This window comes from Serratia sp. A07 (assembly GCF_058725505.1).
In genome coordinates this window covers 1-55,635 of the sequence record NZ_JBZXDO010000003.1, presented here as the reverse complement: position 1 = coordinate 55,635, position 55,635 = coordinate 1, and the positions used below count along the sequence as shown (strand labels likewise).

The 55,635-nt window shown below is 59.5% G+C and carries 59 protein-coding genes and 1 tRNA gene (1 of these 60 only partly in view); 20 read left to right on the top strand and 40 right to left on the bottom strand.

Going from position 1 to position 55,635, the window contains the following annotated elements; translation table 11 throughout:
- On the bottom strand, positions 1–124 hold the start of the coding sequence (gene ada / locus AC4PR2_RS03955; protein WP_337046506.1) for a bifunctional DNA-binding transcriptional regulator/O6-methylguanine-DNA methyltransferase Ada. It extends 932 nt beyond the left edge of the window; the window shows 124 of its 1,056 coding nt (coding positions 1–124); its start codon is at positions 122–124; the stop codon falls past the left edge of the window.
- Between the two features lie 237 nt (positions 125–361).
- Here ada and leuE point away from each other — a divergent pair, with 237 nt between their 5' ends.
- Both leuE and AC4PR2_RS03945 read left to right on the top strand, forming a co-directional pair.
- On the top strand, positions 362–1,000 hold the full coding sequence (gene leuE / locus AC4PR2_RS03950; RefSeq protein WP_016928933.1) for a leucine efflux protein LeuE: 639 nt from the start codon (positions 362–364) through the stop codon (positions 998–1,000).
- A 159-nt stretch (positions 1,001–1,159) separates the two neighbouring features.
- On the top strand, positions 1,160–2,659 hold the full coding sequence (locus AC4PR2_RS03945) for an aldehyde dehydrogenase family protein (protein WP_492174906.1): 1,500 nt from the start codon (positions 1,160–1,162) through the stop codon (positions 2,657–2,659).
- Positions 2,660–2,692: 33 nt separating this feature from the next.
- On the opposite strand, the gene feaR is transcribed toward AC4PR2_RS03945, so the two are convergent.
- Positions 2,693–3,592 (bottom strand): transcriptional regulator FeaR, encoded by a 900-nt coding sequence (feaR, locus tag AC4PR2_RS03940; protein ID WP_060440616.1) that lies wholly within the window; start codon positions 3,590–3,592, stop codon positions 2,693–2,695.
- A gap of 222 nt (positions 3,593–3,814) precedes the next feature.
- Here feaR and AC4PR2_RS03935 point away from each other — a divergent pair, with 222 nt between their 5' ends.
- Entirely contained in the window at positions 3,815–4,537 is a 723-nt protein-coding gene (locus AC4PR2_RS03935; RefSeq protein WP_201965183.1) for a phosphatase PAP2 family protein, read from the top strand.
- 35 nt (positions 4,538–4,572) lie between these two features.
- On the opposite strand, the gene AC4PR2_RS03930 is transcribed toward AC4PR2_RS03935, so the two are convergent.
- Positions 4,573–5,214: a DsbA family protein gene (locus AC4PR2_RS03930; protein WP_492174905.1), complete on the bottom strand. Its 642-nt coding sequence runs from the start codon at positions 5,212–5,214 to the stop codon at positions 4,573–4,575.
- A gap of 107 nt (positions 5,215–5,321) precedes the next feature.
- Positions 5,322–5,726 carry an Exc2 family lipoprotein gene (locus tag AC4PR2_RS03925; RefSeq protein WP_060440617.1) on the bottom strand — a complete coding sequence of 135 codons (405 nt, stop codon included), beginning with the start codon at positions 5,724–5,726 and terminating at the stop codon, positions 5,322–5,324.
- A gap of 194 nt (positions 5,727–5,920) precedes the next feature.
- On the opposite strand from AC4PR2_RS03925, the gene AC4PR2_RS03920 reads away from it, so the two are divergent.
- Positions 5,921–6,169, top strand: coding sequence for a hypothetical protein (locus AC4PR2_RS03920; RefSeq protein ID WP_038873128.1), 249 nt, complete (start codon positions 5,921–5,923; stop codon positions 6,167–6,169).
- On the opposite strand, the gene AC4PR2_RS03915 is transcribed toward AC4PR2_RS03920, so the two are convergent.
- Positions 6,166–6,933 carry an NAD(P)H-dependent oxidoreductase gene (locus AC4PR2_RS03915; protein ID WP_070915491.1) on the bottom strand — a complete coding sequence of 256 codons (768 nt, stop codon included), beginning with the start codon at positions 6,931–6,933 and terminating at the stop codon, positions 6,166–6,168. The genes AC4PR2_RS03920 and AC4PR2_RS03915 overlap by 4 nt on opposite strands.
- A gap of 84 nt (positions 6,934–7,017) precedes the next feature.
- On the opposite strand from AC4PR2_RS03915, the gene AC4PR2_RS03910 reads away from it, so the two are divergent.
- The gene (locus tag AC4PR2_RS03910; protein WP_038873124.1) at positions 7,018–7,398 is read left to right on the top strand and encodes a winged helix-turn-helix transcriptional regulator; all 381 of its coding nucleotides are present in this window, start codon (positions 7,018–7,020) and stop codon (positions 7,396–7,398) included.
- Here the strand turns inward: AC4PR2_RS03910 and AC4PR2_RS03905 are convergent.
- Complete coding sequence (locus AC4PR2_RS03905) at positions 7,395–7,976, bottom strand: flavin reductase family protein (RefSeq protein ID WP_070915489.1); 582 nt, start codon at positions 7,974–7,976, stop codon at positions 7,395–7,397. The genes AC4PR2_RS03910 and AC4PR2_RS03905 overlap by 4 nt on opposite strands.
- A 174-nt stretch (positions 7,977–8,150) precedes the next feature.
- Here AC4PR2_RS03905 and AC4PR2_RS03900 point away from each other — a divergent pair, with 174 nt between their 5' ends.
- The 5 genes from AC4PR2_RS03900 to AC4PR2_RS03880 all read left to right on the top strand — a co-directional run bounded on the left by AC4PR2_RS03900 (position 8,151) and on the right by AC4PR2_RS03880 (position 13,788).
- The gene (locus AC4PR2_RS03900) at positions 8,151–9,752 is read left to right on the top strand and encodes an ABC transporter substrate-binding protein (protein WP_055312975.1); all 1,602 of its coding nucleotides are present in this window, start codon (positions 8,151–8,153) and stop codon (positions 9,750–9,752) included.
- A gap of 278 nt (positions 9,753–10,030) precedes the next feature.
- Positions 10,031–10,555, top strand: a complete 525-nt coding sequence (gene cybB, locus AC4PR2_RS03895) for a cytochrome b561 (RefSeq protein WP_072265465.1) — start codon at positions 10,031–10,033, stop codon at positions 10,553–10,555.
- Between the two features lie 53 nt (positions 10,556–10,608).
- Complete coding sequence (locus tag AC4PR2_RS03890) at positions 10,609–11,895, top strand: hypothetical protein (RefSeq protein WP_197802447.1); 1,287 nt, start codon at positions 10,609–10,611, stop codon at positions 11,893–11,895.
- Positions 11,892–13,067, top strand: coding sequence for a hypothetical protein (locus tag AC4PR2_RS03885; protein WP_197802445.1), 1,176 nt, complete (start codon positions 11,892–11,894; stop codon positions 13,065–13,067). Before AC4PR2_RS03890 ends, AC4PR2_RS03885 begins: the two co-directional genes overlap by 4 nt.
- 16 nt (positions 13,068–13,083) lie before the next feature.
- Positions 13,084–13,788: a hypothetical protein gene (locus tag AC4PR2_RS03880; RefSeq protein WP_197802444.1), complete on the top strand. Its 705-nt coding sequence runs from the start codon at positions 13,084–13,086 to the stop codon at positions 13,786–13,788.
- A 3-nt stretch (positions 13,789–13,791) separates the two neighbouring features.
- Here AC4PR2_RS03880 and AC4PR2_RS03875 read toward each other — a convergent pair whose 3' ends face one another.
- Together AC4PR2_RS03875 and AC4PR2_RS03870 are read right to left on the bottom strand one after the other, a co-directional pair.
- Entirely contained in the window at positions 13,792–14,907 is a 1,116-nt protein-coding gene (locus AC4PR2_RS03875) for a hypothetical protein (protein WP_337046369.1), read from the bottom strand.
- Positions 14,908–14,974: 67 nt separating this feature from the next.
- The gene (locus AC4PR2_RS03870; protein ID WP_195873684.1) at positions 14,975–15,697 is read right to left on the bottom strand and encodes an isochorismatase family protein; all 723 of its coding nucleotides are present in this window, start codon (positions 15,695–15,697) and stop codon (positions 14,975–14,977) included.
- Positions 15,698–15,812: 115 nt separating this feature from the next.
- Here AC4PR2_RS03870 and AC4PR2_RS03865 point away from each other — a divergent pair, with 115 nt between their 5' ends.
- Together AC4PR2_RS03865 and AC4PR2_RS03860 are read left to right on the top strand one after the other, a co-directional pair.
- Positions 15,813–16,733: a LysR substrate-binding domain-containing protein gene (locus tag AC4PR2_RS03865; protein ID WP_197802443.1), complete on the top strand. Its 921-nt coding sequence runs from the start codon at positions 15,813–15,815 to the stop codon at positions 16,731–16,733.
- Between the two features lie 460 nt (positions 16,734–17,193).
- Positions 17,194–17,727: a hypothetical protein gene (locus AC4PR2_RS03860; RefSeq protein ID WP_060423146.1), complete on the top strand. Its 534-nt coding sequence runs from the start codon at positions 17,194–17,196 to the stop codon at positions 17,725–17,727.
- 51 nt (positions 17,728–17,778) lie between these two features.
- Here the strand turns inward: AC4PR2_RS03860 and AC4PR2_RS03855 are convergent, their stop codons facing one another.
- The 3 genes from AC4PR2_RS03855 to mchS3 all read right to left on the bottom strand — a co-directional run bounded on the left by AC4PR2_RS03855 (position 17,779) and on the right by mchS3 (position 19,238).
- Positions 17,779–17,916 (bottom strand): TM2 domain-containing protein, encoded by a 138-nt coding sequence (locus AC4PR2_RS03855; protein ID WP_164268409.1) that lies wholly within the window; start codon positions 17,914–17,916, stop codon positions 17,779–17,781.
- A 625-nt stretch (positions 17,917–18,541) separates the two neighbouring features.
- Entirely contained in the window at positions 18,542–18,796 is a 255-nt protein-coding gene (locus AC4PR2_RS03850) for a hypothetical protein (RefSeq protein ID WP_204275850.1), read from the bottom strand.
- Positions 18,797–18,824: 28 nt separating this feature from the next.
- Entirely contained in the window at positions 18,825–19,238 is a 414-nt protein-coding gene (gene mchS3 / locus AC4PR2_RS03845; RefSeq protein ID WP_197802442.1) for an MchS3 family protein, read from the bottom strand.
- Positions 19,239–19,626: 388 nt separating this feature from the next.
- Between mchS3 and AC4PR2_RS03840 the strand changes: the two genes are divergently transcribed.
- The 3 genes from AC4PR2_RS03840 to AC4PR2_RS03830 are packed head-to-tail and all read left to right on the top strand — an operon-like array spanning position 19,627 to position 23,655.
- Complete coding sequence (locus tag AC4PR2_RS03840) at positions 19,627–20,901, top strand: HlyD family secretion protein (protein WP_330113304.1); 1,275 nt, start codon at positions 19,627–19,629, stop codon at positions 20,899–20,901.
- On the top strand, positions 20,894–23,008 hold the full coding sequence (locus AC4PR2_RS03835; protein ID WP_492174904.1) for a peptidase domain-containing ABC transporter: 2,115 nt from the start codon (positions 20,894–20,896) through the stop codon (positions 23,006–23,008). The genes AC4PR2_RS03840 and AC4PR2_RS03835 overlap by 8 nt, the downstream gene beginning before the upstream one ends.
- Positions 23,005–23,655, top strand: a complete 651-nt coding sequence (locus tag AC4PR2_RS03830) for a CPBP family glutamic-type intramembrane protease (protein ID WP_197802439.1) — start codon at positions 23,005–23,007, stop codon at positions 23,653–23,655. The genes AC4PR2_RS03835 and AC4PR2_RS03830 overlap by 4 nt, the downstream gene beginning before the upstream one ends.
- A 30-nt stretch (positions 23,656–23,685) precedes the next feature.
- Here AC4PR2_RS03830 and AC4PR2_RS03825 read toward each other — a convergent pair whose 3' ends face one another.
- The 9 genes from AC4PR2_RS03825 to gpt form a co-directional block, all read right to left on the bottom strand.
- Positions 23,686–23,877 (bottom strand): hypothetical protein, encoded by a 192-nt coding sequence (locus AC4PR2_RS03825; protein ID WP_197802438.1) that lies wholly within the window; start codon positions 23,875–23,877, stop codon positions 23,686–23,688.
- Positions 23,878–23,933: 56 nt separating this feature from the next.
- Positions 23,934–24,275 (bottom strand): hypothetical protein, encoded by a 342-nt coding sequence (locus tag AC4PR2_RS03820; protein WP_192974011.1) that lies wholly within the window; start codon positions 24,273–24,275, stop codon positions 23,934–23,936.
- Between the two features lie 777 nt (positions 24,276–25,052).
- On the bottom strand, positions 25,053–25,271 hold the full coding sequence (locus AC4PR2_RS03815) for a TM2 domain-containing protein (RefSeq protein ID WP_015376761.1): 219 nt from the start codon (positions 25,269–25,271) through the stop codon (positions 25,053–25,055).
- A 196-nt stretch (positions 25,272–25,467) separates the two neighbouring features.
- Positions 25,468–25,543: transfer RNA gene (locus AC4PR2_RS03810), tRNA-Thr, on the bottom strand.
- A gap of 187 nt (positions 25,544–25,730) precedes the next feature.
- Positions 25,731–26,984, bottom strand: a complete 1,254-nt coding sequence (gene proA, locus AC4PR2_RS03805) for a glutamate-5-semialdehyde dehydrogenase (protein ID WP_060440625.1) — start codon at positions 26,982–26,984, stop codon at positions 25,731–25,733.
- A 9-nt stretch (positions 26,985–26,993) separates the two neighbouring features.
- Positions 26,994–28,097: a glutamate 5-kinase gene (proB, locus tag AC4PR2_RS03800; protein ID WP_015376738.1), complete on the bottom strand. Its 1,104-nt coding sequence runs from the start codon at positions 28,095–28,097 to the stop codon at positions 26,994–26,996.
- 116 nt (positions 28,098–28,213) lie between these two features.
- Positions 28,214–28,615 carry a sigma factor-binding protein Crl gene (gene crl / locus AC4PR2_RS03795; RefSeq protein WP_033641981.1) on the bottom strand — a complete coding sequence of 134 codons (402 nt, stop codon included), beginning with the start codon at positions 28,613–28,615 and terminating at the stop codon, positions 28,214–28,216.
- Positions 28,616–28,675: 60 nt separating this feature from the next.
- The gene (gene frsA, locus AC4PR2_RS03790; RefSeq protein WP_021504999.1) at positions 28,676–29,923 is read right to left on the bottom strand and encodes an esterase FrsA; all 1,248 of its coding nucleotides are present in this window, start codon (positions 29,921–29,923) and stop codon (positions 28,676–28,678) included.
- A gap of 141 nt (positions 29,924–30,064) precedes the next feature.
- The gene (gene gpt, locus AC4PR2_RS03785; RefSeq protein ID WP_025301674.1) at positions 30,065–30,523 is read right to left on the bottom strand and encodes a xanthine phosphoribosyltransferase; all 459 of its coding nucleotides are present in this window, start codon (positions 30,521–30,523) and stop codon (positions 30,065–30,067) included.
- A gap of 338 nt (positions 30,524–30,861) precedes the next feature.
- Here gpt and pepD point away from each other — a divergent pair, with 338 nt between their 5' ends.
- On the top strand, positions 30,862–32,322 hold the full coding sequence (pepD, locus tag AC4PR2_RS03780; RefSeq protein WP_060445719.1) for a beta-Ala-His dipeptidase: 1,461 nt from the start codon (positions 30,862–30,864) through the stop codon (positions 32,320–32,322).
- Positions 32,323–32,363: 41 nt separating this feature from the next.
- Here pepD and dinB read toward each other — a convergent pair whose 3' ends face one another.
- Complete coding sequence (dinB, locus tag AC4PR2_RS03775; protein ID WP_283439752.1) at positions 32,364–33,425, bottom strand: DNA polymerase IV; 1,062 nt, start codon at positions 33,423–33,425, stop codon at positions 32,364–32,366.
- A 183-nt stretch (positions 33,426–33,608) separates the two neighbouring features.
- Here dinB and AC4PR2_RS03770 point away from each other — a divergent pair, with 183 nt between their 5' ends.
- Positions 33,609–34,502, top strand: coding sequence for a glycerophosphodiester phosphodiesterase family protein (locus tag AC4PR2_RS03770; RefSeq protein ID WP_197757422.1), 894 nt, complete (start codon positions 33,609–33,611; stop codon positions 34,500–34,502).
- Between the two features lie 32 nt (positions 34,503–34,534).
- On the opposite strand, the gene nqrM is transcribed toward AC4PR2_RS03770, so the two are convergent.
- From nqrM to AC4PR2_RS03730, 8 genes are read right to left on the bottom strand one after another with little or no spacing between them, the layout of a single operon-like run.
- Complete coding sequence (gene nqrM / locus AC4PR2_RS03765; RefSeq protein ID WP_004930244.1) at positions 34,535–34,762, bottom strand: (Na+)-NQR maturation NqrM; 228 nt, start codon at positions 34,760–34,762, stop codon at positions 34,535–34,537.
- A gap of 7 nt (positions 34,763–34,769) precedes the next feature.
- Positions 34,770–35,801 carry an FAD:protein FMN transferase gene (locus AC4PR2_RS03760; protein ID WP_174137556.1) on the bottom strand — a complete coding sequence of 344 codons (1,032 nt, stop codon included), beginning with the start codon at positions 35,799–35,801 and terminating at the stop codon, positions 34,770–34,772.
- Positions 35,802–37,025: an NADH:ubiquinone reductase (Na(+)-transporting) subunit F gene (gene nqrF, locus AC4PR2_RS03755; RefSeq protein WP_033649928.1), complete on the bottom strand. Its 1,224-nt coding sequence runs from the start codon at positions 37,023–37,025 to the stop codon at positions 35,802–35,804.
- A gap of 15 nt (positions 37,026–37,040) precedes the next feature.
- Entirely contained in the window at positions 37,041–37,637 is a 597-nt protein-coding gene (gene nqrE, locus AC4PR2_RS03750; RefSeq protein WP_015376732.1) for an NADH:ubiquinone reductase (Na(+)-transporting) subunit E, read from the bottom strand.
- Between the two features lie 6 nt (positions 37,638–37,643).
- The gene (locus AC4PR2_RS03745) at positions 37,644–38,273 is read right to left on the bottom strand and encodes an NADH:ubiquinone reductase (Na(+)-transporting) subunit D (protein WP_004930232.1); all 630 of its coding nucleotides are present in this window, start codon (positions 38,271–38,273) and stop codon (positions 37,644–37,646) included.
- The gene (locus tag AC4PR2_RS03740) at positions 38,266–39,060 is read right to left on the bottom strand and encodes a Na(+)-translocating NADH-quinone reductase subunit C (RefSeq protein WP_015376731.1); all 795 of its coding nucleotides are present in this window, start codon (positions 39,058–39,060) and stop codon (positions 38,266–38,268) included. Before AC4PR2_RS03740 ends, AC4PR2_RS03745 begins: the two co-directional genes overlap by 8 nt.
- Positions 39,050–40,291 carry an NADH:ubiquinone reductase (Na(+)-transporting) subunit B gene (locus tag AC4PR2_RS03735; RefSeq protein ID WP_033649926.1) on the bottom strand — a complete coding sequence of 414 codons (1,242 nt, stop codon included), beginning with the start codon at positions 40,289–40,291 and terminating at the stop codon, positions 39,050–39,052. The genes AC4PR2_RS03740 and AC4PR2_RS03735 overlap by 11 nt, the downstream gene beginning before the upstream one ends.
- Positions 40,292–40,294: 3 nt before the next feature.
- On the bottom strand, positions 40,295–41,644 hold the full coding sequence (locus AC4PR2_RS03730; RefSeq protein ID WP_060425296.1) for a Na(+)-translocating NADH-quinone reductase subunit A: 1,350 nt from the start codon (positions 41,642–41,644) through the stop codon (positions 40,295–40,297).
- Between the two features lie 552 nt (positions 41,645–42,196).
- Between AC4PR2_RS03730 and dpaA the strand changes: the two genes are divergently transcribed.
- Complete coding sequence (dpaA, locus tag AC4PR2_RS03725) at positions 42,197–42,964, top strand: peptidoglycan meso-diaminopimelic acid protein amidase (protein WP_060425295.1); 768 nt, start codon at positions 42,197–42,199, stop codon at positions 42,962–42,964.
- Here dpaA and AC4PR2_RS03720 read toward each other — a convergent pair.
- Positions 42,899–43,702, bottom strand: coding sequence for a class II glutamine amidotransferase (locus AC4PR2_RS03720; protein WP_004930222.1), 804 nt, complete (start codon positions 43,700–43,702; stop codon positions 42,899–42,901). The two genes, dpaA and AC4PR2_RS03720, sit on opposite strands and share 66 nt — an antisense overlap.
- A 97-nt stretch (positions 43,703–43,799) precedes the next feature.
- A complete protein-coding gene (gene lpcA / locus AC4PR2_RS03715) occupies positions 43,800–44,381 on the bottom strand; it encodes a D-sedoheptulose 7-phosphate isomerase (RefSeq protein WP_004930220.1) in 582 nt (193 codons plus the stop codon).
- Positions 44,382–44,627: 246 nt separating this feature from the next.
- Between lpcA and fadE the strand changes: the two genes are divergently transcribed.
- Positions 44,628–47,084 (top strand): acyl-CoA dehydrogenase FadE, encoded by a 2,457-nt coding sequence (gene fadE, locus AC4PR2_RS03710; protein WP_038871338.1) that lies wholly within the window; start codon positions 44,628–44,630, stop codon positions 47,082–47,084.
- Between the two features lie 289 nt (positions 47,085–47,373).
- A complete protein-coding gene (locus AC4PR2_RS03705; RefSeq protein WP_087763220.1) occupies positions 47,374–47,526 on the top strand; it encodes a Hok/Gef family protein in 153 nt (50 codons plus the stop codon).
- 73 nt (positions 47,527–47,599) lie between these two features.
- Here AC4PR2_RS03705 and AC4PR2_RS03700 read toward each other — a convergent pair whose 3' ends face one another.
- From AC4PR2_RS03700 to AC4PR2_RS03660, 9 genes are read right to left on the bottom strand one after another with little or no spacing between them, the layout of a single operon-like run.
- Positions 47,600–48,643, bottom strand: coding sequence for a HoxN/HupN/NixA family nickel/cobalt transporter (locus AC4PR2_RS03700; RefSeq protein WP_049271941.1), 1,044 nt, complete (start codon positions 48,641–48,643; stop codon positions 47,600–47,602).
- A gap of 40 nt (positions 48,644–48,683) precedes the next feature.
- Positions 48,684–49,661, bottom strand: coding sequence for an urea transporter (gene yut, locus AC4PR2_RS03695; protein ID WP_330113297.1), 978 nt, complete (start codon positions 49,659–49,661; stop codon positions 48,684–48,686).
- Positions 49,662–49,680: 19 nt separating this feature from the next.
- On the bottom strand, positions 49,681–50,628 hold the full coding sequence (locus AC4PR2_RS03690; RefSeq protein ID WP_049202286.1) for an urease accessory protein UreD: 948 nt from the start codon (positions 50,626–50,628) through the stop codon (positions 49,681–49,683).
- Positions 50,625–51,260 (bottom strand): urease accessory protein UreG, encoded by a 636-nt coding sequence (gene ureG / locus AC4PR2_RS03685; RefSeq protein WP_019454316.1) that lies wholly within the window; start codon positions 51,258–51,260, stop codon positions 50,625–50,627. The genes AC4PR2_RS03690 and ureG overlap by 4 nt, the downstream gene beginning before the upstream one ends.
- A gap of 18 nt (positions 51,261–51,278) precedes the next feature.
- A complete protein-coding gene (locus AC4PR2_RS03680; RefSeq protein ID WP_049202285.1) occupies positions 51,279–51,965 on the bottom strand; it encodes an urease accessory protein UreF in 687 nt (228 codons plus the stop codon).
- Positions 51,962–52,558: an urease accessory protein UreE gene (locus AC4PR2_RS03675; RefSeq protein ID WP_047572557.1), complete on the bottom strand. Its 597-nt coding sequence runs from the start codon at positions 52,556–52,558 to the stop codon at positions 51,962–51,964. Before AC4PR2_RS03675 ends, AC4PR2_RS03680 begins: the two co-directional genes overlap by 4 nt.
- 12 nt (positions 52,559–52,570) lie before the next feature.
- Positions 52,571–54,286 carry an urease subunit alpha gene (locus AC4PR2_RS03670; RefSeq protein WP_060440636.1) on the bottom strand — a complete coding sequence of 572 codons (1,716 nt, stop codon included), beginning with the start codon at positions 54,284–54,286 and terminating at the stop codon, positions 52,571–52,573.
- A gap of 3 nt (positions 54,287–54,289) precedes the next feature.
- On the bottom strand, positions 54,290–54,736 hold the full coding sequence (locus tag AC4PR2_RS03665; RefSeq protein ID WP_148721150.1) for an urease subunit beta: 447 nt from the start codon (positions 54,734–54,736) through the stop codon (positions 54,290–54,292).
- 55 nt (positions 54,737–54,791) lie between these two features.
- Positions 54,792–55,094, bottom strand: a complete 303-nt coding sequence (locus AC4PR2_RS03660) for an urease subunit gamma (RefSeq protein ID WP_025160087.1) — start codon at positions 55,092–55,094, stop codon at positions 54,792–54,794.
- Between the last annotated feature and the right edge of the window lie 541 nt (positions 55,095–55,635).

Below are 55,635 nucleotides of genomic sequence, written 5' to 3'. Positions count from 1 at the left end.
GGCAAGAAGGTGAGCAATACACGCCGGTGGTTTTCACCGCGTAGATAAAGCGGCCGTCGGCGTGCTTGTCGCGGCTGACGATCGCCAGCCAGCGCGGATCGGCGCTGTCGATTACGTTTTTCATCATCCGTTCCTCACTGCGGTTTCGATGTTAACCAGCATAGTGACGGGCCGTTGGCGAAACACGCCGACTCTTGCTTTTTAATTCGGCGCCGACGTTTTCAACAATGTTTCGACAATTTTTAACCAACAACATGAAGTTTATTACGTTGCCAACCCGGTTGCACAGCGTTAGGATCGCGGCCGGCCACGGGCGTGGCCAGTGTTTTTGCCTGTTAGTTGCGCGCATGGAGAGGTTATTGTGTTAGAGAGTTTTGGCGTCCTGAATTTATGGACCTATTTGGCCGGGGTGGTCTTTATTATCATTCTGCCGGGGCCGAATACGCTGTACGTACTGAAAACCGGCGTATCGCGCGGCGTGCGCGCCGGCTACACCGCAGCGCTCGGCGTGTTCATCGGCGATGCGATCCTGATCTTCTGCGCCTATATCGGCGTGGCTTCGCTGATCCGCACCACGCCGTTCCTGTTTACCCTGGTGCGTTTTCTCGGCGCGATTTACCTGCTGTTCCTCGGCGCAAAAATCCTCTACGCCACCTTCGTGCAGAAGGCGCAGGCGCAACAGCAGCAGATTGAAGGCGGCCACAGCATTCTGCGCAAGTCGCTGACGCTGAGCCTGACCAACCCGAAAGCTATCCTGTTTTACGTGTCGTTCTTCGTGCAGTTCATCGATTTCAACTACGCGCACACCGGGCTGTCGTTCACCATTCTGGCGCTGATCCTCGAAGCCGTCAGCTTTATCTACATGAGCACGCTGATCTTCTCCGGCGCGATGCTGGCGCATTTCTTCAATCACAAGAAAGGCTTGGCGAAGCTCGGCAACGGCCTGATCGGCCTGCTGTTCCTCGGCTTCGCCACCCGTCTGGCAACCCTGAGTTCGTGATCCCTCCCGGCCGGCGCCCGCCGGCCGCGGTTTACTCGTTCGTCACGGCAAAATGACACGCAGGGCAAACCGAATGTCAGGCAGACCAAAGCCGCCGCTTTCCCGCTGATCTAGACTTGCAGGGTTAACGATAACCTGATGAGCCTGATCGGAGGATGTATGTCTGACAATACCGTAGCCGTGCTGGATAGCGTGTCGCGTTTTCTCGATCGTCAGCATGGGCTGTACATCGACGGCCAGTGGCGCGCGTCCGCCGCGGAAGGCCGCCTGGCGGTGTATAACCCCGCCAATGGGCAGCAGATCGCCACCACCGCCGACGCCAACGAACACGACGTCGCGCTGGCGGTGCAGTCCGCCCACAAAGCCTTCAGCGAAGGCGTCTGGGCGCAGCGCCTGCCGGTAGAGCGCGAACGCATCCTGCTGCGCTACGCCGATTTGGTGGAGCAACACGCCGAGGAGCTGGCGCAGCTGGAAACCCTGGAGCAGGGCAAGTCCATCAACATCGCCCGCGCCTTCGAAGTCGGCAGCACCCTGAACTGGATGCGCTACACCGCCGGTCTGGCGACCAAAATCACCGGCCAGACGCTGGACGTCTCCATTCCGATGCCGCCGGGCGCCAAATATCAGGTTTATACCCGTAAAGAGCCGATTGGCGTGGTCGCCGGCATCGTGCCCTGGAACTTCCCGCTGATGATCGGCATGTGGAAAGTGATGCCGGCGCTGGCGGCAGGCTGCTCCATCGTCATCAAGCCGTCGGAAACCACCCCGCTCACCCTGCTGCGCATGGCCGAACTGGCGAGCGAAGCCGGCGTGCCGCCGGGCGTGTTCAACGTGGTCACTGGCCGCGGCACCCTGTGCGGCAAGGCGCTGACCGAACATCCGCTGATCGCCAAAGTCAGCTTTACCGGCTCCACGCCGGTGGGCAAAAGCATCGCGCGCGCGGCGGCGGATCGCCTGACCCGGGTGACGCTGGAGATGGGCGGCAAAAACCCGGCCATCGTGCTGAAAGACGCCGATCCGCAGCAGGTGATCGAAGGCCTGATGCTCGGCAGCTTCCTCAACCAGGGGCAGGTGTGCGCCGCCAGTTCGCGGATTTATATCGAAGCGCCGATTTATGACCAACTGGTGGCCGGTTTCGAACAGGCGGTGAAATCGCTGTCGGTCGGGCCTGGCATGGACACCGGCGCGCAAATCAACCCGCTGGTGTCGCTCGCGCACCGCAACAAGGTGGCGGCCTACCTGGACGATGCCCGGGCGAAAAACGCCGAGCTTATCGGCGGCGCGGCCGGGCCGGATGCCAACGGCTTCTACATCCCGCCAACGCTGGTGATCAATCCGGACGACAGGCTGAACCTGACGCGCGAGGAAGTGTTCGGCCCGGTGGTTAACCTGATTCGGGTAGCGAGCGCCGAAGAGGCATTGAGCAAGGCCAACGACACCGACTTCGGGCTGACCGCCAGCCTGTGGACCACCAGCCTGCAGAAAGCGATGGCGCTGACGCCGCGCATCCAGGCCGGCACCGTGTGGGTCAACACCCATACGCTGATCGACCCGAACATGCCGTTCGGCGGGTTCAAACAGTCGGGCAGCGGCCGTGACTTCGGCCCGGATTGGCTGGATGCCTACACCGAAACCAAATCGGTCTGCATCCGCTATTGAGTGAGGCGGCGCGGGCCTGGCCCGCGCCCTGACTTATTGATATTGCCGGCGGTACTCGCTCGGCGACATGCCGAAACGCTGCTTGAAAGCGGTCGAGAAATGGCTGTGATCGGCGAAACCCCAGTCGAGGCCGACTCCGGCCAGCTTTTCCTGCCCGGCGGCACTGCGCAGCGCCTGCGCGCACAGATCCAGCCGGCGATTTCTGATGTACTGCGCCACCACCAGCCCCTGGCGGGCGAACAGCCGATACAGGCTGCGCAGCGACACCCCCAACTCGGCCGCCACCCATTCCGGGCGCAGCTGCGCCGACTGAATATGCCTGTCAATCAACGCCAGCGCCTTGTCGAAAACCGGCTGTTGCCCCTCCGGGCGCGCCTGTTCGAGCGCCAGCGCCGGGCGCAGCAGCGCCGCCAGCGCATTCAGCACCGCTTCGCTTTCCGCCGCGGCGAGCTGAGGATCCTGCATGCTGCTCAGCACCAGCTGGCGGCTGAGGCGCACCGCGCTGAGCTCTGCTCCGAGACGCTGGGCACAAGGCGGCGGCACCGGCAGGCAGCCGCGCGGCAACAGCAGTGAGATTTGGCGTGAATCGCGCTGGAAGGTGAAGCTGCTGGGCCGTGAGGCGTCGATCAGCGTGATGTCGCCGGGAGAGAGCACCGTCTGGCTCTCGCCCTGTTCCATCAACGCGCTGCCGCGCAGCTGGAAGACGGTAAAAAAGTGCGCGCCGTCGCTGCGGGCGATCTCGCGCGACGTGCGGTACAGCCGGGCCTGAGACACGTCGACCACGCTCAGGCGCAGCGCATGGGCGCGGAATTCCTGCATCGCCCCGCTGAAGCCCGGCCCCAGCGTTTTCGCGCAGAATCGGCCGCAGGCGGTGTTGATTTTCCCCAGCCACTCTTCGAAGCCGACGTCCCGGAGCGTTGCCAATGCCGTCATGATCTCTCCCTTCAAACAGCAGCGGTGCTGCGCCGTTGAACAGAAAAACACCATAACAATCCGTTAACACACAATCAATGGCGAGCGGGGGATTTGGCGCCGCGATCACAGTTCACCCGGCGCCCGTCATCAATCCGCCACGAAACCGTCATCTCATCGTCACAGGCCTCGCCAAAGATACAGACTGCTCCCCTTTCACTTTGACACCCTGGACATGACCCGATGAAATCGTTGCAGAAATCCGTTTTAGCGCTGTGTTTGTTTACCACCAGCGCCCTGGCCGCGTTCCACGCGCAGGCGGCAGAGGAAGCCCAACCGTTCACCACCGCGCAGCAGGTGGATCTGACCCACATCCTGCCGCCGCCACCGGCCAACGACTCGGCGCAGACCCAGCGCGAACTGCGGGAAGTGCTCGACATGCAGCAGAAACGCACGCCGGAAATGGCCAGCCAGGCCAAGGCGGATGCGGAAGAGAACGTCTGGGTGTACAGCAACGTGATGGGGCCGAAGTTCAACGCCAAAGCGTTGCCGGCCGTGAGCGCCTTCTTCGATCGCATCGTCGCCACCGAAGCGGCGGTGGTGGATCCGGCGAAAGATTTCTGGAAGCGCCCACGCCCGCATATGCTGGACAGCCGCATCGAGCCGATCGTCAAGCGCTCCAGCTCCGGCTCCTGGCCTTCCGGCCACACCACGCTGGGCACGCTGATGGGCATCACCCTGGCCAATATGGTGCCGGAAAAGCGCGCCGCCATTATGACCCGCGCCTGGCAATACGGTGACAACCGAGTGGTGGCAGGGATCCACTACCCTTCCGATATCGAGATGGGCCGCATCGCCGGCAGCGTGATCAGCCAGCAGCTTTCACAGCAGCAGGATTTCCAGCAGCAGTACCGGCAGGCGCGCGACGAGCTGCGTCTGGCGCTGGATTTGCCTGCGAAAAAATAGGCCCGGCGGCTAACACCGGGCCCTGACGGCCCGGTTTAAGGCTGCTTGTCCAACAGGTAACGCACCACCGCCGCGTACTCTTTGGCGTAGCCTTCGACGCTGGTGCTGGCCATGCCGGCATTGTCTATCTTGTATTTGCCTGCCACGTAGAACGATGGGGTGCCGCGCACCTCGAACGCTTTCACCGCTTCGTTCTGCTTGGCGATCAATCCTTTGACCAGCAGGCTGTGACGCGCGTTTTCATAGGTAGCGGCATCGATGCCGGCAGCCGTGAACACCCGCTGAATATCTTCGGCGCCGTTGACGGCGCGCTGTTTCTGCACCGCGTCGAACATCGCCCCTTCAATCTTGTCTTCCACGCCCAGCACCGTCGCCACCGCCCAGGCTTCGGTCAGCTCATTGCCCAGTTTACCCATCAGGCTGACGTGATATTTGGTGACTTTCTCACCGGCGGGCAGCGCCTGAGCAACGGTACTGCCTACGCGGTAGGTTTCGGCGAACTGATAGCAAGGGCCGCAGTAGAAGGAGAAAAATTCCACCACCGCCGGCGCGGCGGCCACCGGCTCATCCAGCCGGGTGTATTGCTCGCCCGCACGGTAATCCGCGGCCTGAACCGCGGGCAACGCCAACATCAATACGACGGCGGCGGCGAACGAACGTTTAACTTTTGCCAACATAAACACTCCTGGTTTCGATTATGAACATCGTCCTTAGCGGCGGTTTTTATAATCAAATAACCGGCAGAAGGCCAGTTTTTATTACCTTCTGTTTATGTGGGATTCAGTCAGCGCCCTTCGTAGCCGTCCCAATAGGCACCTACCGCTTCCTGCGACAGCACCTGGCGACGCTTAGGATTGTCGGAGCCGCTGTAGGCGCGATTGATGAAAATGGTCTTGTGTTCCATGTTCTGCTGGAATTCCGGGCTGGCCAGATAGTCGGCCTTTTTCTGCGCCTCGCTGCGCGCTACGCCCGCCGCGCGATCCTTTTTCCCCTGCTGGTAGAACTGTTCGAACATCGGCACGGCGTTTTTAATGCTGCCGTTCACATCGGTGCGGAATTGCGGATCGAAGTCGTCGCGCGTTTGATAAACGTAATGCTTGGCGTGCAGCTCGGCGCTGCTGAGGTGGTGGGTGCAGGCGCTGAGCGCCAACAGCGGCAACAACAGCGCCGCGCTTTTCAGTTTTTTCATGTCGTCTGTCCCTGTCAGTGAGGAAGGTCCTTTAGCGCCAAGAGCATAGCGCCGGCCCCCGGTGAACGTCAAACGACAAAAAAAATCGCATCATATTGTTTTATATTAATATTATATACATTGATTGGTATTCATTGCCCGAAACACTATGCTTTAACAGACAGGGTAAACACTCACCGACAGCGAGGCGGCCAATGAAACCGATCGACAAAAACGTGGGGGAGTACGACCTCACGGCGGAAAAAAAAGCGGGCATGATCACCGGCACTATCCGCGGTGAACTGCCGGACAGCGACGCCAACCTGCCGCTGGTGCCCTTCTCCGGCACCTTCGCCGGCCCGAGCGTGGCCGACGCCATCGCCGATATCCAGCAACAGTTCCCCGACATCGAACCGGCGATTATCGACGACTTGCGCGAGGAACTGCTGAAGGCCGGGTTCTAAATCGGATCGCGGTGCCGCACGAACGGGCTGTAGACCGGCGCGCCGGGCTTCAGCGCCAGATCGGCGTCAAAATCGTCATTGCGGTTGAACGGTACCGCCGGCCAAGCGGCAAGATCGCTTAAGCCTTCCCGATACGCCTGCGTCACCTGCGCCAAAGCGGCGTTCTGCGCCCGCAGCTCCTCGCCCGCCAATCCGCCGCGCACGCCATAGACCAGGAACGGCTCCAGCACGCTAAAGCCGATATAGTGCAGCGCATGCATGATCGGCCACAGCATCAGCCGCATATCGCCGTCGCGCCCGTCCGGCGCGCAGGCCTGAGCGGAAGCGCCGGCGGTAACGGTCAGCAGCGCCCGTTTGCCGCTCATCACGCCGTTCTCATGGCGGTGGCGGCTGTCGTACACCCCGCCGTAAACGAACACCCGATCCATCCAGCCTTTGAGGATGGCCGGCGCGCCGAACCACCAGAAAGGGAACTGCAGCACCAGCGTATCCGCCCAGCGCAGCAGCTCGATATGCCGCCGGATCTCCGCCGGCAGCGCCTGGATCGTCCAGTGATGGCGCTGCTCCTGCATAGCATCGAACCTGTCCGCCTGCTTTCTGCTGGGGTAATGGCCGGCGCCTTCGCGCGGATCAAACCCCTCCTGATACAGATCGACCGTCTTCACCTGGTGCCCCTGCGCCAGCCAGGCCTGCCGCGCCTGTTCGGCCAAATGGGCATTGAAAGAATGTGGCTCGGGGTGAGCCAGCACAATCAGCACGTTCATCCTGTTTCTCCCGCGGTAAGGTGGTGCTGCTATGCTGTGGCTTTATCGCATCCTTGGCAATTACGCACCTGAAGGTAACCCCCCATGGCCTATCCCGGCGACGTCTATTCGAGTAAATGCTCCGCGCGCGATGCGCTGGCGCTGATTTCCGGCAAGTGGGTGATGCTGATCCTGCCCGCGCTGGCGCAGCGGCCGATGCGCAACGGCGAGCTGCTGCGCCGCATCGACGGCATTTCACAGAAGGTGCTGACGCAAACGCTGCGCCAGCTGGAACGCAACGGGCTGCTCGAACGGCTGGATTTAAGTGAAAAGAATCAGGCGCATGTGGAATACCGGCTCAGCGCCGTCGCCTGCTCGCTGGTCGAGACGCTGACGGCGCTGGACCGATGGGCGGAATACCATTTCCCCGAGCTGGACGCCGCCCGCGAGCGCTATGATGCCGACCGCAAGCGCGCGGCCGATTAAAGCGGTTTGGCCCGCAGCGTCTCGCCGCTGCGCACGAAGTTGCCGGCCCCCAGATGATGAATCGTATGCAGATCCGCATTGGCGGCGGTGAAGTTCCAGCGCCCCTGCTGGAACACCCGCTCGTCCGCCGCCGCGCTCAGCACCTCGCCGAAGCAGGTGTCGTATTTTTCCTGCGCGCCGCTTTCCGGCAATAAGCGGCACTCCAGCCACGCCACGCAGCCCTGTTCGATCAGCGGCACCTGCAGGGTGGCGCTCGGCACCGCGGCGATGTGGAAGCGGGCGAACTTGTCGTCATCCAATCCGGACACGCTGCCGACCGCGTAGGTGGCGTCGATGAACATGGCCGCCGGTACGCAAATGCCGAATACGCCGCTCTCCTCGATCATTTGCCGGCTGTGCGCCCCTTTGTCCACCACGATGGCGATGCGCGGCGGGCTGAACTCCACCGGCATCGACCAGGCGGCGGCCATCACGTTGCGTTTGGCGCCGTCGCGGCTGCGGCTGGTGATCAATACCGTCGGGCCGTGGTTCAGCAGGCGGCTGGCGTGTTCGAGGGCGACAGGGCGAAAGTGGCTCATCGGGAAATCCTTGCGAGTGACTGATTGCCCAGCAGTGTAGATCTGCGCTGTGGCGGCAGGCAACGCAAGGCGCACAGAATGCGCAGCTGAGGCGCTTGTTTCCCGTCGCGCCATCCGTTATCTATAGTTAAATCAATTCGCCGCTAACGGCTCCCCCCACCTGAGGATCTTGCCTTGACGTTTTCAAAACACCCTATCGCCGCGCTGGCGCTGGCAAGCGCCGGCCTGCTGTCGGCGGGCAGCGCGCTGGCCGCTTCCGATGCGCTGGTGTACTGCACCGTCGCCTCGCCGGAATCGTTCAACCCGCAGCTCTCCAGCTCCGGGCCGACTTTTATCGCCACCTCGCAGGTGCTGTACAACCGCTTGGTAACGCTGCGCGAAAGCGATAAAACCCCCGCCCCTTCGCTGGCCACCGAGTGGAGCGTCAGCCCGGACGGCAAGACCTACACCTTCACCCTGCGCCAGGGCGTAAAATTCAACAGCAACAAATATTTCACCCCAACGCGCGACTTCAACGCCGAAGATGTGGTGTTCACCGTGATGCGGCAGAAGGATCCCGCTAACCCGTATCACAAGGTCTCCGGCGGCAACTATGAATACTTCACCGACATGGGCCTGGATAAACTGATCGCCAAGGTGGAAGCGGTGGACGAGCATCACGTACGCTTCACGCTGAGCCAGCCCAACGCCGCCTTCGTCGCCGACTGGGCGATGGATTTCGCCTCAATCCTGTCCGCCGAATACGCCGACGCCATGCTGAAAAAGGGCACGCCGGAATACGTCGACAACTGGCCGATCGGCACCGGGCCGTTCGCGCTGCAGCAGTACAAGCAAGATTCGCTGATCCGCTACATCGCCAACCCGCACTACTGGCAGGGCGAAGTGGCCAGCAAGCATCTGATCTTCTCGATTACGCCGGATCCGCAAACCCGGCTGGCCAAGCTGAAGACCAACGAATGCCAGATCATCCCCGCGCCGCTGCCGGAACAGTTCGCCGCCATCAAGGCCGACGGCAACCTGCAGCTGCACGACATCACCGGGCTGAACGTCGGCTATCTGGCGTTCAACACCCAGAAAAAACCGTTCGACAACCTGCTGGTGCGCCAGGCGCTGAGCTATGCAGTGGACAAGAAAGCGATCGTCGCCGCAGTGTTCAAAGACAGCGGCACGCCGGCCAACTCGCTGCTGCCGCCGGGCATGCTGGGCTACAACGATAAACTGCCGGAGTACGCCTACGATCCGCAGAAGGCGCGCGAGCTGCTGAAGCAGGCCGGGCTGGAGCAGGGCTTTGAGACCGACATCTGGTCGATGCCGGTACAGCGCCCCTACAACCCGAACTCGAAGCGCATCGCCGAGATGATCCAGAGCGACTGGGCGAAGGTGGGCGTGAAAGCCAAGATCGTCACCTGGGAGTGGGGCCAGTATCTGGCCGGGCTGCGCAAAGGCGAACAGCAGAGCGCGCTGTACGGTTGGGTGTCGGACAACGGCGATCCGGATAACTTCGCCACCCTGCTCGGCTGCGCCGGGGTGCAGAGCGGCGCCAACGTGGCGCGCTGGTGCGATAAGGATTACGACAGCCTGATCCAGCAGGCGATTCAGGAAAATCAGCCGCAGGCGCGCGCCAAGCTGTATCAACAGGCGCAGGTGATCTTCGCCAAACAGGCGCCGTGGCTGCCGCTGGCCACCGGCAAAGTGTTCTACGCCACCCGCAGCAACCTGAGCGGCTACGTGGTGGACGTGAACGGCAGCGACTTCGCCAAGGCCAAATTGAACTGATCCCAGGCGCCGCGGCGAGAGCTGCGGCGCTACCCGCCTCATCGCTTAATAAGCTGCCAGCCTCTGAACCTACCGCGCATTAACTTCACAACTTACGATGCCAGCTCCCTCCCCTGCCGCCAGGCATTTAATCCACTAAGTTCATAGCTTAATAAGCGGCGTAATCCCTGGCATTTTGCTTAAACTGCACGCAGGCGCTTTCCTCGCCTGTAACATTTCGTTACCATCGGCACACAGACCCTTTAACATCAAAAGGTAACCCGGTGCAGAACACCTACATGCCGTGGCAAATTCGCCTGCACTGGCTGGTGGCGATCCTGCTGGTCATCACCTGCGTCACCATCGAGCTGCGCGGCTTTGCCGAACCGGGCAGCGCCCCCTGGTACGTGCTGGTTGTCACCCACTTCAGCTGCGGCGTAACGGTGTTTGCGCTGATGATCGCCCGCCTGTTCCTGCGCTGGCGCCACCCTTCGCCCGCTATCGTGCCCAAACCGCCGAAGTGGCAAACCGGCCTGGCGCACCTGACGCACACCCTGATTTACCTGCTGCTGCTAACGCTGCCGGTACTGGGGGTGTACTCGCGCTATCTGGGCGGCAAGGAGTGGTATCTGTTCGGCCTGCCGATGCCGTTCGCCGACGTGGCGGATCGGCCGCAGGCGCGGATGATTATCGGCTGGCACAAAACGCTGGCGTCGTTCGGCTACTGGCTGATCGGCCTGCATGCTGCCGCCGCGCTGTTCCACCACTATATCGTCAAGGACAATGCGCTGGTGCGCATGCTGCCACTGATGAAAAAGCGCTGACTACCCGGCGCCAGGGATGAATTTTCGGGCCACGCCCGCTGACAGGGAATGACATGCAAACCCAATTTTTTCATGTGACCGTCGAGCAATGCGCTAGCCAACAGACGGCGCCCGACAACCTGGTGAGGATCATCGCTTCCGGCCAGACGTTCTTTTTTTACCGTGACGACTTCAGCGACAGCGAAAATCTGCTGGCCAGGCTCGCCGCCGGCGATCGGGTGAAGATTGGCGCCCACCGCCTGCAAGACGGCAGCTATTGGCTGCACTGGCTGCTGCACGGCACGAAAGGCCGGCTGGAGCCAGACAGAACGCTGAAATACAAGCTGAAATACTTCGCCCTGCTGGTGCTGGGCGCGGCGCTCACCGGCGGTTTCCCGGCGGCCTTTTTCATCATGGACCGGGAAGATTCCTGGCTGACTATTGTCCTGTTCTTTATCGCCATCATCGCCGGCCTTATCGGCATCGGCCTGGTGCTGTTCGTCGGTTCGGAGCTCCTGCTGATCGCGCACCGCGGCCGCAGGCGCCTGCTCAGGGCGCTGGATCGCGTGCTGCTGGGGCAAGACGTCACGCCGCCCGGCTCACTCAGCCTGAAAATTTCCGGCATCAAATACCGGGCCGTCCGTGCAGACGCAACGCCAGTGCCCACAACGCAACAAACCGAGTTCCCCCTCCCTGACGGCGTCGAGGCCTCCGGCATCGAGACGGTCAACGCCCTGAGCTACGAACTCCTCCACTATGAGATCCCGCGGCAGGTGCAGTATTTGGACACTTATGCGTGGCGCCAGAAGGAGACGCACTTCGCGTTGACGACCCGCGCGCTCAACGTCCCCAATACCAAACTGCATCCGGTATTTCGTCGGCAACATCCGCTTTTCATCGCCAAAGGCGATTCGCTGCAGGTGCTGTATTGCGAGAACGACACCGTCCCCGAGCTGCCTACGGTGCGTGGGATCATCAATCACCGCGATCGCCAGACCTATCTCATCGGCGGCAGCCGCTACTTCACCGAAGCCGGCCTTAACCTGAGCGCGCGCGTCGTCTTCATCCTCGGCGCGATCATGATGTGTTTGATGCTCGGCCTGATCGTGTGGGATAACGCCGATACCCCAGCGGGCGTTTACCTGGATGCCTGGACCCTGAAGCGCCTCGGCAGTGAATTGCCGCCGATTCTGCTGCTGCTGATGCTGATGATCAGCGGCCTGGCGCTGCTGATCGAGGGCTTCGCCCAGATCTGTCGCCTCTACGCTTTTGAGCAGCACCGCACGTTTAAGACGTTCAAATACCTGCGCAATCTGCGCCGCAGGCTATGGCGGCAGGAGCAGGTGACGGAGCTGAAATGATGACGTTAGCGCTTTATAAAAGACCCCTTATTATCCTGACGCTGTTTTTGGCCAGCGCGCTGGGCGTCTATTTTCTCGCCCCTGAACAACGCTATGCGCAGTGGCAATGGACTCAGAGCGACGAGGCCTTGCCGACGATAGCCCGTTACGATCTCATCCACAGCTACCCGGCGCAGGACGGCGCTCTGCTGCTCATCAGCAAAAGGAGCGAACGCGGGGCTTACAATAGCTTTTACGGCTGGGCGGCCAACTACCTCAGCCAGGTGTTATTCACCGGCCCGAAGGGGCTGCAGATGCTGGGGCAACTCGACGAGTTGATCTACGATGCGGTTTGCGTCGAGCAGGAGTGCGTGCTTTTTCTGTCCAAGGGACGCAGGCTGGTCGATGTGCAACGGGGCACCATCGGGCCACTGATCCCCTGGCCGGAGGGTGACGACAACCTGCCTTCCTTTATCGGCGGCAAACTGGTGGCGCAGCCGGGGAAACGCGCGCTGTATTTCATCAGCAACGAAGGCGTATTCTACAGCCCGGACTTTGGCGCCCATTGGCGGCAAACGCTGGACCTGCCGGCACAGTTGGAAGCGCGGCAGCTGCTGGGCTTTGAGCGCGGCGAGGAGGACTCACCGACGGCTAACGCCTCCGGTAAGCGCAAATCCATGCCCGAGATCTTTACCGCCGTTGATGGCGATCGCGTGCTGTTTTGGATGAACCCGGTGCTCGGTTCCGGCGCCTTGCACATCGCCGTTAACGGCAAAACCGGCGAGGTGGCCGAACCGCATTGGCTCGCGGTGCGCGTCAAGGAAAGCGCGCAGGCTCCGGATGGCGGCATCTACCTGATCGCGCAAACGCTGGACAGAGGGCTATATCAGATCCTGCGCTATCAGTCCGACGGCCGGCTACAGGTGATGCTGGAGACCGGTTACAAGTCGCTGTATCAGCTGTGGGCCGGCAACAAAACGCTGGTCGCCCAAACGGATAACGGCGATGCGCGCCTTTCGCTGATTTTCGATCTGCGCTCATCCGACGTGCGCTACCGCCAGCCGTTGGAGTATAGATACAACGGGCGCGACGACGCACGTCAGACCGTGATCGAACCGGAAAGCCACTATGGCGATGACGGGAAGACCCCGCCACTGCCCTACTTCGTTCGCTATCGTTCCACCACGCCGTGAACATGAGGAACCTGCCATGCTGCTAGGTTATGGCGCCGGCGCCGCAGGATTGCTGGCGCTGTTGTTGGCCCTGCTGCTCACCGGTATCCTGCTCACCTGGTGGGGCTGGCGCTACATCGCCGCCCGCTGCGGCCGACCGCGACCGCCGCTCTCCTGGGGCGGCTATCTGCTGGCCTCGGCGCTGGCGGTCTACCCGGTGGCGTGCGCGCTGATGCTGATCGGCATGGCCATCCAGGACATCAAGAGCCAGCGGGCGGAAGAACGCTGGAATCAACGCAGCTACCTGACGCTCGACGAGGCAAAACCGTTTGGTGAAATCACGCTGCCGAAGGGAAGCTGGGTAAATCGCCAGGAGCCACGCCTGCCCGGCACCGAAGACAGCCCCATCACGATGGACGGCGTGACCGCCGTGCGTTTTCCTCAGCCGCAGAGCGTGGCCGGCGTGCCGATCATCGCCTTTGAGGTTTTACCGCCGGTGATGGAGCTGGCGAGCGCGCACACCTTTACCCGCCCGAGCGGCCAAAGGGTGCGCTGCGAAGCCGGTTTGCTGGTCACCTTCTTGTTGCCGCCGGATCGGCCGGCTCCGCAATGGGAGGAGTGGCAGGCCGGGCTGCCTGCGGCAGCGTTTCGGCCCAGCAGTTGGGCCTTTAGGGAGTGCTTCTCCGGCAGCCCGATCGCCGTACTGACCTTGCACAACGGCGAAGTCAGGGTGCTGCCCTAAGCCTTACGCCGTGGCGTTGGGCAAGCGCACGGTCACGCGGTTATTGGCCGTGGGCAGCTGCAGCGGCGCTTCCTGCCAGCTCACCGCGATAACCAAGACCGGCGGCGCCGCTACGCGCGGCGCACGCCCGTCGGGCCCCACGCCGTAGGCATCCCATTCAATCACGAACACCCCGCCGTCTTGCGGCTCGACCCGCTCGACGAAAAAAGTGGTGTCCGAACCGCGCCCGCCCGCCGGTTTGTGCGCGTGAGAGAGCAAGCTGAACCACTCGCCGGCGAAGTGCAGATGGTACAGACCATCGACGATATGCTCACCGTGGAACTGGCAGCCGCCGACGCTCAAGCCGTCGCCCGCCGGGGATTCCGCCACGCGATCGAGATCGCGCACGAAGAGATTGGTCGGCCTGTGATCCAGCAACAGCTCATAAGGCGGCGCATGCAGCAACGCGGTAGGATCGTCCGCATGGCGCAAATCCGTCGGCAACATCGAGCGCGCCGCCAGCGCCCGCCCGCTGGATAAGGCGATCGCCAGACGATCCGCCGGATCCTCAGTCCACTGAGGCACCCACAGACCGCGCAGCTGACGCAGCGGCGTAGCCTCCGCCTGCCGACACCTCGCCCGCAGCCGCGCCAGCGCCTCAGCGGAACCGGCGGCCAACGCGTCCTGCTCGCCATCGGTCAATGCAGGCAGCGCGTACACCACTCGGGCGGCAGGCTCGTACACCGTCAGCCCCTCACCCTCGCGGCTGCGGGTCGGGATCAGGCGCAGCTTGCCGCCGTCCACGTCCTGCGGCGCGGCACAGGCGCTATGCACAATCGCCCCGTCACGCAGCAGCAGCGTCCAAAAATTGGGGCCGCCCATGCCCAGCTCCCCCACGCCGCCAATCTGCCGATCGCTGTCGCCGGCGTGCGCCATCTCAATCGGCTGCGAGCGCCAGTCGGTCTTGCGCCATTCTGCCGCCTCTGCGGGGTCTTGCGCGCTTTTAGCGGCGTACTTCGCCCATTGCAGCACGGCAAACAGCGCGATGCACAGCACGCCGAAAACCGGGTGATCCTGCCAAATCAACAACCAACCGACGATCAAAAGGGCCCAGGCGGCCATGGCGATATCCTTTTCCACGAGAAAACCGCCTGATTCTAGCTCAGGCGGTTAGCGGGGTTGAAAAATATCGCCATCAGGCCAGGCGCTATTTGCCCTTGGCCTGGAACAGCTGGTTCACCAAGGTCGTCGCCGGCATATCCAGCGCCCCGTACAGTTCACCGGCTTTGGCATCGCCATTATCCCCCAGCCACTCTACTCCCACCGTACCGTAATCCGTCGGGATCACTCCGGCCTGAATCAGCCGAGCCATTCCCGCTTCATGCTTGGACTGGTTGAAAGTGCCGGAGGCATCGATCACCACATAGGTGTCGTACCCCGCCACTTTGGCAGTGATCGCCGGGAACCCGGCACACACTTCCAGCGATACGCCGGCGATCACGATCTTTTTGCGGCCGGTGGCCTCGACCGCTTTGCGCACGTTTGCATCGTCCCAGGCGTTGACGCTGTGGCGATCGATAATTTTCACACCCGGCAACGCAGCCTTGAGCTCCGGAATGATCGGCCCGAACGGACCGTTGGCACCGGTCGACGTCACGACCACCGGGATCCCCATCACCTGGGCCGCTTTGGCGAGCGCCACGACGTTATGCTTCAGCGTCGCGCTGTCCATATCACGCACGCCGGTGATCAGGCCGATCTGATGGTCAACCAACAACAGTACCGAGTTGTTGCGATCCAACAGCTGCAAAGGGCCAGACGCCTGCTGCGTCTGAGTATGTGGCTGCGACGCAGCCGGCGCGGCGAAGGCCGGCTGCGCCGCCCCGGCCATCGCAATGGCCAAGGCCAACGTGCGGTAAAGGGTTTTCATGATGCTTATCCTCATTTCAACAATGGTGTGCCTGCAGGATAAAACCGCATCAATGAGGGTTAAATAGGCGACAATAGAAGCTATCATTGCAAAAATGATCACAATGAGGTGCGCGATGTCTGTTTTTCCGCTCGATCTCAACGCCATGTATTTTTTCACCCAGGTCGTTGAGCACAAAGGATTTACCGCTGCCGGCAAAGCGCTGGGTATCCCCACCTCTCGCCTGAGTCGCCAGGTGGCGCAATTGGAACGCCAACTCAACCTGCGGTTGCTGCAAAGAACCTCGCGGCGTCTCCAACTCACCGACGTCGGCCACGAGGTCTATCAGCACTGCGTCGCAATGATGCAGCAAGCGCATCAGGCCCAGCAGGCGGCCTTGCGCACGCTGGCGGAACCGAACGGTACCGTACGCTTCAGCGTGTCACCGCTGCTGGCGGACGAAGTGATCGCATCTATTTTGCCGACGTTCATGGCGCGCTTCCCCCGAGTGAACGTGGAAACGCACGTCACTGCCCGACGGGTAGATCTGTTGGAAGAAGGGCTGGACTTCACCCTCCGCGGACTTGGCATCGCCAACGAGGCCGCAGGGCTCATTCAACGGCGGCTCGGCACCGCCAAATGGCTGCTGGCCGCCAGCCCGGCATGGCTGGCGCGACACGGCGCCCCCGCAACGCCACAGCAGCTGAGCGATATGTCCTGCCTGCTTTACCCGCCACAGCAAGGCGCGCCGGGCTGGCGGCTCTACGGGCCGGAAAACGCCGTGATTAACGTGCCCTTCTCGCCCCGGTTAAGCAGCGATAATTTACAGGTCATCCTGCATGCCGCCCTTGATGGACAAGGCATTTGCGGTATCCCCTACTATGCCTGCCGCCAGGCGCTCGCGCGGGGGGATTTACAAGAGGTGCTCAGCGGGTGGCATCCACAAAATGGCGAGCTGGTGCTGCTTTACCCATCACGGCGTGGTATGCCACCGGCGGTAAAAGCGCTGATCGAATTTTTTTGCCGGGAAATACCGCCGCTGCTGGACGACCGCTAACCGCAGGTAAAGATGATTATTCCAAACAAAGTCAATAATAAGCCTGGCAATATATACGGAATGCACCTGACGTTATTTATGTAACTGCACGGATCACATAAATAACGCTTCACAGAGTGATTCCAACGTAAAGAAATAACTCTCTGCATATCAATGAAATACTTACAACCAGATTAAAAAATGAAAGATGAATGCAGAAAAAAACCGCAATAATTTGTGTATATTCTAAACATTGACTATGTTTAGACATACTATTTATATGCAGATAAAAACGCCAAATAAAAAAGAGAAAGGCGTCTAGCAAAGTTAAATCAACCCCGCTAGCCACGAGGGTAAAAACTATTTTATAGCAATATTCCGAGGGAATTTAATTTCCACGGAACGGGTAACCTTGCGTTTTATCAAACCAATAGGCTACACACCGCAATTAATATCATTATTAGTATTCCGGAGAGCGACAATGAAAATCGTTACAGGCATCATCCTTACCTCTGTAGCCGCCTTCAGCGGCGCGGCTTACGCGGCCGATGCGCAGCCTACCACCGGCAGCGCGGCGGTGACGCTGGAACACGTGCACGCCGTGATGGAAAACGGCAGCCCGGCGCCACAGCACGACGCCGCCTGCAAAAAAGAACTTTCCATGCCGGAATCGAAATATATGGGCATGAAGGTTAAAACCGATTACACCATTAACAGCAGCACCATGATGATGTCGGCCAAATCGATGTTCCCATCACCGGATTCCATGAAGCCCATGGAGCTGACGGTCGATCTCTCCGCGTTGGGCCTGGCGGATGTGTATGCCTTCGGCGCCTTTAAACCGGCCGCACTGCCGCAGGCCTATATTTATTTCACCATCGACAAGGATTTTAAAAATCCGGTCAGTACCTTTATGATCATCAACCAAGGCAAGCAATATAACTGCGTAATCTCCAGCTCGAATAAAATGATGAGCAAAGAGATGCGCGGCAAGATGATGATGAAAAAACAGTAGCGGAATGAAAAGCGGCGCTCCCCTTAACAGGAAGCGCCGCCAGAAAACGCGTTAAATCAGACCAGGATTGTATTTCTGGTTGAATTTCTCTTCCGACTGGAACAGATAAATAATGCCTTCGATAAAGCCGACAATCGCCGGGATCCCCGTCCAGCAGAACAGCAGGTAGAACAGCCCCCACCACTTCATGCCCAGGTAAACAATGAGCTTTCCAAACTGTGGGACGGGTATCACGACGCACATACCAAAGAGAACGTGTCAGGATACAGCAACAAGAAGTTCCGCCAGTACATCGATACTTACTGCGGCAATCCATCGAAATCATTTATAAAAAAAGCGACGCAAATAATAATCACATCTGGGAAGTAAAGGTGTGGGGAGACAATCAGGAAACACAAGAGTACTTGTATCTCCGCAAGGCGCTGGAAGACACCTACGAGAAATATCCCCCTCCCGCAAAGAGATAAATTAATCGTTGTCCTCTCTCCGGTTGGGGAGGGGATAACAAAGATCTTGTCGGCGTATCTCCCCTTGTTTTCGAACACACCAATAGAGTCCTCATTCTCACAGTTATGTATCCTTCTCCTTATACTGATCTTCTCCGCAAACAACGTGTGCGGCCGTCGTTCGGAATCGGACTGAGCACAAACATGATAACGCAGTGATTTTGCACAATGCAGAGTGTCTAATTACAGTGGGGTTGTGTCGAAAATAAAATACAAACTGGCCGTTGATGCGCTGACTGAAAAAGCTAAAGGCAGTGGGAATAGCCGCCTGGGCAAGGCGGCTGTGATATTCAGGGAATGATTAACTATCAGAAATGACCATTGCAATCTGCTGACAAGCCTTTATTTAGGCAAAAATCAACCATACTCCCCCAAGAAGGCCCACCGCCATTAGGATACATTACACTTGATGGCGTTCCGGGGGCCCAACATGTCCCGTTTGCATCGATATAAGTCCCGTTATCAACACCGCGTTGATCGACTACATTTGTGGATTCACGGTGACCATCAGTTACAAATCCGCCGCTTACTGATGCTAACATGTTACCTGTTAACTCTTTCATTAATAATTTCCTTATAAAAAATATTTTATTACTCACATCCATGCTTCAATACTGACGTGTATTCATCGTAAAATGAAACACGTCTTAACACATCACCTTTGAGTAAGGTAATTTTGTTTTTCTTGTATGGCAGAAAAAGAGGGTCCATTTCGCGATAAGATAGCTTGATTAGGCCGCAAGCAGCATATAGCTTGGCTTCTGGAGTGGCTTTTTCATCTTTTGCCAACCTAATAAAAATGTCTTTTGAGTTATTCTTATTCAGAATGGCGTTATATGCCATTTCACCGTCACTTATTTTACCAGCAAAGCCATTCATTCCAAGCGAAAAAAAAGATGTCTTTTTCAGTATTTCATACTCTGTGTTTTCAGCTGCCTTCAGAAAAGAAGAGTGTAATATCAAGAATGGAATAAGAAGTTTTAAAATTCGCATAGTAAGTTCCATTACCCTCGAGTTCCCTTTATTCATTACCTTAGCACTATAAACAAATCGGGTTCAAGAGGCAATGTTGAAAATATCATGCAGAGATAGGGTAATGCCTTCGTTGAACAGAGGGAGCAGCGTATGAATCCCTCTAAGGCTATTTTTCTGCATAACATCGTCCTGTGAGAGGTACACTGGCACTGCAAATGTGGCATTCAGTTAAAGTGAGCTGCAGGAGACGCTGGCTGAACATAGCTTGAATGCCGAACACTCCACGATAGAGTTTTATCCCGTATATTGCTCAATAATCTAGTGACACCAGCTCACCGCAATGCTGGTGTTTAACGAATTGTTGACGGCATAATAGGGCAGGACTAAATTCCCCCTCTCTTTATAAGGAAGTAACAAGGTGTTTCGCCAGGAAGCGATCGATAATCAGAAAATGAAATGGCGTGGCCGGGCGCTCCTACTTCCTGGCATTCCCTTTTGGCTCACGGCAGGGCTCTGCCTGTTTTTTCTCATTGCTTTTCTCACCTTCGTGATCGCCGGTACCTATACCCGGCGGATCAATGTGACCGGCGAGATCAGCACCTATCCCCGCGCGGCCAACGTTTACTCCACGGTTCAAGGGGTAGTGGTCAAACAATTTGTCACCGAAGGGCAGGTGATCACCGTCGGAGCGCCCATTTACCAGATTGACGTCAGCAAAAGCACACGTAGCGGTGTAGTCAGCGATAACCAGCAACGGGATATCGATGGCCAGTTGGCACGCATTGCGCAAATCATCAGCCGACTGGAAAGCAGTAAGCAGGCCACGCTCACTATGCTGGAAAAACAGAAGGCGCAATATACCGCCGCGTTCTCACGCTCAACCGACATCCTTCGGCGTGCTCAGGAAGGGATACGCATCATGAAGGAGAACATGGAGAACTACCGACACTATCAGACCAAGGGACTGATCAACAAGGATCAGCTCACCAACCAGGTGGCGCTGTATTACCAGCAGCAGAACAACTTGCTGGGCCTATCCGGCCAGAACGAACAGAATGCACTGCAGATCACCGCGCTGGAAAGCCAGATCCATACCCAGGCCGCCAACTTCGACAACCAGATCTACCAGATGGAGCTGCAGCGCTACGAGCTGCAGAAGGAGCGGCTCAACATCGATGCCGGTGGAGCGATCATCGTTCGTGCGCTGGCCGATGGCCGCATCGATTCTCTGAGCGTCACGGTTGGCCAGATGGTCAACGTGGGTGACAGTCTGCTGCAAGTGATCCCCCACGACATCGATCACTACGCCCTGGTGCTGTGGATACCTAACGATGCCATCCCCTACATTGCTGCCGGTGACAAGGTCAATGTACGTTATGACGCCTTCCCGGCGGAAAAATTCGGCCAGTTTGCCGGTACGGTGTCCGTCATTTCCAAAGCCCCGGCCTCACCGCAGGAAATGCTGACCTATCAGGGGGCACCCAAAGCGGCGCTGACCGCCGCCGTGCCGTACTACAAGGTGATTGTCATTCCGGAAAAACAGGCCATTGCCTATGACGGTAAACGTCTGAGCCTGGAAAACGGCATGAAAGCGCAAAGCACCCTGTTTCTGGAAAAAAGGAGGATTTATCAGTGGATGCTGTCGCCGTTCTACGACATGAAACACAGCGCGACGGGGCCGGTCAATGAGTAAGCCTGCATTCAAACAGCTGGTCAGCCAACTGGATCTGCGGCTACGTCACCGGGTTCCCATGGTGCACCAGACCGAGTCGTCGGAATGCGGGCTGGCCTGTCTGGCGATGATATGCGGTTACTACGGAAAAACCATCGACCTGATCGCGCTGCGCCAGCAGTTCAACCTGTCAACCCGCGGTGCAACACTGGTTGGACTGACCGGTATCGCCGAGCAACTAGGGTTGAGCACCCGTCCCCTGTCTCTGGATCTGGACGAACTCAACGCGCTGAAACTGCCCTGCATTCTACACTGGGAATTCAACCATTTCGTGGTGCTGGTCAGCGTCAACGGTCACCGCGCGGTGCTGCATGATCCGGCGCGCGGACGCCGGGTCATAAGCCTGACGGAACTGTCGCACAGTTTCACCGGCGTAGCGCTTGAGGCCTGGCCTGGCAGCGAATTCACCGCCGACAGCATTCGCCACCGCATTCACCTGCGCACGCTGATTGGCAGCGTACACGGGCTCAAGGGGGCGCTCGGCAAAATCTTTTGCCTGTCTCTGGTGTTCGAAACCATCAACCTGGTGATGCCCATCGGCACGCAGTTGGTGATGGATCACGCTATTCCTGCCGGGGATCGCGGGTTACTGACGCTCATCTGCGTTGGGCTGATGCTGTTCATCCTGCTGCGGGCCGCCATTGGCATGGTGCGTGCCTGGTCCGGACTGGTCATGTCGACGCTCATCAACGTGCAGTGGCAATCCGGTCTGTTTACCCACCTGTTGCGCCTGCCGCTCGGTTACTTTGAACGGCGTAAGCTGGGTGACATTCAGTCACGCTTCAGTTCACTGGATACGCTGCGCAGCACTTTCACCACCAGTATTATCGGCGCCATCATGGACGGCATCATGGTGATTGGCGTGCTGGTGATGATGGTGCTGTATGGTGGCTGGTTGACCTGGGTGGTGATCGCGTTCACCGCGCTTTATGTGCTGATACGCCTGCTGACCTACGGGTATTATCGCCAGCTGTCCGAAGAGGCGCTGGTGAGAAATGCCCGCGCCGGTTCCTATTTTATGGAGACGCTGTACGGTATCGCCACCGTCAAGATGCAGGGCATGGCGGAACGCCGCATCGCCCACTGGCTAAATCTTGAAATCGACAGCATCAATACCGGTATCCGGATCACCCGAATGGACATGCTGTTTGGCGGGATCAACACCTTCGTGGCGGCCTGTGACCAGGTTGTTATTCTGTGGTTGGGAACCAGTCTAGTTATTGATAATCAAATGACTATCGGCATGTTCGTCGCGTTCGGTGCTTTTCGGGGCCAGTTCTCCGATCGTATCGGGTCTCTGACGGCGTTTCTACTGCAGCTTCGCATGATGAGCCTGCATAACGAACGCATTGCCGATATTGCCCTGCATCCACGGGAAGATCGCAAGCCCGACCTCCCATATATCTCGGGAATGCAACCGATGAGGTTGTCCACCCACGCTCTGAGCTACCGATACGACAGCCAGTCACCGGCGGTCTTTGATGCCTTGGACATCAACGTTGCACCGGGAGAAAGCGTAGCCATCGTGGGCCCGTCCGGGGCAGGCAAGACCACGCTGATGAAGGTGTTGTGCGGGCTGTTTCCTCCGGATTCAGGGAAGGTCGAGGTGAACGGCGTCGATATCCGGCAGCTCGGCATCAACAACTACCACAAGATGATCGCCTGCGTGATGCAGGACGACAAACTGTTCTCCGGCTCAATCCGGGAAAATATTTGCGGGTTCGTGGACGAGGTAGATAACGCATGGATGGAAACCTGCGCCCGAGCCAGCTATCTGCATGAAGTGATCATGAGAATGCCTATGGGGTATGAAACCCTGATCGGCGAACTGGGGGAAGGATTATCCGGCGGACAGAAGCAACGCCTGTTCATTGCCCGGGCCATTTACAAGAAACCGGCGATTTTGTTCCTGGACGAGGCGACCAGTGCGCTGGACAAGGACAGTGAAGCGAAGGTGAATCAGGCGATTAAGGCACTCAGCATTACACGGGTGATTATTGCCCACCGCGAAACCACCATTGCCTCGGCCGATCGCGTCATCGTTCTGACCCACAAGGCGGATCAATGAACAAATCACGCTTTGCATTTACGCTGGCCTGTTTTGCGCTGGTTCTTCTCATGGTGGGCCTGTCCTTTTACCCCTGGTTTCTGAGCGATAACGCCGCGTTTGTGCAAACCGGTCTGATGCTACCCGTGCTGTATCTCCTCGAGTTCGGGCTCATCGTCCCGTTATATTTGGCCTTTTTTAGCAAAGAGCACGGTATGGGCGTGGGAAAAATTAACGGGCGGTTAATGATTGCGTTCACGGTATTCATTCTGCTGCTCCAATACCTAGGCGCCTATATTTTGGGGATTAGGAAAGCAGAAAGCTGGATGACCGAACAAGAAGCGGTAAGGGGCTGCGTATTTTGGGTGAACACGCTCCTGTTGGTCTTTCTCGTTCCCATTTACGAAGAAATGGTATTCAGAGGGTGTCTTTTCAGTGGGTTGTTGCAGATATTCAAAGGCAATATCTATTGGTCTGCACTCACGACGTCAGCTGTCTTTGCCATCCTGCATACCCAGTACTCGGATATCCGCACGTTCATGATCCTGGCACTGGTATCGCTGCTTTTGATTGCTGCACGCATTGTATCGAGAGGAGTGGCCATGCCGGTACTGCTGCATATGCTGATGAATGGCTTCATCATGGCGACTAGCTATTACTTTTCATAGCGTTAGCATCGAAAACAAGGCCTCCACCCATCACTTTTTCCTGAGTCTCAGCACATTTTTTTTCCACCATGCGCTGGTCACAAAGGCATAGACTAATGCGATAACGGCAGAATAGCATAGGGTTTTTATGACTAAAATTGATTTAAATTCAGCCCCTTGAACAACATCCACTACGGTAAAACAAAATAGAAAAAGAAAAAAAACACGGATAAATTTCTTCATGGCGAAATGAGCTTCTCCTTTAGAGTGGCCGGGAGGTATTCCCGGCCAGCACTGAATTACCAGTGGCATTGTCCATTAACACTGTTTTTGTTGCTGTCCCCGCCAAAGGCACCACGGTCGTTACCGCCGTTGTTACTGTGAGTGGCATTCCATGCAGCATCAAAACTGGCCGCGCCAATAACACCACCGAGAGCGGTACCTGCAATCGCACCTAATGGTGCACCTGGCCCAGTGAGCATCCCTCCGATAACACCTCCGGCAGCTGCCGCTGCCGCTGCCGCGGCATCACGCCCAGAATCATGGCCGCGAGAGCCGCCACCATTATCAGTACGATCGCCGCCGTTGTTACCGCGACCGCCAGAGACAAAACCCAGCATAGAAGGATCAATAACTTTCATAAACAACTCCTTTTGATGATGAAACAACAGTGTGTAAAGTTATGTAAAGCGACTAATTATTAACCCACACAACGTGAGGTTTCAAGGAGAAATTGTTAGAAAATTTTAAGTTTTTCATTACTAGATCATCATTCGCAGGGCTGACTGCACTCCGGCGACGCCCGGTTAAAAATGACAGGGTAGCAATACTGACGTTATCCAGTACACCCTTTATGCATAGGATATTTGATCCGAGTATGTCTGTTTTCGCATCTGATGAGAAAAAGAACGAAAATGGCATAGCGGTTATATACTCCATATGCCACACATCTGCATACTAGACCTATGCCTTATAGGCCATGAAATCAGGAAGACATCATGCAAACTGTATCAATTTTTAAAATGACAATAACAATACCGCTAAAAATGGCAACCTGAGATATACATTGGCCAGTCTATTTTTGCCCACTTAAAATGACCGCTTAGACTTGTTCCGAAGTAACCTGTTGTGGCCGCTCTCTAATGTATTCCGTCAGCGAGCGCGCTATGATTTCCTATGCTTCACTCAGGATTCTGAACAGATAATGTCCGATAAGTCCTGCTCTTCAACCCACTGCCCCTGTGGCAAATCCGGTCAGCACCTTTATGATCATCAACCAAGGCAAGCAATATAACTGCGTAATCTCCAGCTCGAATAAAATGATGAGCAAAGAGATGCGCGGCAAGATGATGATGAAAAAACAGTAGCGGAATGAAAAGCGGCGCTCCCCTTAACAGGAAGCGCCGCCAGAAAACGCGTTAAATCAGACCAGGATTGTATTTCTGGTTGAATTTCTCTTCCGACTGGAACAGATAAATAATGCCTTCGATAAAGCCGACAATCGCCGGGATCCCCGTCCAGCAGAACAGCAGGTAGAACAGCCCCCACCACTTCATGCCTAAGTAAAACTTGTGAATGCCCAACCCACCCAGGAAGATGGCCAGCAGGGCCGCCGCGAGCTTGTCTTTTCTGCTCATAGTGCACTTCTCCTAACTTCTCACCGAACCACCGGCATGTCCAAAAAACGGATGCCGCTCCACAGAGCGCCGCATCACAATGCTTGAGGAGAAAAACATTCATCCATCAAGACTCAACAGGGGTAATTATAACAGCGGATGATTAAACGGTTGTTTAACCGGCGAAAAGGTAAGCAAAGGGAATCTGAAGGAGAGGTGGTGCCGATAATAGGAGTCGAACCTACGACCTTCGCATTACGAATGCGCTGCTCTACCAACTGAGCTATATCGGCATCGAGCCGGGCCTGCGGGGCAAGCCGGAAGTGCGTTGAACAAGGTAGACCTGTGCACGAAATGAGTCAATAGCCGCCGGGGCGTTTGGTTGTTTTGCAAGCAGCCACACTGCCGCGCGTTGGCCCTTCCAAAAAAATCAGGACGCAGCACGCTGCGCCCTGACGTATTTACTACCGCAATCCGGCCTTAGCTGCGCACCAGATCGTCGCCGTAGCCGATCCACTTGTAGGTGGTCAGCGCGTCCAGGCCCATCGGGCCGCGGGCGTGCAGTTTCTGGGTGCTTACCGCCACTTCCGCGCCCAGGCCGAACTGGCCGCCGTCGGTGAAACGGGTGCTGGCGTTGACGTACACCGCCGAGGAGTCCACCGCGCGCACGAAGTGCTCGGCGCTGCTCAGCGAGCGGGTGAGGATCGCGTCGGAGTGGTTGGTGCCGTGGGTGCGGATGTGGTCGATGGCCTGATCGATATCGTCCACCAGCAGCACGTTCAGATCCAGCGACAGCCATTCGTCGTCGTAATCTTCCGCGTTCACCGGCACCACCGTCGCCGGGCCGCCCTGCAGCAGCGGCAGCGCGTTTTCCGCCGCGTGCAGCGTCACGCCCGCCGCCGCCATTTTGGCGCTCAGCGCCGGCAGGAACTCGGTGGCGATGCTGCGGTTCACCAGCAGCGTCTCCAGCGAGTTACAGGCGCTCGGGCGCTGGATCTTGGCGTTTTCAATCACCGTCAGCGCCTTGTCGAAATCGACGTCGGCATCCACGTAGGTATGGCACACGCCGATGCCGCCGGTGATTACCGGGATGGTCGATTGCTCGCGGCACAGCTTGTGCAGGCCGGCGCCGCCGCGCGGGATCAGCATGTCGACATAGCGATCCAGGCGCAGCAGTTCGTTCACCAGCGCACGATCCGGACTGTCGATCGCCTGCACCGCCGCCGCCGGCAGGCCGCACTGTTCCAGCGCCTGCTGGATCACTTTCACCGTCGCCTGGTTGGTGTTGTGCGTCTCTTTACCGCCGCGCAGGATCACCGCGTTGCCGGTTTTCAGGCACAGGCTGGCGACGTCGATGGTGACGTTCGGCCGCGCCTCGTAAATCACGCCGATCACGCCGAGCGGCACCCGGCGGCGCTCCAGCTTCAGCCCGCTGTCCAGCAGGTTGCCGTCCAGCACGTGGCCGACCGGATCGTTCAGGCGGCACACCTGGCGCACGTCGTTGGCGATCGCCGCCAGCCGCGCCGGCGTCAACAGCAGGCGATCGAGCAGCGCTTCGCTCATGCCGGTGGCGCGCGCCTGCGCCATGTCTTGTTCGTTCGCCAGCAGGATCGCTTCGCTGCTGGCTTCCAGCCTGTCGGCCATCACCGACAGCACCTGATTCTTCTTCGCCGTGCTCAGCACCGCCAGCTGCCAGGAGGCCTGCTTGGCGGCCTTCCCCATCTGCTCCAGCATGCTCACTCCTTAACTGACAATCATATCGTCGCGGTGCACTGCCACCGGACCGTATTCATAACCGAGGATCTCGCTGATTTCCTGCGAGTGGTGCCCGGCGATCATGCGCATCGCGTCGCTGTTGTAGCGGCTGACGCCGTGCGCCAGATCGCGCCCCGCCAGGTTGCGAATGCGGATCACTTCGCCGCGCGAGAAGTCGCCCTTCACTTCGCGAATGCCCTTCGGCAGCAGCGAGCTGCCGCGCGCCATCATCGCTTCCACCGCGCCATCGTCGACGGTGATCTCACCGGCCGGCGGCGCACCGAAGATCCAGCGCTTGCGGTTTTCCAGCGGGGTTTCCAGCGCGTGGAAACGGGTGCCCACCGGTTTGCCTTCGATCACGTCCGCCACCACGCCCGGCTTGCTGCCCGCGGCGATCACCACGTCGATGCCGGCGCGGCAGGCCACGTCGGCCGCCTGCAGCTTGGTGCCCATGCCGCCGGTGCCCAGGCCGGAGACGCTGTCGCCGGCGATGGCACGCAGCGCGTCGTCGATACCGTGCACTTCACGGATCAGTTCGGCCTGCGGGTTGTTGCGCGGATCGGCGGTGTAGAGGCCCTGCTGATCGGTCAGCAGCAGCAGTTTATCGGCCCCGGCCAGAATGGCCGCCAGCGCCGATAGGTTATCGTTGTCGCCCACCTTGATTTCGGCGGTGGCGACGGCGTCGTTCTCATTGATTACCGGCACGATGCGGTTGTCCAGCAGCGCCGTCATGGTGTCGCGCGCGTTGAGGAAGCGCTCGCGGTCTTCCAGATCGGCGCGCGTCAGCAGCATCTGCCCGACGTGGATGCCGTAAATGGAGAACAGCTGTTCCCACAGCTGGATCAGCCGGCTCTGCCCCACCGCCGCCAGCAGCTGCTTGGAAGCGATAGTGGCGGGCAGTTCGGGGTAGCCCAGGTGTTCGCGCCCGGCGGCGATGGCGCCGGAGGTGACGATGACGATGCGGTGGCCCGCGGCGTGTTGCTGCGCGCACTGGCGCACCAATTCGACGATGTGGGCGCGGTTCAGACGCAGCGATCCGCCGGTCAACACGCTGGTGCCCAATTTCACAACCAATGTCTGGCTGCCGTTCATAGTATTTCTGCCGTGTGTAATGATGAGAAGAAGAGTGCAAAGGTCTTTGTAACAGGAGAGACGCGTTATGCCAACAGGCACAACGCGAAATCAGCACAATACGTGGTCAAACGGGGTCAGGCGGAGAGTTTGATCAGTTTTTCTTTGAAATCGTCGGCGGGTTCCAGCCCCAGTTCCATGGTCGCCAGCAGCTCGCCCAGGCGGCGATGGAAGTCGCGCAGGGTGTCTTCCAACTTGGCGCTCACTTCATCATCCTTAATGTTTTGCGCCGTCCAGTCGCCTTCTTTGTCGAACAGGCCGAATTGGTACGAATAGGTGAAGCGCGCCTCTTCCGCCTGCAGCTCCATCCACCAGCCCCAGAACTCGCGCTTCTCCGGAGCGGGCTTTACATTGACGCAGACGGCCAAACAATCAAAGAAAAACCGGTCGTTCTCACATTGCCCTTCACGCAGGTACGGCCCCAAGCTGGCAAAACGTTTCATTAGTCGGCTTTTAGGGTGACCACTCGGTAACGTCATTCTCTAACCTCCTCAATGTAGACCACTCTTTTTAACAAACTGTTAAAATTTAGCAACTAATTAACGCATTTTGTCCCTCAGCCAACCGGACATCTGCAGCAACGCCCGGTGGAAGCTGTCGTAAACCGGGGTGCGCGGAATGGCGACCAGCTTGCCGCTCACCGAAGAGGTGACGATCAGCTGCGACTCCTCTTTCGGGCTGAGCGTATCGCGCTCCCAGTAGCCGGAGATCATCGGCGTCGGGCAGCGGCGCCCCAGCAGCCCCTGCATTTTCAGCGAGTAGCTGTTCAGCTCCACCTTCAGCACGTTGTCCGAGGCATTAGCCATGCCCATGCGGCTGGCCAGCACGTCCATATACATGTCCGGCACGTTCAGCTGGGTGCTGCTGTCACACAGCAGGCGATGCACTACCGGCCCCAGGCAGGCCACGCCGCGCAGCCGCTGCGGCTCCAGGTAGGCCAATCGCACCGCCACGTTGGCGCCGAAGCGGAAGCCAAAGGCGCTCACCCGCTGATGGTCCACCCACGGCACCGAGGCCAGCTGGATCAGCACCTGTTGGTGCAGATAGCTGGAGTCCTGCGTCAGCTTCCATTTGCAGGAGGAGCCGATCGACGGCATGTCGAGCGTCAGCATGGCGATGCCGTGCGGCGCCAGGTAGTCGCGGAACAGGCGGTGGTAGTCGGTCTGCAGCGTGTCGAGGCTGCCGCACATCAGCACCGTCGGGAACGGCGCTTCGCCCTTCTCCGGCATGTGCAGGAAACCGGTGACGCTGCCGCCGCCCTCGATACGAAACTCCAGCTCTTTCAGCTGATACGGCAGCAGCAGCGCCGCCTCTTCATAAGCGCGGTTGGCGAGCATCTCCGCCTGTTCAGCCAGCTCGTCGCCCTTCAGGTGCGGGTAACCGGCGATGCTGTACAGGCTCGCGGCCTTCAGCCAGTATTCGCCGCCGAGCAGCGGATCCTGCTGCTCCGTCGCCCGCTGCTGCCACTGCATGCCCTGATGGATCCACTCGTAGATCCAGTTGCCGTTGCGGTAGCCCACCACGGTATCCAGCCGCTGCGGATTGCTGCGCTCGGCGTCCGAGGCGGCGATGCGCGCCAGCACTTCGTGGATTTCGATCGGGCTGACGCCGCGCCAGGCCCACAGCAGCGGATTCAGCATGCGGTACCAGCTGCCGGTGGTGTCGCCTTCCAACGCGGAATGCATGGCGGCGCTCACTTTGTTGCGCGCGCGCAGCACCAGCGTCGAGGTTTCAGGGTGTTTGAATTTAGGCTTGAAAAGAATTTCAGAAAGGTTGGCCTGTGCCATGGTAACAACAGCCTCCGTAAATCTGGCGATAGGCCGCAAAAGGCCTACTTAACTGGAGGTAGTGTACCTAACTCTGGCGGGATAAACCAAGATAACGCAAACGCCCGGCATAACCGGGCGTTGACTTAGAACTGGCTGGGCTTAGCGGCCGCCGATAGGGGGAACGAAGCTGACGCCCATGTCCCACGGCTGTTCGATCCAGGTATCCTGCGGGATGTCGACCTCGTAGTCGTCCACCAGCGGACGGCCCGCCGGTTTGGCGAAGATGGTGACGAAATGCGCTTTCGGGTACATGTCGCGGATCGCTTTCGCTGTGCCGCCGGTATCCACCAGATCATCCACGACGATGAAGCCTTCACCGTCGCCTTCGGCGCGCTTGAGCACTTTCATTTCGCGTTGGTTGTCATGGTCATAGCTGGAAATGCAGACGGTATCCACATAGCGGATGCCCAGTTCGCGCGCCAGCAGGCCCGCCGGTACCAGACCGCCGCGGCTTACGGCAATGATGCCTGTCCATTTGTCGGCAGGCAGCAGGCGATGCGCCAGCTTGCGTGCGTGCATTTGCAGCATATCCCAGGTAACAACGTATTTTTCGCTCATAGAATCGTGTCCCAGCCGGCGGTGAAGCGGCTTATTTTATAGTTCAGGGGAAAAAAGGTTGCGCGAGATTATAGAGACTGGCCGCATTGAATTCCAGCTGTACCGAGGAAAACCTCGCGATTTCCGCCGCGCGGCTTTCCGGTGATTGATGCTGAAAAAACGAACGTTCCCGCAGCGAAGCCGTGTGATCAAGCGCTTAAACCGCACAATACGGGGCGCGCACCGCCGGAAATAAAGTGATATTCTCTGATGATCGTGCCACGACGCACAGATGCCCACTCAACTTAACCGCGCGGCACGCCCGTCCTGTCGGAGCCTGCCGTCACAGGAGACTTATAGTGTCTGAATTGTCTCAGCTTTCGCCACAGCCGCTGTGGGATATTTTCGCCAAGATCTGTTCTATCCCACACCCTTCTTATCATGAAGAAGCGCTGGCGCAGCACATCCTCACCTGGGCCAAAGAAAAGAACCTGCACGCCGAGCGCGATCGGGTCGGCAATATCCTGCTGCGCAAGCCGGCCACCAAAGGCATGGAAAACCGCAAGCCGGTCGCGCTGCAGGCGCACCTGGACATGGTGCCGCAAAAGAATAACGACACCGTGCACGACTTTGCCAAGGATCCGATCCAGCCTTATATCGCCGGCGAGTGGGTGAAAGCGCGCGGCACCACGCTGGGCGCCGACAACGGCATCGGCATGGCCTCCGCCCTGGCGGTGCTGGCCGACGACAGCGTAGAGCACGGCCCGCTGGAAGTGCTGCTGACCATGACCGAAGAAGCGGGCATGGACGGCGCCTTCGGGCTGCAGCCGAACTGGCTGCAGGCGGACATCCTGATCAATACCGATTCCGAAGAGGAAGGCGAAATCTATATGGGTTGCGCCGGCGGTATCGACTTCATCACTACCCTGCCGCTGCAGCGCGAAGCGGTACCGGCCGGTTACCAAACCCTGAAGCTGACGCTCAAGGGCCTGAAAGGCGGCCACTCCGGCGCCGAGATCCACGTCGGGCTGGGCAACGCCAACAAGCTGCTGGCGCGCTTCCTGTTCGCCCATGCGGCGGCGCTGAACCTGCGCGTGCTGGATCTGAACGGCGGCACCCTGCGCAACGCCATCCCGCGTGAAGCCTCCGCGGTGGTTGCGGTGCCGGCGGACAAGGCCGACGCGCTGAAAGCCCTGAGCCAGGAGTTCTTGGCGGTGCTGCAGAACGAACTCTCCGCCAAAGAGAAGAACATCACCGTACTGTTGGAGCCGACCACCAGCGCTTCGCAGGCGCTGAGCGCCGACAGCCAGCAGCGCTTCCTGGCGCTGCTGAACGGCACGCCGAACGGCGTGATCCGCATGAGCGACGCGGTAAAAGGCGTGGTGGAAACCTCGCTGAACGTCGGGGTGGTCACTACCAGCGAAAACGAAGCGGAAATCATCTGCCTGATCCGCTCCCTGATCGACAGCGGCAAAGACTACGTGGTCGAGATGCTGACCGCGCTGGGCCAGCTGGCCGGCGCCAAGGTGGCACCGAAGGGCGGCTACCCGGGCTGGCAGCCGGACGCCGACTCGCCGGTGATGCACCTGGTGCGCGAGCTGTATCAGGAGCTGTTCGACAAGACGCCGAACATCATGGTGATCCACGCCGGTCTGGAATGCGGTCTGTTCAAAAAGCCGTATCCAGACATGGACATGGTATCGATCGGGCCAACCATCACCGGCCCGCACTCGCCGGATGAGCAGGTGCATATCGAAAGCGTCGGTCTGTACTGGAAGCTGCTGACCTCGCTGCTGAAAGCGATCCCTGAGCGCGCGTAAGCTGCGCGCTTAACGCAAAAAGCCGGCGACCGCCGGCTTTTTTATTCCCAAGGCAGTGCCAGCTGCCGCTCCAGCTGCGGATCGAGCAGCGTCACATGCAGCCCCACCAGCCGCACGCCGCGCCCTTCGCGCCGCTCGCGCCACGCCTGCCGCGCCACCTCCAGCAAATCCTGCCGGTTCAGCACCGGGAACACGTGCTCCTGGGTGGTTTGCTGAAAATCCTGAAACTTCAGCTTCACGCCCTGCCGGGCGATGTGCAGATCCGGCTTCACCTTGCGCAGCCGCATCTCCAGCTCGGGATAGAGTTTGTCGATAATCAGCGTTTCGCAGTCTTCCCAGTCGTGAATGTCTTCCGCCAGGGTGCGCTCCACCCCCACCGATTTGCGCAGCCGCTCCGACGAGATTTCGCGCCGATCGATGCCCTGGCACCGCTCCCACAGCACCCGGCCGAATTTGCCGAAGCGCTTGAGCAGCTGCGCCAAATCGTATTGCTGCACGTCGGCGCAGGTGATAAGCCCCACCTCTTCCAGCCGCTTGGCGGTCACCTTGCCGACGCCGGGGATCTTGCTGAGCGGCAGCTGTTGCAAAAACGCCGGCACCTGCGCCGGCGTGATCACGTATTGCCCGTTCGGCTTGTTTATCTCGGAGGCGATTTTGGCGAGAAACTTGATCGGCGCGACGCCGGCCGAGGCGGTGAGGTTCAGTTCGTCGGCGATCGCCTGGCGGATCTCTTGGGCGATCAGCGTCGCCGAGCCATTGCATTGCGGGCTGTCGGTCACGTCGAGATAGGCTTCATCGAGCGACAGCGGCTCGATCAGCGGGGTATAGCGGGCGAAGATTTCGCGGATGTGCAGCGAGGCCTCTTTGTAGGCCGCCATGCGCCCCGGCAACAGGGTGAGGTGCGGGCACAGCTTGAGCGCCATTGCCGTGGACATGGCGCTGTGTACGCCGTAGCGCCGCGCCGGGTAGTTGGCGGTGCTGATCACCCCGCGGCGATCGGCGCTGCCGCCAATCGCCAGCGGGATATCGCGCAGGCTGGGATCGTCGCGCATTTCCACCGCCGCGAAGAAGCAGTCCATATCGACATGAATGATTTTACGCATCGCACCCTCCAGTAACACTGTATAAGTATACAGTCAGATGCCGAAAGCTCAAGGCCGCAGGATTCGACGAAAGCACCGTTTCCGCCAGATATTTCCGCGTTGTTAAAAAAGCTTAATTTTTCAATAGTATGATTTCCGCCATCCCGTGCGGCTCACCACAACGATAACGACAAGGTACCCTACATGATCAGATTTTCTTATTTGCTGCTGGCTTCCGCGCTGTCGCTGAGCGCGCTGGCGGCCAGCGCTGCCGGTCACGCGCCGGCGATCGTCGCCCACCGCGGCGGCACCGCCGATGCGCCGGAGAACACCCGCATCGCCATCGAAACCGCGCTGAAAAACGGCGCCGACGCCATCTGGATCACCCTGCAAGAATCCAAAGACGGCGTCATCGTGCTGTATCGCCCCTCGGATCTGAAAGCGTTGACCAACCGGCAGGGCCCGGTCTCTGCCTACACCGCCGCGCAACTGGCCGAGACCGACGCTGGCTGGGCCTTCGCCAGGGGGGATACGCACCCGTTCCGCGGCCAGGGCATCGGCATTCCGCGGCTGGACGACGTGCTTAAAGCGTTTCCGCACGTCACCTTCTATCTGGACATCAAATCCCCGGACGCCGATCCGGCGCAGTTTGGCCAGGCGCTGCTGGCGACGCTGGAAAGCACCGACAGCCTGAACCGCATCCGCGTCTACTCCACCGACGCCAAATACCTGCAGGCGCTGCCGCCGGCCATCCCGCGCTTCGAAAGCCGCGACGAGACCCGCACGCTGCTGGCCAACGTCACCATGGCGCACCAGTGCGACGTCAAACCGGATAACCGGCAGCCGCGCTGGTACGGGCTGGAGCTGAAGCGCGAGGTGGAAGTGGTGGAGAAATATACCCTCGGCGAAGGGCGTTCGAAGGCGTTTCTGACCTGGGATAAAGAGTCGATGGACTGCTTCCGCTCGCAGGGCCCGGCGCACATCATCCTGTTCGGCGTCAACTCACCGCAGGAGTATCAGCAGGCGCTGGCGCTGGGCGCCGACGGCGTGATGGTCAACTCACCGGCCGAGGCGAAAAGCTTCCGCAAGGCGAAATAAAAAACCCGGCCAAGGCCGGGTTTTCGCTACAGCTACAGAATGCGGTGCTTGTCCAGCTGCTCGCGCCGCTGCGCCGCTTTGGCTTCGCGCTTTTTGCGCGCATCGCAAGGTTCCGGGCAGTCGCAGACTTTCTCCATCCCCAATGCGGTGATGCCGCCGCAGCTGCCCTGCAGGCTTTTGCGTTTGAACACGTAGCCCAGCGACATCCCGCCGACGATCAGCAGGAACAACACGAAGGTGGCGGCGAATACCGTCAGCATAGCAACCTCACGAACTCTTTTTCAGGTAGGGTTTGAACGCGTCCGAATAACGCTCCTCAAACCCGTCGGCGGTTTTCACGATCATGAACACCGGGATACCGAGCAGATTGGCCAGCGCCAGGCCGCGCTCCGGCCCCATCACGTTCAGGCCGGTGGACAGGCCGTCGGCGGTCATACAGGTCGGGCTCAGTACGGTGATCGACACCAGGCGGTGGTTGATCGGCCGGCCGGTGATAGGATCGATGGTGTGCGAATAGCGCACCCCGTCCTGCTCGAAGTAGTTGCGATAGTCACCCGAGGTGGCGATCGACATCTCCCCTGGCTGGATCACCAACTGCGCCTGCTGCTGCGCACCGGCGGTCGGGCGCTCGATGGCGATGCGCCACGGCTTTTGCTCGCCGTTGCGCCCGCGAGTGCGGACTTCACCGCCGATATCCACCATGTAGTTTTGCACGTGTTGCGATTGCAGATATTCCGCCACCACGTCCACGCCGTATCCTTTGGCGATCGACGACAGGTCGACATACAGCTCGGGGATGCTTTTCACCAGCGCGCTGCCCTGCACCGACAGTTTGTCGGCGCCGGTCCAGGCGCGGCGATGCGCCAGCTCCGCCTCGCTCGGCACTTTATCCGGCCGCCCTTCCGGGCCGAAGCCCCACAGATTGACCAGCGGCCCGACGGTCACGTCCAGCGCGCCGTCGGTGACGCGGTTGATGCGCAGCGCTTCGCGCACCACCTCGGCGGTCGCCGGCGAAACCGGGAACGGCCGGTCAATGTCGCGGCTGGCGTTGAAGCGGCTCAGCTCGGAGTCCGGCCGGTAGGTGGACATCTGGTCGTTCACCTGCTCCAGCCGTTTATCGATCTCCGCCTGCATCTCACGCGCCGACGGCGTATCGTCGCCGGTCACATAACGGATCGAATACGAGGTGCCCATGGTTTTACCCGTCAGGTCCACCTGTTCCGGCCCGCAGCCGGTCAGCAGCAGGGTGGCGCTCAGCGCCACGCCCGTCAGCCAGTTCTTCATCGCCAATGCGCGCATTTAGCCACCAAAGTCATCCAGCATGATGTTTTCGTCTTCGACGCCCAGATCTTTCAGCATCTTGATCACCGCGGCGTTCATCATCGGCGGCCCGCACATGTAAAACTCGCAGTCCTCCGGCGCCGGGTGATTCCTCAGGTAGTTCTCCAGCAGAACATTATGGATAAAGCCGGTGTAGCCGGTCCAGTTATCTTCCGGCTGCGGATCCGACAGCGCTACGTGCCAGGTGAAGTTGTCGTTCTCCGCCTGCAGCTGGTTGAAGTCGTCTTCATAGAACATCTCGCGCAGCGAACGCGCGCCGTACCAGAAGGTGATCTTGCGCTTCGAGTTCAGGCGCTTGAGCTGATCGAAGATGTGCGAACGCATCGGCGCCATGCCCGCGCCGCCGCCGATGAAGATCATTTCGGCGTCGGTGTCCTTGGCAAAGAACTCGCCGAACGGCCCGGAGATCGTCACCTTGTCACCCGCCTTCAGCGACCAGATATAGGAAGACATGATGCCCGGCGGCACGTCCGGGTTGTTTGGCGGCGGCGTGGCGATACGCACGTTGAGCATGATGATGCCCTTCTCTTCCGGGTAGTTGGCCATCGAGTAGGCGCGCACCGTGGTGTCGTTCACCGTCGAGCGGTAGCGGAACAGGTTGAACTTGTCCCAGTCGCCGCGATACTCCTGCGGCACGTCGAAGTCGGCGTAGCTGATGTCGTGCGCCGGGGCTTCGATCTGGATGAAACCGCCCGCGCGGAACGGCACGTCTTCGCCATCGGGGATCTTCAGCTTCAGCTCTTTGATAAAGGTGGCTTTGTTATCGTTGGAGATAACTTCGCACTCCCATTTCTTCACGCCGAAGATCTCTTCCGGCAGCTCGATCTTCAGGTTCTGCTTCACGTTCACCTGGCACGCCAGGCGGCAACCCTCTTTTGCTTCGCGCTTGTTGATGTGCGAGAGCTCGGTCGGCAGGATATCGCCGCCGCCCTCTTTGATCACCACCCGGCACTGGCCGCAGGAACCGCCGCCGCCGCAGGCCGAGGAGACGAAAATTCCCTGGCTGGAGAGCACGTTGAGCAGCTTGTCGCCCGCCGGCGCATGGAAGCTCTTATCCAGATCGCCGTTGATCTCCACCGCGATGTCGCCGGTGTTCACCAGCTTCGATTTGGCGAACAGGATCAGCAATACCAGCACCATCACGATGGTGGTGAACATTGCTACGCCTAAAATAATTTCCATAAATTCTTCCCGCCTTTACAACTGAACACCGGAGAAGGACATGAAGCCCAGCGCCATCAGTCCGGTGGTGATAAAGGTAATGCCCAGGCCGCGCAGTCCCGCCGGCACGTTGGCATACTTGAGTTTTTCGCGGATCCCCGCCATGGCGACGATCGCCAGCATCCAGCCGGTGCCGGAGCCGATGCCGTACACCACCGATTCGGCGAAGTTGTAGTCGCGCTGCACCATGAAGGACACGCCGCCGAAGATGGCGCAGTTCACGGTGATGAGCGGCAGGAAGATGCCGAGCGCGTTATACAGCGACGGGAAGAAGCGATCGAGGATCATCTCCAAAATCTGCACCAGCGCCGCGATCACGCCGATGAAGGTGATGAAGTTGAGGAAGCTCAGATCGACGCCTTCCACCAGCGCACCGTCGCGCAGGATCAGGTTGTAGACCAGGTTGTTCACCGGCACCGAAATGCCGAGCACGATGGTCACCGCGATGCCCAGGCCAAAGGCGGTCGAGACCTTCTTCGACACCGCCAGGAAGGTACACATCCCGAGGAAGAACGCCAGCGCCATGTTCTCGACGAACACCGCGCGCACAAACAGGCTGATATAGTGTTCCATCGGCCTTTACTCCTTTTCGATCTGCGCCGGCTTCAGGGTGCGCAGCACCCAGATCAGCAGGCCGATGATGAAGAACGCGCTCGGCGCCAGCAGGAACAGGCCGTTCGGCTGATACCAGCCGCCGTTCTGCACCGTTTCCAGCACCGGGACGCCGAACAGCTTGCCGGAGCCAATAAGCTCGCGCAGGAAACCGACCAGCACCAGGATCACCCCGTAGCCCAGCCCGTTGCCGATGCCGTCCATAAAGCTCTCGATCGGCGGCGACTTCATGGCGTAAGCCTCGGCGCGCCCCATCACGATACAGTTGGTGATGATAAGGCCGACGAACACCGACAGCTGCTTGGAGATCTCGAACGCGTAGGCGCGCAACAGCTGATCGACCACGATCACCAGCGAGGCGATGATCGCCATCTGCACGATGATGCGCACGCTGTTGGGAATATGGTGACGGATCAGCGAGATGAAGAAGCTGGAGAACGCCGTGACCAGCGTCACCGCAATGGTCATCACCACCGCCGTCTCCAGCTTGGTGGTCACCGCCAACGCAGAACAAACGCCCAGCACCTGCAGGGCGATCGGGTTATTGTCGAACAGCGGCCCCAGCAGGACCCGCTTTATCTCTTTGGAATCAGCCATTTTTCAGCGCTCCTTCACGAACTTTTTTCAGGAACGGGCCGAAGCCGTGCTCGCCCAACCAGAAATCAAACGTATGCTGCACGCCGTTGGAGGTCAGCGTGGCGCCGGACAGGCCGTCCACCCCGTGCACATCCCCCTGACGCGCGCCGCCTTTCACCACGCGGATCGCCGGCTGGCCGTTGTCGTCGAACAGCTGTTTGCCGACCCACTGCTGGCGCCAGGACGGGTTCTCGACCTCGCCACCCAGCCCCGGGGTTTCCCCCTGGTCGTAGTAGGTGATGCCCTTGACCGTGTTGCCGTCGTTATCCAGCGCCACGAAGGCGTACATCATCGACCACAGGCCGGTGCCGTATACCGGCAGCACAATCTTGTTCACCTGGCCGCTTTCATCGCGCACCAGGTAGATTTCCGCCTGATTGCTGCGGCGCTTGATGCCGGCCGGATCGTCGCCCGCCGCCAGCGCCACGCTTTTGGCGTCGTCGCGCAGCGCGGCGCCCAGATCGAACGCCGCCGCCTTGCCGGCGACAAACTCGCCGCTGTTCAGATCCACCAGGCGCGGCTCGATGCGTTCGCTGTACAGGCGCTTGACCTGCTCGCTCTCCATTTTCGGCTGCAACAGGCCGGCTACGTCGAGAATATTGCGCTGCTTATCGAGCAGCTTTTGCTCCTGCTGTTTGGACTTCAGGCCGACGGCGGAGCCCGCCACCACCACTGAACACACCAGACACAGCAGCAGCACTACCAGCAGCGTTTTACCGATGCCGTCGTTTTTCGCTTCATTCGCCACGGGCTTTTCTCCGCTTGATGTTGGCCTGCACCACCAGATAATCGAACAGCGGTGCGAACAGGTTGGCGAACAGGATCGCCAGCATCATGCCTTCCGGATAGGCGGGGTTGACCACCCGGATCAGCACGCACATCACGCCGATCAGAATGCCGTACCACCATTTCCCCTTGTTGGTGAAGGAGGCGGAAACCGGGTCGGTCGCCATAAAGATCATGCCGAAGGCGAAACCGCCCAGCACCAGATGCCAGTACCACGGCATGGCGAACATCGGGTTGGTATCGGAACCGATGGCGTTGAACAACAGGGCGGAAGCCACCATGCCGAGCATTACGCCGGCGACGATGCGCCAGGAGGCCACGCGGCCGAACAGGATAATCGCCCCGCCGATCAGGATCATCAGCGTGGAGACTTCACCGATGGAGCCGGGAATGTTGCCGAGGAAGGCGTCCATCCAGCTGATGGACTGGCCGGTGGCCACGTTGCTCAAGCTGTGCGCCCCGCCTGCGCTCCACTGCGCCAGCGGCGTCGCGCCGGAGAAACCGTCCGCAGAGGTCCACACCAGATCGCCGGAGATCTGCGCCGGATAGGCGAAGAACAGGAAGGCGCGGCCGGCCAACGCCGGGTTGAGGAAGTTGCGCCCGGTGCCGCCGAATATCTCTTTGGCCACCACCACGCCGAAGGTGATGCCCAGCGCGGCCTGCCACAGCGGCAGGGTCGGCGGCACGATCAGCGCGAACAGGATAGAGGTGACGAAGAAGCCTTCGTTGACCTCATGCTTGCGGATAATGGCGAACAGCACTTCCCAGAAGCCGCCGACGACAAACACCACGGCGTAGATCGGCAGGAAGTAACAGGCGCCCAGCACCATTTTGCTGACCCAGCCGGCGTCGGCCGCCAGCGAGGCGCCGAGCCACTGCGCCAGGCGATAATGCCAGTCGCCCGCCAGCACCTGTTGCAGCTCGTCGCCGCTGTACAGATGGTGCAGCGCCGGGATTGCCTGCTGGCCGACGTTGTACATGCCCCAGAACATCGCCGGGAATACCGCCAGCCACACCAGGATCATCATGCGTTTCAAATCGATGGCGTCGCGCACGTGCGAAGCGCCGCGCGTCACCGTGCCGGGGGTATAAAACACCGTGGTGGTCGCTTCATACAGCGGGTACCACTTTTCCAGTTTGCCGCCCGGCGTGAAGTGATGCTCTATCTTCTCAAAATAATTCTTCAGGCCCATCGGTTATCCTTCCTGCTCAATCTTGGTCAGCACCTCGCGCAGCACCGGCGCGTACTCATACTTGCCGGGGCAAACGAAGGTGCACAGCGCCAGATCTTCCTCGTCCAGCTCCAGGCAGCCCAGCGCCTGCGCGCTGTCGCTGTCGCCCGCCAGCAGATCGCGCAGCAGCAGCGTCGGCAGAATATCCAGCGGCATCACCCGCTCGTAGTTGCCGATCGGCACCATGGCGCGCTCGCCGCCGTTAGTGGTAGTCGAGAAGGCGAACAGTTTGTTCTTCAGGAAGTGGCCCAGCGTGGTGCGGGTAATGGAGAACTTGTTCGGCGAAGGCACGATCCAACCGAACAGCTCTTTGTCGCGCCCTTCTTCCAGCACCGACACCTGCGAGTGGAAACGGCCGAGCCAGGCGTTTGGGCCGGCGGCGTGCATGCCGTTCAGCACCGAACCGGAGATCACCCGGTTCTCGCCGTCTTTCAGGCGGCCGGCGGTCAGCTCCTCGAGGCTGGCCCCCAGGCGGGTGCGCAGCAGCGCCGGCTGCGCCACCTGCGGCCCGGCCAGCGCCACAACCCGGCGGGTATCGAGCTTACCGGTGGTGAACAGCGTGCCGATGGCGATGACGTCCTGGTAGCCGATGTGCCAAACGGTTTTCTTCAGGCTGACCGGTTCCAGGAAGTGAATGTGCGTACCCACCAGCCCGGCGGGGTGCGGGCCGGCAAATTCGCTGTAGGCGATCTGCGGGCTGCTCTGCTGGCCAACGGAGGCACCGGCGGCGTGGCATACGTGTACCTTGCCCGTCGTCAGGCGCGCCAACACCAGCAGCCCGGCGTTGAACGCCGCCTGCTGTTCGGCGATGATCACCTGCGGATCGGCGGCCAGCGGCTGGGTATCCATCGCGGTGACGAAAATGGCGCGCGCTTCGCTGCCGGGGCTCGGCGTTTTGCTGAACGGACGAGTGCGCAGCGCGGTCCACAGGCCGCTGGCGATCAGTTCACTCTCGACCTGTTCGCGCGGCAGCTGGGCCAGCTCACCCAGCGGGTAATGCGCAAACTCGAGCTGATCGTCACCGCCGTTTTCCAGCGCAATCACCACCGATTGCAATACGCGCCGTTCGCCGCGGTTAATCGCGGCGATGCGGCCGCTGGCGGGAGCCGTGAAGAAAACCCCGGGGTTTTTCTTATCTTCGAACAACGCCTGGCCTTTCTTAACGGTATCGCCTTCCTGCACCAGCATGGAGGGACGCATTCCGACATACTCTTCCCCAAGCAGGGCGACATGCTGAATGTTCGGGCCGTCTTGGATCGCCTGAACCGGAGCCCCGGCTATTGGCAGATCTAACCCTTTTCTGATCTTAATCATAGGATTTATACGATGTAGTTTGGTTTACACGTCTGCCCGGCCCCAGAGGCGGGTGCTGACGATGCCAGGATTGCCGGGCAGTGCGCATGGCGGCACGCCCAACATGAACTTTCTCGCAGTGAAAAATCGGGGTAACGCGCATTCCCTTGATTCCCCCTTTCCGTTGTTTGCTCGACAGTCGATGTGTTAACGGCCTGTAGCCAAATAACCTTCAAAACGGCCGGGTTATATGCCATAACCCCTGCCGCTTCAATCGCCACAGCGCGTTAAATTGAAGAGGGAATATTAACATTGTTCGCAACATTGTTCTGCGTTCCGTCGTGACTTGGGTCAAGCAAACGCAATTAAATTTCGCGTGTTTTTCACTACTTATCGTTAAAATCTGCCGGTCATTTCACTTTTATCGAGCTTTGTCGTTTTTTTATACATATCACGTATTGCTAAAAATAAACGCGCTGGTAATCTGGCGGTGTTTTGCAGCAGTAAAAACAATAATCAGTGGCATGCCGACCAACGTCATTGGCTGGCAGATAAATATAAGCAGGAATAATAATGAGCAAAATCGCGCTGTTGTTTGCGATGCTTGTTTCTATGCCGATGATCACGGCCTGCAGCGCCAGCGAGCAGGTACCGGAAACGCCGGTAGTTAAACAGCAATTATTGGGTTCGCCGGTCTATATTCAGATCTTCAAAGAGGAACGCAAGCTGGAATTGTATGCCAAAATGGGCAATGAATTCCGCCTGGTCAATACGTTCCCGATCTGTAATTTCTCCGGCGGGCTGGGTCCTAAGCGTCGTGAAGGCGACTTTAAAAGTCCGGAAGGCTTTTATAGCGTTGACGCGCGCCATCTGAAACCCGACAGCAAGTATTATCGGGCGATCAATATCGGTTTCCCTAATGATTACGATAAATCGCAGGGCTATTCCGGTGCTTATCTGATGATCCACGGTGAATGTAAATCGATCGGCTGTTACGCGATGACCAACACCTATATGGATGAGATCTATCGCTATGTCGAAGCCGCCTTCGCCTATGGCCAAAGCCGCGTCGACATCAGCATCTACCCGTTCCGCATGACCGAGCAAAACCTCAAGCGCCATGCGTCATCCAGCTATATCGCCTTCTGGCGCCAGCTGAAGCCGGGCTACGATTACTTCGCGAAGAACCACCAGCCACCGATGATGACCGTGGACAACGGCCAGTACGTGCTGGGTCAACCGTTGATGAGCAGCGGCCAGATGACGCAGTACGCGTCAGCCAGCCCGACGCCCAACACCAACCCCTTCGCTCAGAACAAGCCGCTCACCGAAGTGAAATAACGCGAACTCGCCTGGCTCAATCTTGTGCCAGGTTTCGTTGGCGGTCAGCGGTTGGGTGGCGATCACCGTGACCACATCGTTCGGTGTGGTCTGCTGCTGAAAATCGATTTCCACATCCTGATCGAGCAGCGTCGCCTTGCCGAACGGCGCGCGGCGCGTGATCCAATACAGGTTGGTAGAGCAATAGGCCATCACGAAGCGCCCGTCCGACAACAGCATGTTGAATACCCCTTTCTTGCGCAGCTGGCTCGCCAACAGGCCGATGTAGCGGAAAACCGCCGGCCACTGGCTCGGGGTGCGCGGGTATTTCAGCGCCAGCTGATGCAGCAGCCAGCAGAACGCGTATTCGCTGTCGGTCTGGCCGACCGGGCGAAACGTGCCGGTATCCAGCTGACGGTAGCCTTTCAATTGGCCGTTGTGCGCGTAGGTCCAGTTGCGGCCCCACAGTTCGCGGGTGAACGGGTGGGTGTTTTCCAGCGCCACTTCGCCGCGGTTGGCCTGGCGAATATGGGACACCACCGCACAGGACTTGATCGGGTAGTCCTGCACCAGGCGGGCGATCGGCGAGTTGAAGCTCGGCTGCGGATCCTTGAATGTGCGGCAGCCGTTCCCTTCATAGAAGGTAATGCCCCAGCCATCCTTATGCGGCCCGGTGCGGCCGCCGCGCTGTACCAGGCCGGTAAAGCTGAAGCAGATATCGGTCGGTACGTTTGCGCTCATCCCGAGCAGTTCACACATCGCCAGCACTCCTTAACCACACTGACACAGGCCGTGCGGGCGCACCATGCGGCGCCCGCAGTCTTATTCTTGGGGAGCCGCAGCTCCCCGCAGGCTATCAAGCCTTAACCATCTCTTTTTCGATCAGCTGAATCAAGATGTGAATCGCTTTGATGTGGATTTCCTGAATGCGGTCGGCGTAGCCGAAGTGCGGCACGCGAATTTCCACATCGGCGGAACCCGCCATCTTGCCGCCGTCCTTGCCGGTCAGGGTGATCACTTTCATCCCCTTGGCGCGCGCCGCGTCGATGGCCTTGATGATGTTGCCGGAGTTGCCGGAGGTGGAAATGCCCAGCAGCACGTCGCCTTCGCGGCCTACCGCTTCCACATAGCGAGAGAAGACGTACTCATAGCCGAAGTCGTTGCTGACGCAGGACAGGTGGCTCACGTCCGAGATGGCAATCGCCGGGTAGCCCGGGCGGTTTTCACGGTAGCGGCCGGTCAGCTCTTCGGCGAAGTGCATCGCGTCGCAATGGGAACCGCCGTTGCCGCAGGAAATCACTTTACCGCCGGCTTTGAAGGAATCCGCCAGCAGCACCGCCGCACGTTGGATGGCGTCGATGTTGGCGTCGTCATTGATAAATTTCGCCAGGGTATCAGCCGCTTCGTTCAGTTCACTGCGAATAAGGTCGTGGTACATGAGGAACCTCTTGTTATCGTCAAATCTTCCGCTCCGCAGTGTACCGGATCGCGGAAACAGCGAGAAGCATTCTCAGCCAAACAGCGCGCCGGTTAAGGAAGCGGAGAGGTTTTTGATGATTGGTGCTGTCAGTTTGTGACCTGAGTTGTAATTAAACTGTAAACGCATTGATAAAAATTCTGCCTTGTACTAAAACCTATTACATACACACAACAGGTCAGACCTCTTACTACTTCGGAGCTTCTTATGATGGTTCTTAGTATTGTCGTTTTACTGGCTCTCCTCGGCGTGGTGTTCTATCACCGAGTGAACCTTACCCTCAGCAGCCTGATCCTGGTGGCGTACACCGCCGCCATGGGCGCGATTGGCCTGTGGAGCTTCTGGCTGTTGCTGCCGCTGGCGATCGTGCTGCTGCCGCTGAACCTTTCCTCCCTGCGCCGTTCCCTGCTCTCCGCACCGGCGTTGCGCGCCTTCCGCAAGGTGATGCCGCCGATGTCCACCACCGAGAAGGAGGCGATCGACGCCGGCACCACCTGGTGGGAAGGCGATCTGTTCCGCGGCGCGCCGGACTGGAACAAGCTGCACAGCTACCCGAAACCGCGCCTGACGGAAGAAGAGCAGGCGTTTATCGACGGCCCGGTGGAAGAAGCCTGCCGCATGGCCAACGACTTCCAGATCACCCACGAACTGGCCGATCTGCCGCCTGAACTCTGGGCATACCTGAAAGAGCACCGTTTCTTCGCGATGATCATCAAGAAAGAGTACGGCGGTCTGGAATTCTCTCCTTATGCTCAGGCGATGGTGCTGCAAAAACTGGCCGGCGTTTCCGGCATCCTGGCGATCACCGTCGGCGTGCCGAACTCCCTCGGCCCGGGCGAACTGCTGCAGCACTACGGCACCGAAGAACAGAAAAACCACTATCTGCCGGGCCTGGCGCGCGGCGACGAGATCCCTTGCTTCGCGCTGACCAGCCCGGAAGCGGGCTCCGATGCCGGTGCCATTCCGGACGTCGGCACCGTGTGCATGGGCGACTGGCAGGGCAAACAGGTGCTGGGCATGCGCCTGACCTGGAACAAGCGCTACATCACGCTGGCGCCGGTCGCCACCGTACTGGGCCTGGCGTTCAAACTGCATGACCCGAACCGCCTGCTGAGCGACAACGAATCCCCGGGCATCACCTGTGCGCTGATCCCGACCAGCACGCCGGGCGTGGAAATCGGCAACCGCCACTTCCCGCTGAACGTGCCGTTCCAAAACGGCCCGACCCGCGGCACCGACGTGTTCGTCCCGATCGATTACATCATCGGCGGCCCGAAAATGGCCGGCCAGGGCTGGCGCATGCTGGTTGAGTGTCTGTCGGTCGGTCGCGGCATCACCCTGCCGTCCAACTCTACCGGCAGCCTGAAATCCATCGCCCTGGCGACCGGTGCCTACGCGCACATTCGCCGTCAGTTCAAGATCTCCATCGGCAAGATGGAAGGGATCGAAGAGCCGTTGGCGCGCATCGCCGGCAACACCTATGTGATGGACGCCGCCGCTTCGCTGATCACCTATGCGCTGGTGCAGGGCGAGAAGCCGGCCGTGCTGTCGGCCATCGTCAAATACCACTGTACGCACCGCGGCCAGCAGTCGATCGTTGACGCCATGGACATCGCCGGCGGTAAAGGCATCATGCTCGGTGAATCCAACTTCCTGGCTCGCGCCTATCAGGGCGCACCGATCGCCATCACGGTGGAAGGCGCGAACATCCTGACCCGCACCATGATGATCTTCGGTCAAGGCGCGATCCGCTGCCATCCTTATGTGCTGGATGAAATGGCGGCGGCGCAGAGCAACGATCTGAACGCCTTCGATAAATCGCTGTTCGGCCATCTGGGCCACGTTGGCAGCAACAAGGTACGCAGCTTCTGGCTGGGCCTGACCAACGGCCGCACCAGCGCCACGCCGACCAAGGACGCGACCCGTCGTTACTATCAGCAATTGAACCGCCTGAGCGCCAACCTGGCGTTGCTGTCGGACGTTTCCATGGGCGTGCTGGGCGGTAGCCTGAAGCGCCGCGAGCGCATCTCCGCTCGCCTGGGGGACATCCTCAGCCAGATGTATTTGGCTTCCGCCGTGCTGAAACGCTTTGACGACGAAGGCCGTCAGAAAGAAGATCTGCCGCTGGTGCATTGGGGCGTGCAAGACAGCCTGCATAAAGCCGAACAGGCGCTGGATGACCTGCTGCGTAACTTCCCGAACCGCTTTATCGCCGGCGCGATGCGCTTCGTGGTCTTCCCGCTCGGCCGTGTGCATACCGCACCGTCCGATCGTCTGGATCACCAGTTGGCCAAGATCCTGCAGGTACCTTCCGCCACCCGCAGCCGTCTGGGGCGCGGCCAGTACCTGACGCCGAGCGAACATAACCCAATCGGCCTGCTGGAAGCGGCGCTGGCCGACGTGATGGCCGCCGAGCCGATTCACGAACGTCTGTGCAAGGCGGTCGGCAAAAACCTGCCGTTCACCCGTCTGGATCGTTTGGCGGAACGCGCGCTGGAAGAAGGCAAGATCAGCGCCGACGAAGCGAAAATTCTGGTGAAAGCCGAAGAGAGCCGTCTGCGCTCCATCAACGTGGACGACTTTGCGCCGGATGCGCTGGCGGCCGCCAAGCCGGAAAAGCCGGCGGCGCAGTCTAAGCGCCAACAGCAGACCGAAGCGGCTTAACGCCAATTCAAACTTCACGCATCCAAGGGGCGATCATCATCGCCCCTTTTTCTTTTCTTGCATCACGAACTGCGCACCGCGCCGCAGGTTGGCGCAACGGCGGATTTCACGGGAAGGAAGTTCGAGTAGACTGCGCGGCGGGTGCTCTGGATCTTTCTGTCCGGAGCCTTGGCAAAGGAGAGAAAGAGAAAGGCCCCGAGTCGATATTATCAACCCGAGGCCACTCTGATGCCAAGCAACATCAGGTTAGCCTCTTACCCGCCGCAAGGCAAGGATAGGGAGGTCAAAAATGCAGCATAAACGGGTCGTACTTAAACTGGTGATCGTCTGTATGACGCTGATCGCGTTCATCTGGCTAACCCGCGGTTCGCTGTGCGAACTGCGCATCAGGCTGGGAGACTCGGAGGTTGCGGCCACTTTGGCTTACGAATCCGAACGGTAAGGCAACCCAACGGCGGGGTTCGCCCCGCCCGTTGGCCGATGGTGTCAGGCAGGATCCACGAGCACCCGTCTTTTCAACCGCTGACCGTCAGTTTGTCGTAGCCGCGCAGGCGGTAATTCACCACCGACACCAACCAGCAGAAGATGAACACGGCGATCACCCAATAGCCCATCTCCCCCAGATGATCGTTGAGCCGCGCGACGGCGTCCCACAGCGGGCCGGACAGCGCCAGCTTGTCGGCGATAAGCCCGAGCGCTTCGATGCCGCCGATAAACACTGCGATGATCACCGACGCCGCCGTGATGGTCATGTTGTAGTACAGTTTGCGGATCGGTTTGGAGAACGCCCAACCGTAAGCGCCAATCATCACGAAGTTGTCGATGGAGTCGATCAGCGCCATGCCGGCGGCGAACAGCGCCGGGAACAGCATGATGCTCCACAGGTTCATGCCATGGCCCGCACCGGCGGCCGAAATCCCCAGCAGCCCGACCTCGGTGGCGGTGTCGAAGCCCAGGCCAAACAAGAAACCCACCAGGTACATGTGCCAGCTCTGGTTCACCAGCCTGAACAGCGGGCGGAAACAGCGCGCCAGCACACCGCCGCCGCTCATCAGCAGATCCAGCGATTGATGCGCTGGCAGCTCGCCCGCCTTCACCTGCCGGAACGCTCGCCACACGGAGATCAGCACCAGCAGATTGATAAAGGCGACCGTCAGCAAAAACAACGAGGACACCAGCGTGCCGATCAGGCCGCCGGTTTCGTGAAACCAGCCCATCTGACGGCTGAACATCATCGCCGTCGCGGCAATCGCGGCCGAGGCCAGCACCACGATGGTCGAGTGGCCGAGCGAGAAGAAGGTACCGACCGCCACCGGCGTTTTGCCCTGCTGCATCAGCTTGCGGGTCACGTTGTCGATCGCGGCGATGTGATCGGCATCCACCGCATGGCGCAGACCAAAACTGTAGGCCAGCAAGGCGGTGCCCATCAGCGCGGCATTGTCTTTGAACACCGCCAGCGCCAGCAGCCAGACGATGACGTTGACCGCCACCAGCCCCAGCAACAGGGATACCGCCCGTCGCCGGGCCGCGCCATGCAATCCTTCGGAAACTACCGCCATACCCACACTCCTGTTTTATCGTTATGTTCAAATCAATGGATTAGCGCCGCGCCGCGATCACCGCCGGATTAGCGCTCAAAAACAGCCAGGACGCGATCACGAACGGCATGGTCAACGACGGCATGCCCAGCGGGGCCAGCAAGGTATTGAACGCGCCCTGCACCAGCACCGTAAAAATCACGCCGAGCAGCGTATAGATCAGCACTCGCCGGCCGGGCGGGTTGAAGACGGATCCCAGCGCCACCGCCGTCAGCACCGCGCTGAAGGCGTACAGCCCGGCGAAAACCGCCTGCGGATCGGCGCCGATCGCCAGCGATGTGACCACCGCCAGCAACGCGCCGAAAAAACCCAGCAGCATCGCGCGCGGCGACGACACCGCCAGCCCGAACAACAGCAGTACGCCACCGCTCACGCTGCTGCACAAAAAGACCTGAGAAACGCCGTGCAGCGCGCCGCTCAGCATCTCTGCGACGCCGGGATGCGCGTAGAACACCGCCCCGTCGGCCGGGATGGCCGCCGCCGGCAACCGTACATGCCGCAGATGGCTGAACGGGTAGCTGGCCAACAGCACCGTCCAGGTGGTCAGCACGAAAGGCGCCGTCAGCGCCGCGATCTTCCAGGTGCGCAACAGCCGATTGAGGCCAACGGTGACGATCACCGAGATCGTGCTGCTGAACATCACGCCGATCCACAGCCAGGCCGAGGGCAGTAAAAAGGTCGGCAGCGCGGCGCCGACCAGGCAGCCGTTGTAGCCATACAGCCCAGAGCGTAACGCCGTGCGATCGTCCACCAGCCACGCCGCGCTCAGCGTCGCCGACGCAGTGCCCAGCAGACAGCCGAAGGCCACCTGCGGCAACCCTTCCTCATAGGCGCCCACGAAAATGGCGATAAAAAACAGTAATCCGGTCAACGGGTTATTTTGAAACATCACCTGCGAACAGCCGCGCAGCACCGCATCCGTCGCCACCGCTATCCGGCTGTGGGTACACAGACCGCCCCAACTCCACCTTGTCGTCATGACCGCTTCCCGCTGCAGATTAGCGCCAGATAAAGGGCTCCGGCAGCGTCACGCCCAGGATCTCTTCCCGGGCGACGCGCCAGAAAACGCGAATGGCCGCCTTCACCTGGCGCGCCTCTTTGCCCAGGGCCTTAAAGATCAGCCCACACTCGTTGGGCAACCGGCTGACGCCGCTGGCGATCCCCTCAACCTCGTCATAATGGGGCGCGATGCGATCGAGGATCCGCTGATGGTGCTCGGGCGGCGTCAGCAGGATCACATTGCCGAACACGTCGAACGGCCCCATCACGCCGACCCCGTTCAGCGGGTGTTTATGCGGCTCCAGCACATAGCGTTCGACAAACAGCGTCTTGCCCTCGGGGCGGCAGGCACTGATGCGCGAGGAGTACACGTCGAATCTGAACCCGCGATCCGCCTGATGGTGTTTGCGCCCCGACATCAGGATCTCGCCGTAGAGCAGCGTCGCCGTCGGGTGTAGCGTAATGCGGGTATCGGTAATGAAGCGCGAACCGCAGTGGGGGATCACCGGATCGGGCATCATCTCCAGATAGCTGCCCTCTTCGAGCGTCAGCGTCTGCATCTGCGCCGCGTAATTATTTTCCATGGCGTGGATCTTGGTCGCCGACTGGGTGGTGACATGCCCGCAGGCCTGGGGGGCGACCTGCACCTCGAGCGTCAGGCGATCGCCCTGCAAGATGCATCCCGAGGTGGAGATGACGAACACGCACGGCATCTGCGGCAGCGCTTCATCCCAATACAGCGCCCGCTGCACCAGAAACGGTACGCGCCGCTCCATCTGCCGCAGCACGCTGCGATGCCCGCTTAGCGCAAACCCCAGCCGCAGATAGCCGGTTTTGCCCACGCCGCCGCTGGCCATTTGCGGCGGCTCATCCTGATAATCGGCCAGCTCCGGCGCATCGGCGCCAAGCTGCGCGACGCGCCTCGCGGCTTCGCTGACCGCCGTCATACCGCCGCCGACGGCGCATGGGTGAACAGGAAATCACGCATGATCATGTCCACCAGCTCGTCGATGCCTTCGCCGGTTTTGCAGTTGGTGAGAATATAAGGCCGCTCGCCGCGCACCACGCGGGTGTCGTGTTCCATCACCGCCAGGCTGGCGCCGACATAGGGGGCCAGATCGATTTTGTTGATCACCAGGATGTCGGCCTGCACCAGGCCCGGCCCGTTTTTACGCGGGATCTTTTCCCCTTCGGCGACGTCGATGACATAGATGTAAAAGTCCGCCAGCGCCGGGCTGAAGGTCAGCGTCAGATTATCGCCGCCGCTCTCGATCATCACCACGTCGCTTTCCGGAAAGCGGGCCTCCATCTCCTCTACCGCCGCGATATTCATGCTCGGATCCTCCCGCACGGCGGTATGCGGGCAAGCGCCGGTTTCCACGCCCAGAATTTTCTCCTCGTCCAGGATCCCCTTGAGCGTGCGCTTGACCTGTTTGGCGTCTTCGGTGGTGACGATGTCGTTGGTGATGATCAGCGGGCTGATGCCCCGCTCGATCAAGCGCGGCGTGATGACTTCAATGATCGCGGTCTTGCCCGAGCCTACCGGGCCGCCGATACCGATGCGGGTAATTTTTTTCACTCTGCTCGTTCCTTATTATCAGTTGCTGAACAGTCGGGTAAATGCGCCGACGTGCAGTGCGGCCAGGACATCGGTCACCGGCGCGTAAGAGGCCATTTGTTCAACGCCGCCGCGTTCGGCTTCGTCACAAAAAACGTCGATGTCCCGGTTGAGTTGAAACAGGATGCGTTGGGTGTCGATATGGGTGACGCGCATCAGGCGCATGGCGGCGCTGAGAATGGTCATCGCCACGCCGTACTGATGCATCACCGCTACCTCGCGCGGGCCGGCGCCCAGCGCCGTCATCACCACCGCCTGCGTCACCGGATAGGTGCCGGCGGCGCGGCCGGTTTTGATCTGCTCAAGCCACCAGACCACCTGAGGTTCGTCGCAGATGGCCGCCGCCATTTCCGCCAGCTTTTTTCCCATCCGCACCACCATGTTGCGGCCCTCTTCGTTCAGCTTGCGGTTGAACAGCGCCCAGTCGTGGCCCATCGCCGCCTCGCGATCGCCGGCCTGCAGCGCCCGGCAGGCCGCCGTCACCGCTCGGCCGTCGCCGCCCGCCGCCTGTTGCAAGGCGGTGCGGGTGAACGACTGCAGCGTGTCGGCATCGCGCACGATGCCGGCCTGGATCGCCGACTCGACGCCGTTGGAAAAGGCGAACGCCCCCACCGGCAGCACCGAGTCGGCAAACTGCAGAATGCGAATCAACTGGACGGCGTTCATTTCAGTTTGATCACATGCTGGCCGAGGAAGGGGCTGTCGACATGCACATGGGTGGCGGAATCCTCCGCGCCGCCGAACAGCAAGCGCGCTTCGGGCTGGGTCAAATGCGGCAAAATGCTTTCGCCCTTCACGAACGAATAAGGCAACGCGTGGAAACCGTGGGTTTTCATCACCGAATCCATCACCTTGGTCGCCACCGTCAGCGGAATAAAGATGCGATTCCCTTTGATGACCGATTTCCAATGCTGATTGCCCAGCGCATGCCCCAGTTCGAACGCAGTCTTCAGCACCGTCGCCATATCGGTCGCCAGCAACGACTCAAGATGGATGACCATCACGTCGCGCAGGTTCATCTGCACCACCACCGCGCTGCGGTTCGCTTCGTCCCAAAGCAACACGTCGCCGTCGGCCAGCACCTGATGACGATCGAGGGAGATGCCGAGATCCTGGCCGTCGCGGGTCGTCTTGCGGCAGCGGCTTTTCTGCGCCTCCCACTGCGAAAGCGCCAGCACGTCCAGCGAGGCGTGTTGCAAGCGTTCGCGCCAGTCGGCATCCCGTTTGATATTGCCGAGTATCTTTTCAATCACGATCATGAGCGGCGGTTCCTAGCTGAAGAAATAGCGTTGATTAAGCACGGCGGTAGAGATGGGCTTCACCGTGGCGTGTTCGCCGTTGACCTTGACCGCGAAGGTTTCGGGATCCACCTCGATGTTCGGCGTTTCCGCATTGCGCACCATGTCCTGCTTGGAGATCGCCCGGCAGTTATGCACTGCCATCACCTGCCGCTCCAGCCCCAGTTTCTCTTTGATGCCGTCGTGCAACGCGGCGCCGGAGACGAAGGTGACGCAGGTTTCCTGCAGCGATTTGCCCATGGCGCCGAACATCGGGCGGTAGAACGTGGGCTGCGGCGTCGGCAACGACGCGTTGGGATCGCCCATCACCGCCCAGTTGATCATCCCCCCCTTGATCACCAGCTTCGGCTTGGCGCCGAAGAAGCGCGGCTCCCACAGCACCAGATCGGCCATCTTGCCGACCTCGACCGAACCCAGCACGTGGCTGATGCCCTGCGCAATCGCCGGATTGATGGTGATCTTCGCCACGTAGCGCAACACGCGGAAGTTGTCGTGCTCCGCCGCGTCTTCCGGCAGCTTGCCGCGCGCGACTTTCATCGCATGTGCCGTCTGCATCACCCGCAACCAGTTTTCGCCGACCCGCCCCATCGCCTGGGAATCGCTGGAAAACATCGACAGCACGCCCATGTCGTGCAGCACGTTTTCCGCCGCGATGGTTTCCGGCCGCACCCGGCTTTCAGAGAACGCCACGTCGGCCGGCACATTGGGATTGAGGTTGTGGCACACCATGATCATGTCGAACAATTCGGCCTGGCTGTTGATGCCGAACGGCAGCGTGGGGTTGGTGGAGCTCGGCAACACGTTCATCTGCGCGGCAACCTTGATGATATCCGGCGAGTGCCCGCCGCCGGCGCCTTCGGTGTGGAAGGTGTGGATGGTGCGCCCTTCAAAGGCGTCGATGGTGTCCTCGACGTAGCCGCCTTCATTCAGGCTGTCGGTGTGCACCGCCACCTGAATATCCATGTCGTCGGCCACGCGCAACGCGTGGCGCAGCGCGGAATTGGTGGCGCCCCAGTCCTCATGCACTTTCAGCCCCGCCACGCCGGCGGCGATTTGTTCGACCAGCGGCGCAGCGTGCGAAGCGTGCCCCTTGCCGAGCATCCCCACGTTGACCGGCATAGTCTCGAAGGCGCGCAGCATGCGGTGGATATGCCAGGGCCCGGCGGTCACGGTGGTGCCGTTGGAGCCGTCGGTCGGCCCGACGCCGCCGCCGAAGAACGTCGTCACGCCGTTGGAAAGCGCATGCGCCGCCTGCTGCGGCGAAATGAAGTGGATATGCGTATCGATGCCGGCGGCGGTCAGGATCAGGTGCTCGCCCGAGATAGCGTCGGTGCTGACGCCCACCACCATCCCGGGCGTGACACCGTTCATCATCGCCGGGTTGCCGCTTTTGCCGATGCCGGCGATCAGGCCGTTTTTGATGCCGACGTCCGCCTTGATCACCCCTTGCCGGGCGTCCAAAATCGTCACGTTGGTAATCACCAGATCCAGCACGTTATCGCTGGTTAATCGGTTGTCGGCACCCATGCCGTCACGCAGCGACTTGCCGCCGCCGTAGACCGATTCCTCGCCGTAGCCGCGCAGGTCTTTCTCTATTTCAATAAACAGTTGCGTATCGCCCAAACGAATTTTATCGCCGGTGGTTGGGCCGAACAGCCCGGCATATTCTTGCCTGGAGAGAGTTGGCATGCGTTATTCCTCGCTCGTTTTCGTCGGCGCCTGATCGAGGTTTTTATAACCCAGCTCAATAGCTCGCTTTACATCTATCGTTTTCTTTACTCTTTCACCGGCCGCAACCGGGCTGTCCCCCGCCCAACCGTCCACCAGATTATTAAAACCGTAGACCGTTTGTTTGCCGCCGATGGCAATAAGCGCCACCTCAATCTCGTCACCGGGTTCAAAACGGATCGCCGTCGTGGCAGTGATATTCAAACGCTTGCCAAAGGCGGCAGCGCGATCGAATTGCAAGGCTTTGTTGGCCTCAAAGAAATGAAAATGCGAACCGACCTGAATAGGCCTGTCGCCGGTGTTACGCACCGTTAAAATAAGGCTTTCGCGATCTTCATTGAAGGTAATGGGGTTTTCGGACAGGATATAGCCGCCGGGCGGCACGTGCTTTTCTGGGTCATGCTTTTTCATCGAAATACCTGTGCTGATAAGGTTTATCCGTGGCAATCAGGAACGCAAACCGCACTTACTGAATCGGATCGTGCACCGTCACCAGGCGGCTGCCGTCGCTGAATATCGCTTCGACCTGCACGTGCGGGATCAGATCCGCCACGCCGTCCATCACGTCATCGCGGCTCAATACCTGCCGCGTGTCGTTCATGACTTCTTCCAGCGTTTTTCCCTCGCGGGCGCCTTCCAGCGCTGCGGTGGTAATAATCGCCACCGCCTCGGGGTAATTCAGCTTTATCCCTCTGGACTTTCGCTTTAATGCGACGTCGGCCAGGGTATAGACCATCAACTTTTCAATTTCTCTTGGCGTTAATTGCATGGGGCACTCCGATCTCGATAGGAATAATCAGACAAAACGAGGCCAAAGGTGATTAATAGTTAATAACCTTGCGTTATTTATTTGCGTTTATCTGACCCTCGAACAATCTAGGAGGTAATATTGAGATGATCAACCCACAACTTTATTCACGTTAGAGCATGAGTTATCCCACGCCATAAAAAAGTAACGGTGACATGATAGTTTTTATCGATAAAATTTCTTTTTTTCTCTTTCTGTTTCCACAATAAAACGATCAAAAAAAGCACAGCCCACCCTGCTTTGTTTTCACCACCTCAATAAAACCCAGAAAAATACCCTCCTCAGGCACCAAACCACCAATATTAAAGACATGTAACCAACGGTCAGAAAATATAATTAAATTTACAAATAAGACACGAACAAAAATACATTTTTAGTTAAAAAAAATTTATCTATTCTATTGCTGATACCAATAAGTTCTTAAAAGTAAAAATCCGCCTTCATAGAAGGCGGCTTTGACTACGCCCCAGAGGGGCGCTCTAAGTTCGGACTCATAGAGCCC

Coding starts and splice junctions, on each gene's coding strand:
- gpt (WP_025301674.1), bottom strand. CDS start 30,523: ATGAGCGAAAAATACGTTGTTACCTGGGATATGCTGCAAATGCACGCA.
- dpaA (WP_060425295.1), top strand. CDS start 42,197: ATGAGCAAAATCGCGCTGTTGTTTGCGATGCTTGTTTCTATGCCGATG.
- AC4PR2_RS03690 (WP_049202286.1), bottom strand. CDS start 50,628: ATGACGGCGGTCAGCGAAGCCGCGAGGCGCGTCGCGCAGCTTGGCGCC.
- AC4PR2_RS03660 (WP_025160087.1), bottom strand. CDS start 55,094: ATGCAATTAACGCCAAGAGAAATTGAAAAGTTGATGGTCTATACCCTG.
- AC4PR2_RS03720 (WP_004930222.1), bottom strand. CDS start 43,702: ATGTGTGAACTGCTCGGGATGAGCGCAAACGTACCGACCGATATCTGC.
- AC4PR2_RS03825 (WP_197802438.1), bottom strand. CDS start 23,877: ATGAAGAAATTTATCCGTGTTTTTTTTCTTTTTCTATTTTGTTTTACC.
- AC4PR2_RS03925 (WP_060440617.1), bottom strand. CDS start 5,726: ATGAAAAAACTGAAAAGCGCGGCGCTGTTGTTGCCGCTGTTGGCGCTC.
- dinB (WP_283439752.1), bottom strand. CDS start 33,425: ATGCGTAAAATCATTCATGTCGATATGGACTGCTTCTTCGCGGCGGTG.
- nqrE (WP_015376732.1), bottom strand. CDS start 37,637: ATGGAACACTATATCAGCCTGTTTGTGCGCGCGGTGTTCGTCGAGAAC.
- AC4PR2_RS03910 (WP_038873124.1), top strand. CDS start 7,018: ATGGCCTATCCCGGCGACGTCTATTCGAGTAAATGCTCCGCGCGCGAT.
- AC4PR2_RS03835 (WP_492174904.1), top strand. CDS start 20,894: ATGAGTAAGCCTGCATTCAAACAGCTGGTCAGCCAACTGGATCTGCGG.
- AC4PR2_RS03920 (WP_038873128.1), top strand. CDS start 5,921: ATGAAACCGATCGACAAAAACGTGGGGGAGTACGACCTCACGGCGGAA.
- AC4PR2_RS03915 (WP_070915491.1), bottom strand. CDS start 6,933: ATGAACGTGCTGATTGTGCTGGCTCACCCCGAGCCACATTCTTTCAAT.
- lpcA (WP_004930220.1), bottom strand. CDS start 44,381: ATGTACCACGACCTTATTCGCAGTGAACTGAACGAAGCGGCTGATACC.
- AC4PR2_RS03890 (WP_197802447.1), top strand. CDS start 10,609: ATGCAAACCCAATTTTTTCATGTGACCGTCGAGCAATGCGCTAGCCAA.
- proA (WP_060440625.1), bottom strand. CDS start 26,984: ATGCTGGAGCAGATGGGGAAGGCCGCCAAGCAGGCCTCCTGGCAGCTG.
- AC4PR2_RS03770 (WP_197757422.1), top strand. CDS start 33,609: ATGATCAGATTTTCTTATTTGCTGCTGGCTTCCGCGCTGTCGCTGAGC.
- mchS3 (WP_197802442.1), bottom strand. CDS start 19,238: ATGGAACTTACTATGCGAATTTTAAAACTTCTTATTCCATTCTTGATA.
- AC4PR2_RS03930 (WP_492174905.1), bottom strand. CDS start 5,214: ATGTTGGCAAAAGTTAAACGTTCGTTCGCCGCCGCCGTCGTATTGATG.
- AC4PR2_RS03815 (WP_015376761.1), bottom strand. CDS start 25,271: ATGAGCAGAAAAGACAAGCTCGCGGCGGCCCTGCTGGCCATCTTCCTG.
- AC4PR2_RS03820 (WP_192974011.1), bottom strand. CDS start 24,275: ATGAAAGTTATTGATCCTTCTATGCTGGGTTTTGTCTCTGGCGGTCGC.
- AC4PR2_RS03730 (WP_060425296.1), bottom strand. CDS start 41,644: ATGATTAAGATCAGAAAAGGGTTAGATCTGCCAATAGCCGGGGCTCCG.
- frsA (WP_021504999.1), bottom strand. CDS start 29,923: ATGGCACAGGCCAACCTTTCTGAAATTCTTTTCAAGCCTAAATTCAAA.
- AC4PR2_RS03830 (WP_197802439.1), top strand. CDS start 23,005: ATGAACAAATCACGCTTTGCATTTACGCTGGCCTGTTTTGCGCTGGTT.
- proB (WP_015376738.1), bottom strand. CDS start 28,097: ATGAACGGCAGCCAGACATTGGTTGTGAAATTGGGCACCAGCGTGTTG.
- AC4PR2_RS03665 (WP_148721150.1), bottom strand. CDS start 54,736: ATGAAAAAGCATGACCCAGAAAAGCACGTGCCGCCCGGCGGCTATATC.
- nqrF (WP_033649928.1), bottom strand. CDS start 37,025: ATGGAAATTATTTTAGGCGTAGCAATGTTCACCACCATCGTGATGGTG.
- AC4PR2_RS03905 (WP_070915489.1), bottom strand. CDS start 7,976: ATGAGCCACTTTCGCCCTGTCGCCCTCGAACACGCCAGCCGCCTGCTG.
- AC4PR2_RS03670 (WP_060440636.1), bottom strand. CDS start 54,286: ATGCCAACTCTCTCCAGGCAAGAATATGCCGGGCTGTTCGGCCCAACC.
- AC4PR2_RS03865 (WP_197802443.1), top strand. CDS start 15,813: ATGTCTGTTTTTCCGCTCGATCTCAACGCCATGTATTTTTTCACCCAG.
- AC4PR2_RS03945 (WP_492174906.1), top strand. CDS start 1,160: ATGTCTGACAATACCGTAGCCGTGCTGGATAGCGTGTCGCGTTTTCTC.
- AC4PR2_RS03880 (WP_197802444.1), top strand. CDS start 13,084: ATGCTGCTAGGTTATGGCGCCGGCGCCGCAGGATTGCTGGCGCTGTTG.
- AC4PR2_RS03860 (WP_060423146.1), top strand. CDS start 17,194: ATGAAAATCGTTACAGGCATCATCCTTACCTCTGTAGCCGCCTTCAGC.
- crl (WP_033641981.1), bottom strand. CDS start 28,615: ATGACGTTACCGAGTGGTCACCCTAAAAGCCGACTAATGAAACGTTTT.
- cybB (WP_072265465.1), top strand. CDS start 10,031: ATGCCGTGGCAAATTCGCCTGCACTGGCTGGTGGCGATCCTGCTGGTC.
- AC4PR2_RS03700 (WP_049271941.1), bottom strand. CDS start 48,643: ATGGCGGTAGTTTCCGAAGGATTGCATGGCGCGGCCCGGCGACGGGCG.
- AC4PR2_RS03735 (WP_033649926.1), bottom strand. CDS start 40,291: ATGGGCCTGAAGAATTATTTTGAGAAGATAGAGCATCACTTCACGCCG.
- AC4PR2_RS03680 (WP_049202285.1), bottom strand. CDS start 51,965: ATGAACGCCGTCCAGTTGATTCGCATTCTGCAGTTTGCCGACTCGGTG.
- AC4PR2_RS03705 (WP_087763220.1), top strand. CDS start 47,374: ATGCAGCATAAACGGGTCGTACTTAAACTGGTGATCGTCTGTATGACG.
- AC4PR2_RS03850 (WP_204275850.1), bottom strand. CDS start 18,796: ATGAAAGAGTTAACAGGTAACATGTTAGCATCAGTAAGCGGCGGATTT.
- fadE (WP_038871338.1), top strand. CDS start 44,628: ATGATGGTTCTTAGTATTGTCGTTTTACTGGCTCTCCTCGGCGTGGTG.
- AC4PR2_RS03935 (WP_201965183.1), top strand. CDS start 3,815: ATGAAATCGTTGCAGAAATCCGTTTTAGCGCTGTGTTTGTTTACCACC.
- feaR (WP_060440616.1), bottom strand. CDS start 3,592: ATGACGGCATTGGCAACGCTCCGGGACGTCGGCTTCGAAGAGTGGCTG.
- nqrM (WP_004930244.1), bottom strand. CDS start 34,762: ATGCTGACGGTATTCGCCGCCACCTTCGTGTTGTTCCTGCTGATCGTC.
- AC4PR2_RS03885 (WP_197802445.1), top strand. CDS start 11,892: ATGATGACGTTAGCGCTTTATAAAAGACCCCTTATTATCCTGACGCTG.
- AC4PR2_RS03745 (WP_004930232.1), bottom strand. CDS start 38,273: ATGGCTGATTCCAAAGAGATAAAGCGGGTCCTGCTGGGGCCGCTGTTC.
- AC4PR2_RS03870 (WP_195873684.1), bottom strand. CDS start 15,697: ATGAAAACCCTTTACCGCACGTTGGCCTTGGCCATTGCGATGGCCGGG.
- AC4PR2_RS03855 (WP_164268409.1), bottom strand. CDS start 17,916: ATGAAGTGGTGGGGGCTGTTCTACCTGCTGTTCTGCTGGACGGGGATC.
- AC4PR2_RS03760 (WP_174137556.1), bottom strand. CDS start 35,801: ATGCGCGCATTGGCGATGAAGAACTGGCTGACGGGCGTGGCGCTGAGC.
- yut (WP_330113297.1), bottom strand. CDS start 49,661: ATGACGACAAGGTGGAGTTGGGGCGGTCTGTGTACCCACAGCCGGATA.
- AC4PR2_RS03675 (WP_047572557.1), bottom strand. CDS start 52,558: ATGATCGTGATTGAAAAGATACTCGGCAATATCAAACGGGATGCCGAC.